Below are 55118 nucleotides of genomic sequence, written 5' to 3' on the forward strand. Positions count from 1 at the left end.
CGCGCAACCAGGTGCCGACATAGAGCGCGGGGTCGGCGACGTCGCGCTGCACCACCCAGGCGTCCACCCCGTCCGTGGGCAGCCAGGACGACACGCGATGCCGCCAGTCCTCGCCGTCGACGTGCACCCAGGCGGCCAGCATCGCGGCCGTGCCGCCGGGCGCGAGGAGGTCCGCCGCCTGCCCGATCACCAATTCGCTTGCGCCGTCGAGGGCGAGCCCGGAATCGCGGTAGGTGTGCTCGATCCTGGCCGGGCCGACAACGAACGGCGGATTGGCGACCACCTGATCGAAGCGGCGTCCGGCCACCGGCTCGAACCAGGAGCCCTCGAGGAGTTCGATATCGAGTCCGTTGAGCGCAGCGGTGGCTTCGGCGAGCCACAGGGCACGCGGATTCACGTCGGTCGCGGTCACCCGGTTCGCATAGGAAGCGGCGTGGACGGCCTGCACGCCGCAGCCGGTGCCGAGATCGAGGACGGAACCGACCGGGCGGGTCGGGGTGGCGCGCAAGAGAGACAGGGAGGCATGGCCGACGCCGAGCACGTGCTCTTCGGTCAAGGTGCGCCTGCGCATCGAATCGTCGAGATCGGACAGGATCCAGCGGGTGCCTGCCCCGGCGTCCAGCGGGCGCAGATCGAGGGCGGCGCGGACCAGGTCGCCGTCGCGTTGCAGCAGCCCGGCCGCGACCGCACGGTCGATGTGCACCGGAGCGAGCGCGGCCGCGACGTCCCCGTCGGGCAGTGCGTCCCCGAGCAACAGCAACCGGATCAGAGTGCCGAGCTCGCCCGCGGTCCTGGCCACCCGCCGCACCGGCACCGGCTCCGAGCGGCCGAGCGCCGCGTGCACGTCCTCGCCGAGCACCTCGAGCAGGTTGTCGGCGTCATAGCCGACCCGTGTCAGCGCTGCCCGCAGGTCCGGGCACAGCGCGGTGAGCAGCGATCCGGTCGTCGTCGATGTCGTAGGCACATCGGTACTCTGCCACCGCAACCAACCAGCACCCGTCAGGTGTCGGCGATGTCATTAACCTCGATGCCATGATCGTTTGGCTCAACGGCACGTTCGGAGCCGGAAAGACCACGACCGCACGAGAACTGGTCGGATTGCTGCCCGAGGCGCGGATATTCGATGCCGAGTACGTCGGATACATGCTGCGGCACGTGATGGTCTCCGAGCAGGTCGGCGACTTCCAGGAGTGGCGGCCGTGGCGCGGGTTGGTCGTTGCCACCGCGACGCAGGTGCTGGACTACGTGGGCGGGACGCTCGTGATCCCGCAGTCGGTGCTCGTGCAGCAGTACTGGCAGGAGATCAGTGCCGGGCTCGCCGCGGCCGACGTGCCCGTCCACCACGTCGTGCTCGACGCCGAGCGAGCGGAACTGCTGCGCCGGATCGAATCCGACACCGCCGAGCCCGGTGCCCGGCAATGGCGGCTGGATCACCTCGATGCCTACGAGACCGCCCGGTCATGGCTCGGCCACGCAGGCGAGGTCATCGACACCGCAGGCCTCGACCCGAGTGCCGTCGCCGCGCGTATCGCAGCGGATGTGCAAGCCCGCGTGCGCAGTTGGCAGTGAACGTGAAAGCCCGCGTGCGCGGTTGGTGGCGGATGCGTAAGCCCGCGTGTGTGTCTGGCGCGGACGACAGCCTGCTTGTTCGCCTCGGATCGCTTCGATGGACCGACGAATACGCCCGAACACTCCAGCCGCGCCGGGGCCCATTACGGCGGGCACGCACTCCTTGACCATGTCCCGCCGGGCGGCCTCGCTACCCGCGAACGGGACATGAACGCGGCGACACACCGCAATGCCCTCGCCCATGTCCCGCCCGGTGAGCCCGCGTCCCGGGTGGGACATGGGCGCGTCCACTCAGGACCCGATCGCCGCGCGCCGTCCACTTCGTATCTCTGGACCCGAGCTCGGACAGTCTCTGTTCGGCGATCTTCTGGTGTAGCCACTCCGCCTGCTCGGCCGACAGCGTCGGACCAAGAGACCATCTCGAGGACGCTCGTCCCGGCACGAGCTCCCGACGGACTCTCGCCGGCCGCATCGGGACAGCACAGGCTGCAAGGACTACTGCAGTTCTGCCCCGATGTTGTTGGTGCCGAACGGTATTCGGTCAGTTGGGGGTTGGGGGGCGGCTGGTGAGGCAGTAGGGGGCGTCGGCGGGGTCGCTCATGACGATCCAGTGTTCGTGGCGGTCGACGATGGTGGCGCCGAGGGATTCGTGCCAGTTCGCGGAGGCGTCGATGTCGGCGGAGGCGATGTCGACGTGTGCGCTGGTGGGGCGGTCCTCGCCGAGTCGTTGCAGCAGCAGGTGGATGGGGAGCGGCTCGGTGGACTTCAGCCGGGCGAACTCGGGCAGCCTGGCCTGGTGGAAGGGCCAGCCGGTCAATGACTTCCAGAAGTCCGTCTCGGTGGTGTAGTCGGAGGGGCCGATGTCGAGGCAGACCTGGTCGAGGCGGGTGAGCGTGCCGTCGGGGGCGGCCACGGCGGGCGCAGGGGTGCTCGTGGCGCGGCCGCTCGGAGTGAAGCAGAAGGTTTGGCCGCCGGGGGAGCGCAGCACCGCGTAATCGGGGTGGTTGGCAACGAGTTCGGCGCCGAGGTCGAGCGCGGCGCGGACGGACGCGGGGATGTCGTCGACGTCGAGGTCGAGGTGCACACCGCCGAGGCCGGTCACGGCCTGCATCTTCACCCCGGCGGCGGCGAAGAGCGCGGGATCGGGCAGGAGCGTGAGGAATTCGTCGTTCTCGCCGCGTCGCGCGGACAGTTCGGTTCCGGTGACCGTCGACCAGAACTTGGCGCAGTCGTCGAATCGCTGTGTGGGGCGGTCCAGGAACGCCCACATCCACCGAATCATGTTCACTCCTGTCGTGTTCCCGGGGACACCCTAGGGAATGCCTCGCGCGGTGTCGAGAATATTCGCGTGTCGCGCGGGTTGGCACGATACTGATGCTTTGTGGCATTCCGGCCACTCGTTGGCGAAGCAAATTTCCGGCACGCTCATCGGGTGACTGAACTGCAGACGCCGGCAGGGGCGAAGAGCGTGACGCCCGGTGGCGGCCGTGTGCATCCCGCGTGGATTGTTGCCGGGGTCGGCTTCGTCGCGCTGCTCGGGGCGGCCGCGTTCCGCTCGGTGCCGAGTGTGTTGATGGATCCGCTGCACGCGGAGTTCGGGTGGTCGCACGGCACGATCGGTGCGGCCGTTTCGCTGAATCTGTTGTTGTACGGGCTGATTTCGCCGTTCGCCGCAGCGCTGATGGACCGGTTCGGGATCCGCAAGGTGGTGGCGTGCGCGTTGCTGCTCGTCGCGGCGGGCAGCGGGCTCACGGTGTTCATGACGCAGCCGTGGCAGCTGATGGCGACCTGGGGTCTGCTGGTCGGCGTCGGTGTCGGCTCGATGTCGATGCCCTTCGTGGCGACCATCACCGGACGGTGGTTCGTGGCGCAGCGCGGGTTGGTCACCGGGATACTCACTGCGGCAGGCGCGACCGGTCAGCTGGTGTTCCTGCCGCTGGTGTCGATGCTCGCGCACGCGCACGGGTGGCGGCTGCCGTCGCTGATCGTCGCCGGGGCGGCGCTGGCCGTTGTGCCGTTGGTGCTGCTGTTCATTCGGGATTTTCCGAGCGATGTCGGTGTGCAGGCCTATGGCGCGGAACAGGGGAGCGTCGTCGGCGTGCGCATGCAGGCTGGCGCCGGTGCGTCGCGGGCGGTGACGGTACTGGCGAGGATTGCGCGTACCCCCGGATTCTGGCTGCTGGCAGGAGGATTCGCGGTGTGCGGCGCCTCGACCAACGGTCTGGTCGGCACGCATTTCGTCAGCGCCGCGCATGATCACGGCATGCCGCCGACCGCCGCGGCAAGCCTGCTCGCCGTCGTCGGCATCTTCGATGTGGCGGGCACCATCGCCTCCGGATGGCTGACCGACCGCATCGATCCGCGATTTCTGTTGATCGGCTACTACACGCTGCGCGGTCTGTCGCTGCTGATTCTGCCGTCGCTGCTAGGGCCGCACACCCAGCCGAGCCTGTGGGTGTTCATCATCTTCTACGGCCTGGACTGGGTGGCCACGGTGCCGCCGACCGTGATGCTCTGTCGCGAATTGTTCGGCAACGACGGCCCGGTCGCGTTCGGCTGGGTCTTCGCCTCGCACCAGATCGGTTCGGCGGTCGCCGCCACCGGCGCGGGTGTAATCCGTGACGTCCAAGGCAATTACGACCTCGCCTGGTATCTCGCGGGTGCGCTCTGCGGGATCGCCGCGGTGATGTCGGCTTTCGTCCGTCGCAAGACGCTGGCCCAAACCTAGTGAGCCACAATGACGATCAGCCGTCGATGGCCTTATGCGGCCGGGATTCGAGGGCGGGGCGAGGTTCGTCCCAGCGGCTCGGTTCGTCTTTGCGGCGCGGCGGGCGGTCGTTGGCGATGAGGACGGCGATCCAGGGCAGCGGGATGGAGACCGCGATGATGAGGATCGACAGCAGGGCGCTGCCGAAAGAGCTGTAGGCGATCGCCGCCAGCACGAGGCAGGGGATGCGGAACGCCATGATGATCGTGTACCGGCGGACGCGGGAACGGTGCTGGTCCTCGAGCGACGGCTGCGCCTCGGTGATCAACACCGGATGCTTGTCATCGGAGCCGGGGAAGTAGCCGGAAGATTTAGGGGAAGCTGGCGGCATCGTCACGTCCGGGCCCTCGCCACGGCCGATGTCGTCGGCGTTGGAGGAGTCGCCGTGCTGCTGCATAAGGTCGAGTCTTCCATTGTCGGAGCGTCAGTGCACACAGGGTGGTCAGGCGTCCGCAGATCCTGCTCAGGGGTGATGTCTGAGCGCGCACGGTGTGGTCGACGCGACAGACCCGCGGGCACCTTAGGCAGGTGGTCAGACGGCTGCGGACCGTGCGGAGGGTGATGTCTGGGCGCGCATGCTGTGGTCAGCGCGACAGACCGGCGGACAGGTGGTCACACCGATACAGCTTCCGGGACGCCGATGCGGCATCATGGAACGGGTGAGCACCGACACCATGGTTCGCCCGGATTCGACCACCGATGAGTCGACGAGCGATGACACCCCCAAGTTCTTCCACTACGTCAAGAAGGACCGGATCGCGGAGAGCGCCGTCATGGGCACTCATGTGGTCGCGCTGTGCGGTGAGGTCTTTCCGGTGACGCGGTCCCCGAAGCCCGGCTCTCCGGTGTGCCCGGATTGCAAGAAGATCTACGACGGGCTGAAAAAGGGCGACTGAGGTGGTTGCGGCGTCTGTGCGGGCGCCGCGCCTGAACGGGTGTCGACCGCCGACGGCGGGGACGCCTCCGCCGTCTCGTCGGCTGCTGTCTTCGGCTCGTCCTCGTCGGCCGAATCACCGCTCAGCTGATTGCTGAGCCACTCCTTCACCTGCTCCATCCTGGTCGCCCGCGCGGGCCAGAATTCCTGCACCGCGGCGTTGAATTCCGCGCCGAGCACCACCGCGAAGCCGAGAAAATACGTGAACAGCAGGAACGCGATCGGCGTCGCCAGCGCGCCGTAACTCACGCCGGTTTTCGTGATCCACGACAGGTACTGCCGCAGCCCTTCGCTGGCCGCCATGAAGAACACCGCGGCCACCAGCGCACCGAGGAACAGCCGGTGCCACGGCAGCGAGGTGTGCAGCGCCAGCTTGTACAGCGTCGTCAGCACGACGATCAGCAGCAGCCCGACTCCCGGGTAGTAGAAGGTGTCCAGCAGCTGCATCCCGGTCGCCTTCCACGGCTCCGGCAGCACCCGCCCGATCAGCGTCGGCCCGAGCGCCACCAGCGGCAGGATGAACACCGAGGCGACCAGGAACGCCACATACAGCAGTAGCGCGAAGATGCGCTGCCACACCGGGTGTCGCGCGTCCTGCTGGTCGTGTGCTTCCACGATCGCGTCGACGAACGTCGCCATCGCCGACGACCCGGCCCACAGCGACAGCACGAAACCGAACGACACCACCGCGCCGCGTCCGCGCCCGAGCACGTCCTTGACGGTCGGCTCGATCAGATCCGTCACCACGGTCGAGCTGAACAGGTCCTTGCTGAACGAGATGATCTTGGCTTCGACGATGTCCACGGTGTCCGGCCCGAACCACCCGCCGACGTAACCGAGGCTGCCGAGCACCCCGAGCAGCAGCGGCGCCAGCGACAGCGTTTGCCAGAACGCTGCGGCCGCTGACTTGGCGAAGATCGAATCGTCCCAGGCCTTCACGGCGACGCGCACCACCAGTCGAACGCTCTGCCTGCGGATACGCCGCAACCACAGCAGTATCCGCTGCGTCCACGTCAGGCTGCGCGCGGCGAGTCCACCGCTGAGCGACACTAAGTCGGGCGGCGGCGGGGCGCTCGGCAGGGCGTTCTGGTCGTTCATCGTGACTACAGCATCGCGCATGACTCCGCCTCGCTGCGCTCGGTCCGCCATCCGCGATAGCGGTTGTGTCGTCGGTTCGCTCGCTGACCCAGGCTTACCGCACTGGTTTCCAGGGAAACGTGTCGTCGGGTAACACGCGAATTACGGCGAGTCGCTGGGTGAACATGTGACGCCTATCGCCAACGCCGCGTCGGTTTGGCAACACGCCGGGGCGGCCAAGTATGGTCGTCAGAGTGACTGGGTCGGGTGGCGCCGCTGTGGCGGGACAAGCGGAGACACCGGGCGATTCGGTAACACCCGATGCCTCGGGGAGACCGAACAGCTCCGGTTCATCGAGCGGCGGAACGCTGCGTGCCTGGCAGCGTCGGGCACTGACCAAATACCTTGCCTCGAAGCCGCGCGACTTCCTCGCAGTGGCCACGCCGGGCGCCGGTAAGACCACCTTCGCGCTGCGGGTCGCCGCCGAGTTGCTCGCCGACCGCACCGTCGACCAGATCACCGTCGTCGCCCCCACCGAACACCTCAAGCATCAGTGGGCGCAGTCCGCCGCCCGTTCGGGCATCCAGCTGGACTCGCGGTTCTCCAACGCGACCGGCGGCACCTCCGGCGATTATCACGGCGTCGTCGTCACCTACGCTCAGGTCGCCTCGCATCCGTCCCGGCACCGGGTGCGCACCGAAAACCGCAGGACCCTGGTCATTCTCGACGAGATCCACCATGCGGGCGACGCGAAGAGCTGGGGCGAGGCGACCGCGGACGCCTTCGGCGACGCGACCCGCCGCCTCGCGTTGACCGGTACCCCGTTCCGCAGCGACGACAGCCAGATCCCGTTCATCACCTACGAACCCGACGAGTCCGGCTTCCCGCGCTCGCGCGCCGACCACGCGTACGGCTACTCCGAGGCGCTCGCCGACGGCGTCGTCCGGCCCGTGGTGTTCCTGGCCTACTCCGGTGAGGCGCACTGGCGCGACAGCGCGGGCGAGGAGCACACCGCCCGCCTCGGTGAGCCGCTCAACGCCGAACAGACCGCGCGTGCCTGGCGCACCGCGCTCGACCCGGCAGGCGACTGGATCTCCGCCGTGTTACGCGCCGCCGACATGCGGCTGCGCCAGCTGCGCACCACCGGCATGCCGGACGCGGGTGGCCTGGTGATCGCCACCGACCAGGACCGGGCCCGCGACTACGCCGAACTGCTGGAACACATTTCGGGTGAGAAGCCCGCGCTGGTGTTGTCCGACGATCCGAGCTCCTCGGACCGGATCGGCGAATTCGCGGCGAGCAACCAGCCGTGGATGGTCGCGGTGCGCATGGTGTCCGAAGGCGTCGACGTGCCGCGTCTCGCGGTCGGCGTCTACGCGACCAGCGCCTCGACTCCGCTGTACTTCGCGCAGGCCATCGGCCGGTTCGTGCGTGCGCGGCGCGCCGGCGAGACCGCGAGCGTGTTCCTGCCGTCGGTGCCGGTGCTGCTCGATCTGGCCGCGCAGCTGGAGTTGCAGCGCGACCACGTGATCGGCAAGCCGCACCGGGAGAAGGACGGGCTCGACGACGAGCTGCTGATCGACGCGAACAAGCAGCAGGACGAGCCGGGCGAAGAGGAGAAATCCTTCGTCGCGCTGGCCGCCGATGCCGAGCTCGATCAGGTGATCTACGACGGATCTTCCTTCGGCACCGCCACTTTCGCGGGCAGCGATGAGGAAGCCGACTATCTCGGGATTCCCGGGTTGCTCGACGCCGACCAGATGCGCGCGTTGCTGCGGGAACGGCAGTCGCGTCAGATCGCTGAGCGCGGGGAGCCGGCGGCTGCCCCCGATCCCGGCCCGCAGGTCGCCAGCGCGGTCGAGCGGGTCGCGACCGCCGATCGGCTCGGCGAGTTACGGCGTGAGCTCAACAGTTTGGTCGCCATGCATCATCACCGGACCAACAAACCGCACGGCGTGATCCACGGTGAACTGCGGCGTGAATGCGGCGGGCCGCCAACAGCATTGGCCTCGGCCGACCAGCTGGTCGAGCGCATCGCCGCGCTGCGGCGGATGTAGAACTCCGCACCGGCGATAGAACGCGGGACGGACCTGGCGCACAGCGCTCCCTCGCGCGGCGCAAGGCACTGCCCAGCGTTGGCGAGGCCTGGCGTGAGATGAGATCTGGTGCGGGTCAAGGCTTGGCGCGCGTCGGATCAGGCCGTTGTCGGCCACGCCTCCATTGCGCAGTCGATGGATTCCGTTAGTTCGCTGTGTGCGGCACCGTCCCTGGCTTGGATGGACAGGCCGTACAGGACGGTGGTGTAGAAGCGGGCCAGCGCGCTCGTGTTGACTCCGGCGGGCAGATCGCCGTCCGCGACACCGTGATCCAGCCGTTTGCGGATGTCCTCGGTTGTCTCTCTGCGCTTTTCGACGAGGAAGTCGCGGATGCTCTCGCTGCGCGTTGTGTAGGTCGAACCGGCGAGGACGACCATGCAGCCGTGTGGCTTGTCTTCGACCGTGTAGGCAATCGCGTTGTCCCGCAACATCGCTTCGATCGCGGCCCGTGCGGTGGGTTCTTCCCTGAGCGCCCGCTCGGTGTAGCCGCCGTCGGTCTGGGCGTATAGGTCGACGGCCTCGCGAAACAGTGCCTCCTTGCAGCCGAACGCGGCATACAGACTGGGCGAGTTGATGCCCATCGCGGAGGTGAGGTCGCCCATCGACGAGCCTTCGTAGCCGTGCTCCCAGAACACCTCCATGGCAGAGCGCAGCGCGGTTGTGCGGTCGAACGCACGCGGGCGTCCCCGTTCAGCCATGGCTCGATCCTTTCTGTGTCGATCGTTAAATATACCCCTTGACGCCACCGGTGTCCGTGCGCTTAGCTATTTATGTATTGATCGGCACAGAATTGGAGGAGGACCGATGTCGGATCTCACGGGCAAAGTGGCACTGGTGACCGGCGGCAGCCGAGGGATCGGGGCGGCCATCGCGCGCAAGCTCGCCGCGGACGGCGCGGATGTCGCGATCACGTACCAGAGCGCCGAGGTTCAGGCGAAATCCGTTGTCGCGGAGGTCGAATCACTCGGACGGCGCGCGGTGGCGATTCGTGCGGACAGCGGCGCGGCCGAGGACGTGGTGCACGCGGTCAACCAGGCCGCCGCCGATCTGGGCCGACTGGACATCCTGGTGAACAACGCAGGCATCTTCCCGGCCAAGCCCTTCGAAGAGTTCACCCTCGCGGAAGTCGATCGCGCACTGAACATTCACGCCCGCGCCGCGTTCGTCGGCGCCCAGGCGGCCGTCGCCCACATGAACGACGGTGGCCGGATCATCTCGATCGGCACCAATCTCTCCGAGCGCGCCGCGTTCGGCGGACTCTCGCTCTACAACCTGAGCAAGTCGGCGCTGAACGGCTTCACCAAGGCGCTCGCGCGCGAGCTCGGCCCGCGCGCCATCACCGTGAACCTGCTGCAGCCCGGATCGACTGTGACGGACATGAATCCGCTCGACGGCGACCACTACGACCATCAGGTCGGGCTCACCGCCCTCGGCCACTTCGCGCGCCCCGAGGACATGGCCGCCATGGTCGGCTTCCTCGCAGGCGACACCGGCCGCAGCGTGACCGGCGCGATCCTCACCATCGACGGCGGCACCAACGCCTAGAAAGTCTACTCACCGAGCACGAGTGGCACATGGCTGCGGCAAACGTCGAGAGGACCTCTCCATGGTGTGCCACTCGTCGGCCGGCTAGCCGGTGAAGTACTTGCCGGGGGAGACGCCGACGGCGCGGCGGAAGGCGGCGACGTAGGCGCTGGGGGTGGCGTAGCCGACGCGGCCTGCGATGCGGGCGATCGGGAGGCCTGCGGCGAGCAAGGGGAGGGAGGCGGCCAGGCGGATCTGAGTTCGCCAGTGGCCGAAGGTGACTCCGGTTTCGTCGACGAACAGGCGGGCGAGCGTGCGGGGGCTGGTGGCGACCGCGGCGGCGAATTCACTGAGGGTGCGTGGGTCTGACGGGTCGTCGGTGAGGGCGGCGGCGACCTGTCTGGCGCGGGGATCGGTGGGCGGGTGCGCGCCGATCGGGATCACATCGACGGGTTCCAGGAGGTCGAAGAGCAAGGCCTCGGCGCGTTCTCGACGGGCCGCCTCGGTGCCGGGCGCACCGAGGTGTTCGAACAGTTCGCGGACCAGCCGGGTGACGCGCAGCATCGCGGGCGCGGCGAAATTCACCGGGCAGCGGTCGGGTTCGACGTAGATGCCGCGCATTTCGGCGCCCTCGGTGGTGCCCGTCTCGTGCCGGATGCCGCCGGGGATCCACAGTGCCCTGGTCGGCGGCAGCACCCAGCGATCGTCGCCGACCTCGACGACGATCACTCCCCGTGCGGCCCATGCGATCTGGTGTTGCGGATGCTCGTGGACGCCGAACCAGAAGTGCGCGGGCAGCACGCCTGCGCCGAACACCATCGCGGTGGGGCCGGGCGGGGCGGCCTGCACATAGGTTTGGCCGTTTTGCAACACAATGTGTCACCGTAGCTTGTCGTGGTCACGCATGTCTGCTCCCTAGCGTTGGGGGCATGGCGATGAACCTCTTCCACCAGCTGTGCTGCCGCTCCTCGATGTGGGAACGGGCCAGTTCGACGCGGATCGTGCCGTGGGCGCTGTCCGGCGTCGACCTCGGGGCTTCAGCCCTCGAGATCGGCCCCGGCTACGGCGCGAACGTGCGCGCACTGCGCGCGCGAACGACCTCGCTCACCGGCGTCGAGATCGACCCCGACCTCGCCGCGCGGTTGCGTGGTAAGCGTGGCTCGGAGATCGCCGTGGTCGACGGTGATGGCACCGATATGCCTTTCGAGACAAAGCATTTTGACTCGGTGGTGTGCTTCACCATGCTGCATCACGTGCCGACGCCCGAGCTGCAGGACGCGCTGTTCGCCGATGCGCTGCGCGTCCTGCGGCCCGGTGGCGTGTTCGCGGGCAGCGACGGACTCGACAGTCGGATGTTTCGCCTGGTCCACCTCGGCGATACCTGCGTCCCCGTCCCGCCCGACACCGCCGTGGAGCGGCTGCGGCGGGTCGGCTTCACCGATGTCGAAATCGAAGTGGGCGCAGGCAGTTTCCGCTTCCGCGGCTATCGGCCTAACTGAGCATTCAGCGGTGCCGCGCGTATCGCAGCAATCGTGAGCGGCCTCGCTGCAACACAACGGCGGGCCGCGTCTGGCGACCTGACCTGCAGTAGGCCACACCTGGCGACCTGACCTGCAACAGGCGGCATTGACGACCTGATCTGCCGGGGCCGCGACGGTCCGACAGGGGAAGGGGGTGGCCGAGGCTGTGGGTCAGTGGGGGGTCAGTTGTCCGAAGTAGTCGGCCGGGTCCAGTGCGTTGATCGGAGTCCAGCGGGGAACCTCCACCGGCACGGGTGAATCATCCTGCGCGGCTTCGAAATAACCTTGCACCGCCAGTGCCAGACGAGGGTTCTCGTCCACTCGGCGCGCCATGTCGTAGAACGTGGCAAGCACATGCAGGCACCGCGTCGACCGTGCCTTGCACGAGCAATCGATGCCGACCAGCACCGGTGCGACTGTGACACCCGCCGCGGCGACCTCGCGGTGCATCTCGTCGGTGAGCACGGTGGTGTCCGGGATGACCTCGCCGATCGCGGTGATCGAGGCACGGGGGAGCGGCGCCACTTCCAGGTGCGTGACCGATGCTTCACCGCCGCGATGGATGACGGCGCGCACGATACGGCCGTCGATCGTCGCCTGCACTGCGTTGTTGCGGGCGATGCTGCGTGCCCGGGGGAGCAGCGGCTCGGGCCGGGTCTGGCGGAGCGGCTCGGCGAGCCTGACCCAGCCCATGCCCCATGCGGTGTAGCCGAACTCGTTGTCTGCCAAGGGTTCTCCCAGTCTGGTAGTCGGTGGGTCTGCGGTCACCCGCGTTTGCGGCGCAAGATCTCGACGAGTTGATCGTCGTCGAGACGGGCCAGGGCGGCGATGCCCGCCGAGTCGCCGAGGTCGGACAGCGCGGATTTGCGGTCGTGCATGCGGGCGATGTGCTCCTCGACGGTGGTGGTCGAGGTGAGCGTGGTGACGGTGACCGTGCGGGTCTGGCCGATGCGGTGCGCCCGATCCGAGGCCTGCGCCTCGACCGCCGGATTCCACCAGCGGTCGAAGTGGATGACGTCGGCGGCGCGGGTCAACGTGAGACCGGTGCCTGCGGCGCGCAGGCTGAGAATCAGCACGGGTGGCCCGTTTTCGGCTTGGAAGCCGGTGACGATGGCGGCGCGCTCGGCCTGGTCCAGTCCGCCGTGGAAGAAGGGGGCCGCGACGTCGAACTGTTCGGCGAGGTGGCGGACCAGCAGCTCGCCGGTCTGCCGATACTGGGTGAAAATCAGTGTCGGAGCGCCGATCTCGAGGTTGTTGGCGAGAATGTCGGTGCACAGGTCGAGCTTGCCGGAGCGGCCTGCGAGCTCGGTGAGCTCGCCGGTGATCAGGCCGGGATGATTGCAGACCTGTTTGAGCGCGGTCAGTGCCGCGAGCACCCGGCTCTGTCGCTGTGCGCCGGAACCGAATCCGTCGTCGATGGCCCGGTCGAGCAGCTTGTCGTAGAGGCCTTCCTGCTCGTCGGTGAGGTCGCAGAGCAGGTCGGTGTGGATCTTCGCGGGCAGCGACGCGGCCACCTGGGCTTTCTTGCGCGCGAGCACGACGGGTTCGATCGCGTCGCGCAGCCGTGCCGCCGCGGCGGCCGAGCCTTCTTGGATCGGCCGGACGAACCGCCGCCGGAACTGGGTCCGGTGCCCGAACAGCCTGGGCGCCACCAGGTTCAACAGTGCCCACAGCTCTTCCAGATGGTTCTCCACCGGCGTACCCGTCAGCGCGACGCGCACCTGGGCGTCGAGTTCGCGCGCCGCCTTGGCGAGCTGCGTGCGGGGATTCTTGAGGGCCTGCGCCTCGTCGAAAACCGCCGTCGCCCAACGTTGATCACCGAGCAGGTGTCCGTGCAGTCGCAGCGTCGGGTAGCCGGTGATCACGACGGTCCCCGCGTCCGCGTCCAATTCACCACCGCGCCACACGCGCACCCGTAGCCCTGGCGCGAACCGATCGATCTCGTGCGCCCAGTTCCCGACGAGCGAGGTGGGGCACACCACGAGCTGTGCGCCGCCCGCCGCGCGCCCGAGCAGGAAACCGATGGTCTGCACGGTCTTCCCGAGCCCCATTTCGTCCGCCAGCACGGCCCCTGCGTGTGCCGCGGTCGTCTCCCGTAGCCAACTGACCCCGCGCACCTGATAGGGCCGCAGATCGGCTTTCAGGGCCGATCGCAATTCCGCTGCTGCCCCCTGTGTTTCACGCACCACCCGCACCGCGCGCGCGGCCGAGAGGATCGAGGTGCCCACCGCATCGGGAACGGCATGTGCCGCAACGGGCAACACGATCTCGCCACTCAGTTCCTCGGTAGGCGAACCCGTCTCGGTCGCCGCTGTGCCGGAGTCGGCATGCAGCACCGCTTGCCAGCGGTGGACGGACGGTCCCGCACCGGCGATCGCGGCGTCCGCGAACCTGTCGGGATCGATCAACGCGCAGTCGACCTCCGCGACTTCGATCGCACCGTCGGCGCCGACCGGAACCGCCAGGGCGAGGATTTCCCGGTCGCCGAACTCGGCAGGCGCGGGACCGACGCCTTCGTCGGTCCATGTCCACAGCGCGAACATGTGCCGGTCGGGCAGATACGTGGCCTGTGTGCTTGGCAGAGCGAACCCCTTAATCGGCGTATGGTGTACGAAGTATCTGAACAACGTACAGAGTACCGAGTTTGTTCCGAGGAGTCCCTTGTCCGCTGAATCCACCGTCGACCAGGCGAAACAGTTGGTGAGCCTGCTGTGGCGGCACGAGTTGCCACTCAAACAAGGCGGGCGCGGGCCCAAGCCGACCGTCAGCGTCGACGCGGTGGTCAAGGCTGCGATCGCGCTCGCGGATCGAGACGGGTACGCGAAGGTGTCCATCCGCACGGTCGCGGCAGAGCTCGGCCTACGTCCGATGAGCCTGTACACCTACGTGCCGAGCAAGGAAGCCCTCGCGGTCTTGATGGCCGACGCCGTCGCCGACGAGGACGCGCCCATCCCACCGGAGCTGTCGGTGCGCGAACGAATGGCCGCCATCGCCAGGCAGGCGCGGGCCGAGCTGCTCGCCCATCCCTGGCTGCTCGAGGTGTCGCCGTGGCGGCTGGTGCTCGGCCCCGGCCGGATGCGCCGATTCGAACGGCAGCTGGCGGCGATCGAGGGGATGGGCCTTTCGGATGTCGAGATGGACAAAGTGGTCGCGGTGCTGACGGAGTTCGCCACCGGCAACGCGCGGATGGCCGTGGCCGCGCACCGCGAGACGCAGGTGATGACCGACGCCCAGTGGTGGGAAGTGCACGGCCCGTTGCTCACCCAGGCCATCCCGCCCGCGTCGTTTCCGCTGGCGTCGCGGGTCGGGTCCGCGGTCGGCGAGCTGTATCAGGCGCCTGCCGACCCGGACGGCGCCTTCGAGTTCGGCCTGGCCCGCCTGCTCGACGGCATCCTCGGCGACCTGTCGGTCCGCACTGAGGACTCGCCTTCCCGCCGCACCTCGGACTCGCCTTCCCGCCGCACCTGAGCGGCCGTGCCTGAGCCTTCGTGCCGCACCTGAGCGGCCGTGCCCCTGCCGTGTCGCGCCTGAGCCGTGGTGCTGGGCTTGAGCCGTGGTGCTGGGCCTGAGTCGCCGTGCTGCGCCTGAGCATTCGTGCCATACCTAGGCCTCGCGCGACACCTGAGTGGCCCGGCTTTGCCTGAACCGCCGCGCGTCGGTCGTCCGCGGCATCCACCTTCCCCCGAACACACCAACAGCGGGCGATCCGTGGATCGCCCGCTGCGGACAAACGGTGTTCTGTTGTTCGATGCTGTTGTGTCAGGACGCGAGGAGTTGATCAGAGGGCGGGAGCGGACTCCGTGTCGATCACGGCTTCCAACTCGCGCAATCGATCCATGTGTTCGTTCGCGTGGTGCTGGCAGAAGAGCAACTCTCCACCTGCGGGCAGAACGGCGCGCACTCGTGCTGCCGCCCCGCAGCGGTCGCAACGATCGACCGCGGTCAGTGGGGTGCTAGTCAGGGTTCCTGGCATGACTCCTCCGTCCTGGCTCCTGGTTCGCAGACCATTCGCCTGGTGTGGGGCCCGTGGTCACTCCGCGGGCTCGCTACCGCTACTTCCCAGCAGTGGTATGACTACTCTGTCAGACGTTCGGGACGGGGGCTTTGTTCCCGCGAGTGATTCTGTGTGTTTTCGATAACACGACCTGGGATTTCGCTACTGGCGAACAGCGCAGGTCACGCTTCGAACTCGGTCAGATCACCACCTCGAACAGGCCGATCCAGTTGTCTACCGGGAGATTACCCGTGACCTATGACACTCACACGCTTGTTCACATATGCACTTTGAGCGAGTGGCTTTCCGCTCGGCAAACCGGTGAATACCGGGCCCCGTCGCTGGACGAGGTCGGGTTCATCCACCTGTCCGCGCCGCAGCAGGCGCACCTGCCCGCCAACCGGCTGTTCGCGGGCCGCCGCGATCTGGTGCTGCTCCGGTTGGATCCGGCCCGCCTGGGCGCGCCGGTGAAGTGGGAGCCCGGCGTGCCGACCGACCCGGAGTCGATGCTGTTCCCGCACCTCTACGGGCCGTTGCCGACGGGAGCGGTGATCGCCGTCGAAGAGTTCCGGCCCGACGAGGACGGCGTGTTCGCCCCGCTCGCCAGGTGATCGCCCGGCGGCCTACTGACCGTCGGCGTGCCAGGTGATCGTCGGCGCCGCGGCGGCCTACCGCTCTCGCGCTTCCCGCGCGACGATCGCGGCCTGAACCCGGGACCGCACACCGAGTTTCGTCAGCACCCGCGACACGTGCGTCTTCACCGTCGTCTCGCCGATGAACAGCTGCCTGGCGATCTGTGCGTTGGACAGCCCGTCGCCGAGGCAGTCCAGCACCTCTCGCTCCCGCTCGGTGAGGTCGGCCAGCCCGGTCGGTTCCGGTTCCGCCGCATCGGCATTGGTAGAGGCGAACGCGTTGATCACCGCCCGCGTCACCTCGGGGGCGAGCACACCGTCGCCCGCCGCGACCGTGCGCACCGCGTCGATCAGCGACTGGCCGGACGCGGACTTCAGCACGAATCCCGATGCCCCTGCCCGCAATGTCCGGAATACGTATTCGTCGAGATCGAAGGTCGTCAGGATCAACACCTTGGCCAGCCCGTCGGCGGTGACCCGCTCGGTCGCGGTGATCCCGTCCACGCCGGGCATGCGCACATCCATCAGCACCACGTGCGGGTGCAGCGCCCTGGTCTGAGCGACCGCGACGTCGCCGTCGGCGGCCTCGCCGACCACCTCGATGTCGTCCTCGGCGTCGAGGATCATCCGCAGCCCCGCGCGGATGGCGGCATGGTCGTCGGCGATCAGCACTCGGATCGTCATGACGCGCCCGCCGTGCTCAACGGCAGTTCGGCGTGCACGGCCCAGCGGCCGGATTCCGGTCCCGCGGTGAAGTGTCCGCCGAGCGCGGCCGCCCGCTCGCGCATGTTGATCAGGCCGCGGTGCGGATCACCGTTGTCGCGGTGCTGCAGTTCGACCGCGGGCAGCCGGTTGTGCACCGCGAGCGCCAGCATCCCGTCCCGCGCGCCCACCTCGATGGCGACCTCTTGTCCCGGTGCGTGTTTCATGGCGTTGGTCAATGCCTCCTGGATGATGCGGTACGCGGCCTGATCGACCGCGCTCGGCAGTTCGGTGTCGTCGAGGGTTTCGGTCACCTGCACCGCGATGCCTGCCGCAAGGGCCGCATCGACGAGGATGGACAGTTGCGCGAGCCTGCGCGGTGCGGCGACCTCGTCCGCGTCGCCGCTGCGCAGCAAGCCGATCATGGTGCGCATCTCTTGCAGCGCGCTCACGCTGTTGGACCGGATCGAGCGCATGATTCCGGTGACGGGACTGTCGCCCTCCTGCCGGGTCAGCACCCCGAGCGCCGCCTCGGATTGGATCGCGATGGCAGACAGGTGCCCGGCGATCACATCGTGCAGGTCGCGCGCCATGGTGGTGCGTTCGTCGGCGATGGCCGCACGCCGATCCAGTTCGGCGACCAGCGTCAACGCCTGCGCGCGGGCCCGTTCGGCGCCGGCGATCTCCTTGTGCGTGCGCACCGAATTGGCCCACCAGAGCGGAGTGGCGATGAAGGCGAATACGACGATGAAGGCGAGCGAGACCGACTTCAGATCGACGGTCAGTGTCAACACCAGCACCACGAGGAAGATCGAGAACACCGACCAGAGCACGGTCACGATCCGCGACGCGCGCCGCCCGCTGTACAGCACGGCCGCATAGATCAAATCACCGTAGACCAACCACACCGGCACCGAAGGGCCGATCCACATGTCGATCAGCAGCGGCGCCAGCCCGATCACCATGGCGGGTACCGGCATTCGCCGCCGTCCCATCGTCAGCAGACACAGCGGGAGGTAGACCGCGAGCCGCACCGGGAGCGATACCGGGGTGTCCGATTCGTGCAGGACGTACAGGCCGGTGGCATACAGCGCCGTTCCGCCCGCGAAGGCGAACAACGCGCCGACCACGTCGCGCGCCACCTCGGGAACATCGGACCATCGCCGCACGCCTCCATCACAGCACAGCCCGCGGACCTGGAGCCATCACCCGAAGTGATGACCGCCCGTCGCGTAATTCGGTCATCGGGCTAGGCTGGAGTGTGTGAATGTCGACGTCACTGCGCTACCCGGAATTGGAGTCAGGAAAGACTTCGAGGTGCGGTCCGGCCGCCGGATCGGCGTGGTCGCGCATCGCGACGGCGACATCGACCTCATCGTCTCCAAACTCGACGATCCCGACGCCTGCGCGGCGCAGATCCCGCTGAGCACCGACGAGGCGGCCGTGCTCGCCAACCTGCTCGGCGCGCCCCAGCTGGTCGCGAAGCTGAACGACGAGCACAGCGACATGCCTGGCATCACCACCAGACAGCTGCACGTCACCAACGGATCTCCTTACGAGGGACGCACTCTCGGCGACACCGCGATGCGCACCCGCACGAAGGTGTCGATCGTCGCGCTGATGCGCGCAGGCCAGCTGCATCCCTCACCAGGCCCGGACTTCACCTTCACCGCGGGCGACGTGCTCGTGGTGGTCGGCACCCCGGACGGCCTGGACGCGGCCGCGAAGATTCTGACGCACGGCTGAACCTGTGACCGAAACCGCGCTCGCCCTGATCGAGCTCGGAGCGATTTTGTTTGCCCTCGGTATTTTCGGGCGGTTGGCTGGTCGCTTCGGGATGTCTCCGATTCCCCTCTATCTGATCGGCGGCCTTGCCTTCGGCCAAGGCGGCATCATCGAGCTCAGCGCCGCCAACGAATTCGGCCATGTGGCAGGCGAAATCGGCGTGGTGCTGCTGTTGCTGCTGCTCGGCTTGGAGTACACGGCCCCGGAATTGGTGACCGGGTTGCGCCGGTCCTGGGCCGCGGGGTTGCTGGATATCGTGGCGAATGCGACGCCGGGCGTGCTGGTGGCGTTGTTCCTCGGCTGGGGCCCGGTCGGCGCGATCACCATGGGCGGGGTCACCTATATCTCGTCCTCGGGCATCGTCGCGAAGGTGCTCGACGATCTCGGTCGGCTCGGTAACCGCGAAACGCCGGTGATCCTGTCGATTCTGGTGTTCGAGGATCTGGCGATGGCGGTGTATCTGCCGGTGCTCACCACGGTGCTGGCCGGGCTCAGTTTCGCCAGCGGATTGAAGTCGCTCGCGGTCGCGCTGGCGGCGATCACGGTGGTGTTGGTGGTGGCGTTGCGCTACGGCCGGTACGTGTCCGCCATCGTCGACAGCGCCGATCGCGAAGTGTTCCTGTTGAAGCTGCTCGGCGCGGCGTTGCTGGTGGCGGGCGTCGCCTCGGCGCTGAACGTGTCCGCGGCGGTCGGGGCGTTCCTGCTCGGCATCGCGATCTCCGGCTCAACGGCGCACGAGGCGGCGAAACTGCTGGAGCCGCTGCGTGATCTGTTCGCGGCGATCTTCTTCGTCGCCTTCGGCCTCACCACCGATCCGACGGCGATTCCGCCGGTGCTCGGCTGGGCGATCGCGCTCGCGGTCGTCACCACGCTGACCAAGATCGGCACCGGTTGGTGGGCGGCGAGCAGGCAGGGCATCCGCAAAATGGGTCGCGCGCGAGCGGGCGCGGCGTTGGTCGCGCGCGGCGAATTCTCCATCGTCATCGCGGGATTGGCGGTCACCATGGGCGGCGTCGACGGCCAGCTCGCCGCGCTCGCCTCGGCCTACGTGCTGTTGATGGCGGTGCTCGGGCCGGTGGTGGCGCGTGTCGTCGAACCGGTGGTCGGGCTGGTGCAGCGCCGGGTGCGCAAGCCGGCCGTGGTCACTCCGTAAACGCTTCCACCTGTTCGTGTTTCGCCGCGGCCTTCCGCTCGAGGAAGTGCCCGCCCGCGCTGGCGAGCGCGCCGACCAGGAACCCGATCCCGGCGGCGCACAGGTGGCCGTAGTCGGTGAAGGTCGGCCCGATCCACAGCGCCGCGAGCAGCAGTAGGGTCAGTGTCGCCGCCCACACCAGCCGGACGGTGCCGCGGAACCGGAACGCCATGGCGGCGAGCACCGCCGAAAAGCCGTAGCTGGTGCCGACATCCGCGGCATAGGTCAATTTCACCGGGATTACGCCGCGATCGATGGCATGCGAGATGCCGGTGACGGTGAGCAGCGTCGCCCCGATGTGCCCGGTGGCGAACAGGAAGATCCAGCGCGTGGTGCCGAGCCAGCGTTCCGCGTACGCCATCACGATCAGGAAGCTGATGATGATCGACCACGGGAAGCCGCCGTCGGTCCAGAACGCGGACGCCACCAGCACCTGCACCGGGTTGTGCCGCATGTTGAACAGGTTGGTGGACGCGGAGAAGATCAGCTTCTTCTCGACGGAGTCACCGACGCCGCGCAGCGTCCACCAGGTGACGAACAGGGTGAAGGCGTAGGCGGTGCTGGCCGGGGCCGCGCCGAGATGGGCCCGGATCGCGGGCAGCGCGCGCCGGGCCAGCCCGGGGCGGCGTAGCCAGCGCCAGGCGACGCGCACTTCGGTCCGCAGATCGATGGTCTGGGTCCAGGGCGACCGAAACCCGGCCGGAGAGGCAACCACCAGCCAAGTGTGCCGTGTCATCCTGTGAGGTCGCTGCGTGACCCGCCCGCGTGTGCGATGTCTCACCGGCGCCGACATCGTCCGTAACGTCGTTTCACATATGAGCAACATTCGCGCTCGAAACTTGGTCGACCAACCAAACGGGTGAGGAGTGCGTTGCGTCTATGACGATCGAGGACGTGAAGGTGACCGGCAGTGCCGGCGCGGACTATCTGGCCAAGCGCACGTTGCGTTCCGGCACCGCCGGATGGGTGTTGCTGGCCGGGCTCGGCATCAGCTATGTGATCTCCGGTGACTACTCCGGCTGGAACTTCGGCATCGCCGAGGGCGGGTTCGGCGGGCTGCTGATCGCGTTCGTGGTGATCGCGGCGATGTATCTGGCGATGGTCCTCGGCATGGCAGAGCTGTCCTCGGCGCTGCCCGCGGCGGGCGGTGGGTACACGTTCGCGCGAAGGGCGCTCGGGCCGTGGGGTGGATTCGCCACCGGCACAGCGGTTCTCCTCGAATACGCGATCGCGCCTGCGGCCATCGCCACCTTCATCGGGGCGTATGTGGAATCGCTGAATCTGTTCGGAATCACCGACGGCTGGTGGGTGTACCTGGCCGTCTACGCCCTGTTCATCGGTGTGCATCTGACCGGAGCGGGCGAGGCGCTCAAGGCGATGTTCGTGATCACCGCGATCGCGTTGGCCGGTCTCGTCGTGTTCGCCGTCTCGGCGTGGGGATTGTTCGAAACCGGGAACCTGACCGATATTCCGGCCGACCAGGACGCCGTGGGCAGCTCGGCGTTCCTGCCGTTCGGCTACTTCGGCATCTGGGCGGCCATCCCGTTCGCGATCTGGTTCTTCCTTGCCGTCGAAGGGGTGCCGTTGGCCGCCGAGGAGGCGAGGGAGCCGGAGAAGAATGTGCCGAAGGGCATCATCATCAGCATGCTGGTGCTGCTCGTCACCGGCGCGGCCGTGCTGTTCTTGGCGACCGGAGCCCTTGGCGCGCAGGCGATCTCGGCCTCGGGTAACCCGCTGGTCGAGGCACTCGGCGACGGGTCGGCCGCCAAGATGGTCAACTACATCGGCCTGGCCGGGCTGGTGGCCAGCTTCTTCTCCATCGTCTACGCGTACTCGCGACAGACGTTCGCGTTGTCGCGGGCCGGTTACCTGCCGACCAGGCTGTCGGTGACCAACGCTCGCAAAGCACCCGTGCTCGCGCTGATCGTGCCCGGTGTCGTCGGCTTCGCGTTGTCGTTGACCGGCGAGGGGGCGATGCTGCTGAACATGGCCGTGTTCGGCGCGGCGCTCAGCTACGTGCTGATGATGGTCAGTCACATCGTGTTGCGGGTGCGCGAACCGCACATGCCGCGGCCGTACCGTACGCCGGGCGGTGTGGTCACCACCGCGTTCGCCCTGGTGATCGCGTGTGCCGCGGTGATCGCCACCTTCCTGGTCGACCCGGTGGCTGCGGGATGGGCGCTGGCGGCGTTCTGTGCGTTCATGGCGTATTTCGGCCTGTACAGCAGGCATCGGCTCGTGGCGAACTCACCGGACGAGGAGTTCGCGGTGCTGGCTCGTGCGGCGGGAGACCTCGAATGAGCTCCTACGTTCAGCAGTTGCGTGGCACCACTTACGTTTTCGACGGGTTGGTCGATCTGCTGGCAAAGGCGACGCCGTTGCGGAGCGGGGACGAGCTTGCCGGATGTGCGGCAAGCTCCGATGCCGAGCGGGCCGCCGCCCAGTGGGCGCTTGCCGACGTGCCGCTGACGGTGTTCCTCGACGAGCCGGTGGTGCCATACGAGACCGACGAGGTCACCAGGCTCATCATCGACACGCACGATCGTGGTGCGTTCCAACAGATCTCGCATCTCACGGTGGGCGGGCTGCGGGACTGGTTGCTCGCCGTCGCGGCGGAGCCCGACGCCGCCGCGGTGCTGCGTGCGGTGTCGCCCGGACTCACGCCGGAGATGGTGGCGGCGGTCAGCAAGATCATGCGGAATCAGGATCTGATCGCCGTCGCGCGCGCCGCCACGGTGACCGCGGCCTTCCGCACCACCGTCGGCCTGCCGGGCACCCTGGCGACGCGGCTGCAACCGAACCATCCCACCGACGATCCGCGTGGCATCGCCGCCGCCACCCTGGACGGGCTGCTGCTCGGCTGCGGCGACGCGGTGATCGGCATCAACCCGGCGACGGATTCGCCGCAGGCGACGGCCGAGCTGCTCACTTTGCTCGACGAGGTGCGGTTGCGGTTCGACATCCCCACCCAGTCGTGTGTGCTCTCGCACGTCACCACGACCATCGGGCTGATCGAGGCGGGTGCGCCGGTCGACCTCGTCTTCCAGTCGATCGCGGGCACCGAAGGCGCGAATGCCGGTTTCGGCGTGAACATTTCGCTGCTGCGCGAAGGCAACGAGGCGGGCAGGTCATTGCGCCGGGGCACGGTCGGCGACAACGTGATGTACCTGGAGACCGGGCAGGGGTCGGCGCTGTCGGCGGGTGCGCACCTCGGTACCGGCGGCAAGCCGGTCGACCAGCAGACCCTGGAGGCGCGGGCGTACGCGGTGGCCAGGGATCTGGATCCGCTGTTGGTCAACACCGTTGTCGGGTTCATCGGGCCCGAATATCTCTACGACGGTAAGCAGATCATTCGTGCCGGGCTCGAAGACCATTTCTGCGGCAAGCTTTTGGGCCTGCCGATGGGCGTCGACGTCTGCTACACCAACCACGCCGAGGCCGACCAAGACGATATGGACACCCTGCTGACGTTGCTGGGTGCCGCTGGCTGCGCCTTCGTCATCGCCGTTCCCGGCGCCGACGATGTGATGCTCGGCTACCAGAGCCTCAGCTTCCACGACGCGCTCTACGCCCGCCGTGTCCTGAACCTGCGCCCCGCACCGGAATTCGAGTCGTGGCTGGCCGGGCTCGGCATGATCGACGGTGCGGGCCGGGTGCTCCCGGTCGAGCCGTTGTCGTCGCCGCTGCGTGCGTTGGGTGGTGCGTGATGAGCAACGCCTACGGACGCCCCAAGCTGGAAGTTGTTGCGCCGGTGGGGGAGCCGGACACTGCTGAGATCGGCGCTCGTCGCGCCGAGCGCCGGCACTCGCCGAAAAGTGGTGCGGAGCAGCTTTTCTGGCAGGAGTTGCGCCGGAGCACCCAGGCCAGGATCGGGCTCGGTCGCACCGGCGATGCCCTGCCGACAGCGCAGGTCATGGAGTTTCGCGCGGCGCACTCGGCGGCGCGGGACGCAGTGCACCTCCCGCTGGATGTCGAGGATCTGACTGTCCGGCTGGACGCGCTCGGCATCGGCGCCGCGACCACAGTGCCGAGCCGAGCACAGGGCCGTGCCGAATATCTGCGCCGACCTGATCTGGGCAGATTGCCGGCAGCCGGTGCACTGACTGCGGTGCCGCACAGCGGTGGTGAGATCGGATTCGTACTGGCGGACGGGCTTTCGCCGCGTGCGCTCACCGATCACGGTCCCGCGATGCTCGCGGCGCTGATCGACGAGCTGGCCGCGCACTACACGATCGCCGCCCCCGTCATCGCCACCCAATCCCGGGTCGCCCTCGCCGACCACATCGCCGAGGCGATGGGTGTGCAGACGATCGTGGTGCTGATCGGTGAACGACCGGGCCTCTCGGTCGCCGACAGCCTCGGTATCTACCTCACCCACCTGCCCTACCCGGGCCGCACCGACGCCGACCGCAACTGCGTCTCCAACATCCACCCACCGGAAGGCCTCGGCTACACCCAGGCCGCAAAAGTGGTGTCGGGCTTGATATCCGGCGCACGCCGCCTCGGCCGCTCCGGCGTCGACCTCAAGGACACCTCCCGCGCCGACTCGCTCGAATCCGGCGAAACCCTGTCTCCCACACCCGAGCTCGGCTGAATCGACACCAGCGCGGGGCGCTGCGACGCCCCGCGCTGGTTCGAACCGAGCACTGATGTCGTCCGTACATGGATAGCTCGCCCGAGTACAGACTGACCAGGCTCGGAACTGACCGCCGACTACCGATGTCAGTGCCGCGGCACCCGCGGCTGGCTCAAAGACCCGGAGAGGCGGGGGAGCTCATAGGTGGCCGATGTCCTTCACGACGCGCCTCGCCTGGGCGAACAGCATGCCGACGTTCACCGCTTTGCGGCAGACCACCACGATCACCACATCGTCGCGGCTCTCGGTGCGAATGAATAGGTGCGTCAGATTGTCGCTGTTGACCAGGATCTCCTGGAAGTAGTGGCGCTGGGTCGCGATTCCGCGGCGTTCCTTCCAGATATCCTCGATCATCACCACATTGCGTCCCTGGAACAGGTCTAGGGTCGCGGCGGCAAGTAGGTCCAAGACCTCCGGCGGATGGGTGTCGATCGTCTCGACCGCCAAGAGCATGCCCGTGGACATGTCGATCGCCCCGGAGGCAAGGCACTCCGGTACTTCGTCGCGTAGTAACCGCACCAGCCGCTCGATGCGCTCGGTCATCGTTACCTGGCCTTGGCCAGTGGTGGAATTCATTGCGTCCTTTCTGGTTCCGCTCGGCGGCGGTCTGTGGGGATTCACGGTGCGTCCTTGTCCGCTGCGGGGTGTTCTCTCGGGGCGGAACTGCGGAGCACCGCCTGTGGGGCACGCGGCGGCAGCGCGTCGTTGATGCCGCTGGCGCCGCGCCTGCGGCGCGGTAGTGCGGCCGGATCGTCTGCCGGCACCGTGGTCGATGTTCGGTCGTCGAGGTAGGGCGGCGGGACCATCAGGAGGTCTTCGGCCAGCAGCCGGGCGGCTGCCGCTGTGACGGGGTACAGGCTCCTGCCCAGCAGGAACGCGAGATCGCGGCAGGTGCGCCGCCCGTTCACTTTGCGCAGGATCTCGTGGTGCAAACCGGTGGTGCGGCGGCCGAGTTCGCGTGTGCCGAGTCCGGTGAGCGACAACCTGTTCCGATGCGGCGACACTCGCCCGTTGGCCAGTGCGCGCAGTCGCCGCTCGGTCTGGACGAGCAGCCAATCGGGTTCGACGCCGGTGCCGGTGGCGAATTCGGCCGGTGGGTCGTTCGGTATCTCGTTCCAATAGCACCCGTCGATCCAGCCCGCGGCGATCGCGAAGGTGCCATCGATCGCCGCCATTGCCGCGAGTGCGCGCAGTTCGGCGTCGCCCATGCTCGCGCATCCCGGCCTGGCGAGTAGGTCGGCGACACCGGGTGCGCCAGGGGAGAGGACGGCGACGACTTGACCGCAGGCCACTTGGAAGTCGCCGCCGGGATCGCCTGCCACGTGCAGGATCCCGGTGCGGGTGTGGGTAGTGAGGCCGGTCAGCTCCGTGGCCACCTGCCTGATGGGTTTGTGTCCGAGCATGGGCAGCCGATGCCGGACAGTGAGACGGGCGGGCGTAGTCACGATGCACCTGATATCGCTATTGCTTGGCGTGGGATGAATCGAAAAGGGCAGCAGCGCAACCGGAATGCGGCACGACGGCAGCGATGACCGCAGTTCGATGCCCGCGACGGGTTACGGAGCCTGCGTCGGTAGCGGCCGTCCGAGGACGGCGAGCGTCAGAGCGAAGACGGGACTCGCGATAGTCGGCCACGAAGACACGTGGATGCGGCAGGTAACTGTTGCTGAGAAATCACGAGTGTTCCTGAAAAAGTGGATGGCACAGCCTGATTCACGCTCTGGCGGCGGCACTCCCCGGGGCCGGTCGAGTACGCCGCGTGGAGAACATCTTGGCAGGCTGCCGGTTTTAGAGCAATGGAATCCGTGAAATTAAGTGGGGTTGCCAGCGTGTCGCCACGCCCGCGCTAGCCCTGGGGTGGCACCACCGACTCGGTCCTCGGTATGACGCGCCGCGGTGGCGGTGCTGCCTATTGTCGCCGGTATGTCTACTGTGGCGCGGAACGTGATGGTGAGCAGGCGGCGATTCGCCGTGCTGGCCGGGGTGGTGCTGGCGTCGGCCGGTGTTGCGGCGGCGGACGGGCCGACGGCATCCGAGCTGACCGCCGTGCGGATCCCCACGGCGGCCGGTGTTTTCGATGCGGTGGCTGCTGGGCCGGTGGATGGTCGAGAAGTCTTGCTGCTGCACGGGTTTCCGGAGTTGGGCATCGAGTGGGAGCATCAGCTGCTGGCATTGGCTGCCGCCGGGTGTCGTGCGGTCGCTCCTGATCAGCGCGGCTACTCGGCGGGTGTCCGGCCGGGCCGGGTCGAGGAGTACCAGCTCGACTATCCGGTCGCCGACGTGTTCGCGATCGCAGATGCGTTGGGGTGGAAGCGATTCGATCTGGCCGGGCACGACTGGGGTGCCGTGGTCGCCTGGATTGCCGCCGCCGAGCACCCGGAGCGGGTGCGGTCGTTGACGGCTGTCTCCGTGCCGCATCCCGCTGCGTTCGCTGCCGCGCTGCGCACCGACCCCGCGCAGCAGAGCGCATCACAGTACATGGATTTCTTCCGTCAACCGACCCCGATCCCGGAGAACAAAATCCTCGCGGCAGGGCCACCCGAACTGGCGGGCGTCCCGGCGGCGCGCAGCGCCGAGTACTTCCGACGGCTCGCCGAACCAGGGGCGCTGACCGCGGCACTGAACTGGTACCGCGCCAACGACTTCCATGGCTACGAGCGGCCGGTAACCGTGCCAACCCTGTTCCTGGCCGCCACCAACGACCCCATGGTGGCCATGTCGGGTATCGAAGCCACCGCCGACTGGGTCACCGGCCCATACCGTCTGGAGGTGCTGTCCGAGGCCGGGCACACAATTCCCGAATACGCCGCCAAGGAGACCTCAACCCACCTGCTCAACCACTTGTCGTCGACGAAACCCCTGTGACCCCGAAATCCATTCCCGTAGAAGAGACTCCCCGGCTCTGCGGTCTCCTGTGAGTACGGCAGCCAAGGGTGCGCACTGGAGTAGCGTGGTCGCGTCGCCTGCCGTACCCGGCTGACAGTCGATCACGCGGTGACTTGTTCCAGCCGGGTCATCTTCACTGTCCGGTTTAGAGAGCTTCAAGATCAAAGACTCTGTACTGCACACTTTTTGAGTTTCCGCACACGATTTCGCATGCCAGATCGTGTGCGGTAAGGCAAAAGGTGTGCGGGTGTGGGGGTTTCACGGTCAAGGACTCGAAATACGCACTCGTTCTGTGGATTCGCACTGGTCGTGGGTGCCCGAAAGGGGTGCAGATCCAGGGTAGGGGTGCGGATTTCGGGGTTGGGGTGGGGCTGGCCGCGGTTGCCGGTCTCGGAGGGGCCGGTATGTGGGATCGAAAGGGATGGTTTCGCACAAAGTGGGAACCGGTGGCGGGGGCTTCTCGGGCGATGCCGCCACCAGTTCCCAGTGATCACCTGACCAACTGCCGGACTGGTCGGGTCCACGGCAAAGGATGCGAGGGTCACGGTTAAAGCGTTGGATGTTGGGGGTCCGACAGCGCTTCCCGCCGGTCGTTGGTCCCGCCCTTGGCATTTTCTGCCTCAAACATTGCGGCGGCAGGCTTCAACGGGGCAGCAACCATTTGACTACCGTCAACGAAGCCCGGCGACCATCTCTCTCACGCCGATGGAGGTCGGCAACCGATCGCCTTCCCGTCAACGGAAGTCGGCAACCATGTGCCGGCCGTCGATCAGGTGACTGCCCCTGTTGGGCCGCGCAAGGAGCTGGCTGATGCGGCGTTCACTGGACGCAGAATTCGTTCCCGTGCGGATCCGCCATGGTGGTCCAGACCTCACCGCCGAGCTTGCCGTCGTAGAGTCGCTCAGCGCCGAGCGCCTCCAGCCGGGCCACCTCGGCTTCGCGACGTTTCTGGCCGACGTTCACGTCGAGGTGCAGGCGGTTCTTGCTGATCTTCGGCTCGGCAACGCGCTGGAAGATCAGGCGATCGCCGCTGCCGATGCCGGTGTCGCCTTTGGTCGGTGCGTCGGGCTCACGCAGGGCCGCCCAATCCAACCAGACCAGCCGCTCGCCGTCCTCGCGCACGCGATCGGCGGCGATCTCGCCGCTGTCGATCAGCTGACGCAGCAGCGGGGTGTGGTCTTCGATGAGGTAGTCGAGCGCCTCGGCCCAGAACCGGGCCAGCTCGGTGGGATCGGGTGTGTCGATGACGATCTGGTAGCGGCTACTCATGGGATGTTTCTACCTCGAGAACGTCGCGCACAAACGACAAAGCCCACATCCGGACACCGCCGAAACTTCCAGCGGCGCAACGAATGCGGGCTTTGTGCGCGGGCGCCCTAGTCCAGGTAGTCGCGCAGTACCTGGGAGCGGCTCGGGTGCCGCAGCTTGCTCATCGTCTTCGACTCGATCTGGCGGATGCGTTCGCGGGTGACCCCGTACACCTGGCCGATCTCGTCGAGGGTGCGCGGCTGGCCGTCGGTGAGGCCGAAGCGCAGCCGGACCACGCCCGCCTCACGCTCGGACAGCGTCTCCAGCACCGACTGCAGCTGATCCTGCAGCAGCGTGAAGCTCACCGCGTCCACGGCGACAACGGCTTCGGAGTCCTCGATGAAGTCGCCGAGCTGGCTGTCGCCCTCGTCGCCGATGGTCTGGTCCAGCGAGATGGGCTCACGCGCGTACTGCTGGATCTCCAGCACCTTTTCGGGCGTGATGTCCATTTCCTTGGCCAGCTCCTCCGGGGTGGGCTCACGGCCCAGATCCTGGAGCAGCTCGCGCTGGATGCGACCGAGCTTGTTGATGACCTCGACCATGTGCACCGGGATACGGATGGTGCGGGCCTGGTCGGCCATGGCGCGGGTGATGGCCTGCCGGATCCACCAGGTGGCGTACGTGGAGAACTTGTAGCCCTTGGTGTAGTCGAACTTCTCGACGGCGCGGATCAGACCCAGGTTGCCCTCCTGGATCAGGTCGAGGAACGCCATGCCGCGGCCGGTGTAGCGCTTGGCGAGCGAGACGACCAGGCGCAGGTTGGCTTCCAGCAGGTGGTTCTTGGCGCGGTTGCCGTCGCGAACAATCCAGTTGTAGTCGCGACGCATCGCGACCGGCAGCTTCTCACCCTGCTCGGCGAACTCGCGCACCTTCTCCGCCGCGTAGAGGCCGGCCTCGATGCGCTTGGCGAGTTCGACCTCCTCCTCGGCGTTGAGCAGCGCGACCTTGCCGATCTGCTTGAGGTAGGCACGGACGGAGTCGGCCGATGCGGTCAGCTCCGCGTCCTTGCGGGCCTGCCGCAGCGCCTCGGATTCCTCTTCGTCCCAGACGAAGTCGCCCGACGCCTTGTCGGCGGCGGTCGGCTCGGCCTCCTCCTCGGCGGCCTCGGCGACGTCCTCGACGGCCAGATCCTCGGCCTCTTCGGTGAGGTCGTCCTCGGACACCTCGAGATCGCCGAGGTCCTCGATATCGAGCGACTCCTCGTCGATGACCTCGTCGGTACCGGGTTCGCCGTCGCCTGCCACCTTCTTGGTGGCAGCCTTCTTGGCAGGCGCCTTGGTCGCCTTCGCAGCGGCCTTCTTCGCGGGCGCCTTCTTGGCAGCGGCGGCCTTCTTCGCCGGAGCCTTCTTCGCGGCAGCCGCCTTACGGACCGGCCGTGCTTCGGTTACATCTGCGGAGTCGGCATCGGCCGATTCGGCGGTCTGACGGGTATTCGTGGCTACCACGTACGCCCTTTCGTGACGGTCTCGTGCGGCGTCACGCCAGAGTGGTCTTCCGGCGGAGCGGTCTGTCGGGTTTCACCGGCGGAGGGCCGGTCGGGGGTTTCGCCGGCTCACGACTGTCGTCGTGAGCCGAGGGCACTGTGGCTGTGGTTCACTCGCTTCGCTAGTGAACGAGCCGAGCACGTTCCATTGTAACGATCTAACCAGCGTACCTTTGCCCACGTTGCCCCTTGTGGCGCGGGATGTTCTTCGATTGCTGTCACGGTGCGATGCCCGCGTCGATCGCCATCGCTGCCCCGACTATGCCCGCTGTGTTCTTCAAATGCGCCGGAATCACCGGAGTTCGGTTGGTGAGCAACGGAATCCATTGATCGGCGTCGCGGCTGATGCCGCCGCCCGCGACGAACACCTTCGGCCAGAACAGGTTCTCCAGGCCGATCAGCACAGTGCTCACAGCCGCTGCCCACTCCGGGAATGTCAGCCCGTCGCGGTCCTTGATGGACGCGGCGGCGCGATGCTCGGTCTCCATGCCACCGACCTCGAGATGTCCGAGTTCGCTGTTGGCTACCAGCGTGCCCTGGTACAGCAGGGCAGAGCCGATGCCGGTGCCGAAGGTCAGCAACAACACCAGCCCGTCGAAATCCTTTGCCGCGCCGTATCGATCCTCGGCGAGGCCCGCCGCGTCCGCGTCGTTCAGGACGGTGACGGGGCGCCCGTCGAGGGCCTGGGAGAAGAGCTCGCGCGCGTTGGTGCCGACCCATGACTTGTCGATGTTGGCCGCAGTGCGTGCGACGCCGTCGAGCACCACCGACGGCAGCGTGATGCCGACCGGACCGTCCCAATCGGCTTGCGCGACCAGCTTTGCCACCGCGTCGGCGACGGCCTGCGGGGTGGACGGATGCGGTGTCGCGATCTTGATCCGTTCGTGGAGCAACTCACCGGTGGCCAGATCTACCGCGGCGCCCTTGACGCCGCTGCCGCCGATATCGATGCCGAAGGCGTGCCCCCGAGCGGACATGACTGTTCCCTCGTTCCTGTGTGGCCGGTGGTGGAGCACAACACCGCAGCACCTCGGCCCCCACCACGCTGCTGAGAGCGCGTTGCGGTGGTGTGCTCGACGACGGCGTTGTGTCGTGCACGACAAGAGTAATGGGAGACCGGCGCTGGGCGTTGAGTGAGGATCTGTGATGCGATGGAGGGCGTGCCGGAAACCTCATCGTCTGTGTCCGACTACACCTCCGAGATCATCGTCGCCCGTGGCGACGAGGCCGAGCTGCGCAGAGTCGCGGTCGACCTCGCCGAGACCGCCGCCGCGCACGTCCGCGCGCGAAGGCCAGAGGTCTTCGGGCAGGCAGGCGGGCCCGTGGACGGCGCGGTGCAGGCCAAGGCCCATCCGACCGACCCGGTCACCATCGTGGACACCGAGACCGAGGAACTGATCCGCGGGCTGCTCGCCGAGCAGCGACCCGGCGATCCCATCCTCGGCGAGGAAGGCGGCGGCAGCCTCGCCGACTCGGCCGCGGATGTCGTGCACTGGGTGGTCGACCCGATCGACGGCACCGTCAACTTCCTCTACGACATTCCCGGCTACGCGGTGTCGGTGGCGGCCATGCGCGGCGGTCGTCCGGTGGCGGGCGCGGTGGTCGATGTCGCGCGGCGGGCCACCTACAGCGCCGGGCTCGGGCTCGGCGCGATCCGCGTCGACGCCGAGGGCGCGGTGGAGCATCTGCGGTGCACGCCGGTCGAGACGGTCTCGATGTCGTTGGTGGCCACCGGATTTGCCTACGGCAAGCACCGGCGCACCCGGCAGGCACAGCTGATCGCCGAGATCCTGCCGCAGGTGCGTGACATCCGCCGACTCGGCGCTGCCGCGCTCGACCTGTGCCACGTCGCCGCGGGCCGGGTGGACGCCTACTTCGAACACGGCCTGAACGCATGGGACTGGGGCGCGGGCGCGCTGATCGCCGCCGAGGCAGGCGCGCGCCTGACGTTGCCACCCGCAGCCGCTCCTGGCGTTGCCGGCGACCTGGTGCTCGCCGCCGCCCCAGGCATCGCCGACGAACTCACCGCCTTGCTAGACCGTGTCGGTGCCACAGCGCCCATCCCGGATCACTGACTCTCTAGCGGGCCCCATGTGCCTACGGATCGACTGATCTCGTAGGCACATGGGTAACTCGCCGGGTACGTCCAAACTCAGCCAGGCACCTTCCACCAGCCCGCGACGAAACAGTCGTGGCACTCACGACCGGCAAAAAACTCGGAGAGCCGGGGGAGCCGGGGGAGCTAACAGCGGGCCTGTCGGGCCGCGTCGAGGAGCTTGACGTCGATCGAGGGTGCGCCGCCGGGTGCCGGGTTCTTCAGCGACCGCAGCACCTCCTCGGCGTCGTTGCTCGGGCGGATGTCCCGGAACAGCGAACCGAGCACCATGTCGACGGTTTCGTCGGCGCGCTGATCCTCGATCAACTCCGCACACGGGACGACCAACTGCACCGAGGCGGCGGCCGGGCGGCCGTTCACGCCGAACCGGATCTGGCCCGTGCATTCGAGGTCACCGTTGACGTACACCGAATCGTTGCCGTACTGCGTTCCCGGCGCGCTGGCGAACCCGAGGTCGCCGAACTGCGCCGCCACGTGCGCGGCCTGGCCGCGCTGGTTGTTCGCGTTGAGCACGCGCACCTTGCTCGCCGCGAGGGGAGCGGGTTCCACATCCTGGAGCCGGCCTGCGCCGACTCGCTGGCCTAGCGCAACGGGTTGTCCCGCACCGGGATCGGTGGCCGGGCTCGGCGAGTTGCATGCCATCGCGCTGGTGTCGTGCTCGGTCGTCGTCAAGGCCTTGACCCACACGATCGTGCAGATCAGGGTGACAACGCCGAGCATGATGAGCCAGGGCTGCGGACGGCGTCGGAGGAAGGGCCTGCCCTGGGAATCCACGGGGCGACCTTCGGTGATCAGTGAAACCACCAGCACACTCTACGAAAATGTGACCCGGTCGGTGGACGGCGGGCCGAGGGAGTGCGGCGACGTGCGGGAATACGGCGCGCAAGGTCTCGGCTAGTTACCTGGATGATGTCGGTTACCCGTCAGTTTCGACTCGTCTGTGTTTTGATTGCGACTTTTGCCGCAGGGTCCGCTATTGTCTGGCGGCCCAGATCGAATCGCCGGCGATGAAATTGGTGGTCGGTCGCGGGAACAAGTAGGGCACGTCCTGCGTTTACCGAGCGCTATCCGGAGTGGATCAGCCCGATCCGCGCTGATAGGTGACCGGTGTGCGTGTGACGTGCACCACCGGCGGGACGGTGCGAGTACGGCGATTCCGAGCGGAATCGGTGTGACCGGGCCGGTCCGGGATATACGAAGTAAGGACGAGGGGAAGACGACATGGCAACCGACTATGACGCACCGAGGCGTACCGAAACCGACGATGTGTCGGAAGATTCGCTGGAGGAGCTGAAGGCTCGTCGTAACGAGGCACAGTCCGCCGTCGTGGATATCGACGAATCCGATACCGCGGAGTCGTTCGAGCTTCCCGGCGCGGACCTGTCCGAGGAAGTGCTGACCGTTCGGGTGATCCCGAAGCAGGCCGACGAGTTCACCTGCTCCAGCTGTTTCCTCGTGCACCACCGAAGCAGACTGGCCAGTGAGAAGGGCGGTCAGCTGATCTGCATGGACTGCGCCGCCTGAGCTCGCTCATGGCGGTGCCGAGTGTTCGGCTCTGTCATACGCGAAGCGTCATCGCCGCTTCGCACTGAGCTCATCCAGAGGGTCCATCGCTTCGCTCAGGGGGTTCAGCCCGCGCTGGGTAGGCCCAGCGCGGCCAGGACCTGTTCGGGCCGTCGCGTGCTGATCAACCAGTACGGCGTCGGGTCGTCCGGGTCGTCGAGCACGAGCACCACCATCGGCCCGATCCACGGCCGATGCTGCACATAGGCGGCGGGGTCCAGCTGGCGACCCAACGCCGCGCTCTTGGCCGTGTGGGCAACGACGGCCGCACGGGCCACGAAATTCACCGGAAGGTGCGCACGGTCGGCACGGAGTTCCAGCGTGCCCGACGCGTCCGGCGCCACCTCGATTCGGTGGCGGCTCAGCCACACCAGCACCCAGACCGGTACCGGGAACAGCAGAACGTAGGGCAGCCATGCCCGCAGACCCGGTGCGCCCATGTGGATTTCGGCGGCAAGCAACCCGGTGATGGCGAAGGCCACCGGCCACCACCACAGCGGCACCCAGAGGCGCTCGCGGTACACCTGCGTGCTCTGTTGCTTCATGTCCATGGTCACGGGGTTGGGCTGGTCCGACACGAGTCAACACTAAGTCACGACTGGCGCAGCGCTACGCGTAGGCTCGATCAACGTGACAGCACTTTCGCCTATCCCTTTGCTGCGGTTGGATCCCGGCATCCCGATGCCCGCGCGCGCTCACCACGGCGACGCCGGTGTGGACCTCTGTACCACGGAGGACGTCATCCTGGAACCCGGCGAGCGGGTGCTGGTCGGCACCGGTGTCGCGGTAGCACTTCCGGTCGGCACGGTCGGCCTGATTCACCCACGCTCGGGCCTGGCGGCCAAGACCGGACTGTCGGTGGTCAACACCCCTGGCACGGTCGATGCCGGATATCGCGGCGAAATCAAGGTGTGCCTGATCAATCACGACCCGCGCACGGCCATCGAGCTGCGTCGCGGCGACCGGATCGCTCAGCTGCTCGTGCAGCGGGTGGAGCTGGTCGATTTCCTGGAGGTCGACTCGCTCGACGAGACCACCCGCGGTACCGGCGGGCACGGCTCGAGCGGCGGGCATGCGAGCCTGACGGCGGTTGGCGCCGACGCGGCAGGTCGGACCACCGGTAAGGAGGCGTGATGGGATTGTTCGGCAAGCGCAAGGGATCCTCGGACGACCGTTACCCGGCCGACGACTACGACGATGAGTACGGCTACGACGAGGACGACGACTACGACGACAACGCTTACGCCGCAGCGGATTACCGCGATGCGGGCGCGCCGCAGTCGGGTCCGTACGACTTCGCCGATGTGGCGGATCTGCTCGAGCAGATCACCGAGCAGCGCCTCGACCTCGGTTCGGTGATTCTGCCGGTGCCGCAGGGTGGTCAGCTGCAGGTGGAGATGACGCCGGACGGCACGCCGCAGGCGGTGCACCTGGCGACCGAGCACGGCCGGATCACCGTCGCTGCTTACGCGGCGCCCAAGTCGGCGGGCCAATGGCGCACTGTCGCCGCCGATCTCGCGGATTCGCTGCGCAACGACGGCGCCAGGGTCGCGGTGGAAACCGGCCCGTGGGGTCGTGAGCTGCTTGCCGTCACCGAGGGCGCTGATCTGCGCTTCATCGGTGTCGACGGGCCGCGCTGGATGGTCCGGCTGGTCGCGGCAGGCCCGTCGGGCGCATCGAACGACGGCAGCCCGCTGGTGGCTGCGGCGCGAGCGATCCTGCGCGAGACCGTGATTCGCCGCGGCGACGACCCGTTGCCGGTGCGCGAGCCACTGCCGGTGGTGTTACCGCAGGAGCTGGCCGAGCAGCTGGCCGCGGCGCACCAGGCACAGGTGGACGCGCAGCAACAGCAGGTGGCGGCGCAGGCCGCGGCCCCGCAAATGGGCCCTGGCGGGTTGCCGCCTCGGATGCCGGAGGGTCCGCGCCGTGGCGTCGACGGCTCGGCCATGCAGCAGCTCGGCCTCAACTAGCGGCGAGTCAGCGCGGCGAATCCCGTGTTTCCGAGGATCGCCGGATCGGCGCCGAGTTCGGCGAGAGTGATTCGGTGGATGGTGGAGCGCGGGATCAGCGCGGCCCACTCCTCGGCGATGGCGAACGGGTGCACCGGATCATCGACGGCCGTCACGACCGCCACGGGCGCCGCCAGCGTGCCGAGTAGCTCGGCGCCGGGCCATTTGTAGTCGGCGGCCTCGTCGAGCGCCTCGGGCAGATCGGGCCACTGCGCGCGCCACGACTGGGTGAGCGCGTCGGCCAGCCAGCGCGGGCTGCTCGCGCGCATCCGGTCGATCACCGCGTCGATCCCGTCGACCCGCAACTGCGCGGCGGTCGCTCGCGCGCTCAATGCGGCCGGGCAGGCGGCGGTGTCGGGTCCGGTCCATCCCGGCAGCGCCGCGACCACTCCCGCGGTCAGCTCAGGGTGCTCGGCCGCCCACTCGATCGCGACGGCGGCGCCCAACGAGATCCCTGCCACAAGAACGGGACCCGTCGCGGCGGCGGCATCGAGCGCGGCCCGGTAACTCGCGACCACGGCCCGCGGATCGGGTTGTACCGCGACAACGTCGAGATGCCGCGCGGTGCACGCCGGTTCGAAAGCGCGCCTGGCGAAATCCGCGTCGGATCCGGTGCCGGGCAGGGCGACGACGACGTCGGCGGCCGACACGGGGTGTGGGGAGTCGAACACCGTGCCGAGCGTAGCGGGGGTGCCCTGGTGCATCTACAGTGGCGGGTGTGCGGCCACAGCCGGTCGTGTCGGGAAATCACGATGGTGTGTGACCCACACCGTCAGCTCTATGCAGGAGAGCGTGCGAAAATGTCATCCGCAGCCTCAGGGTATTTTCGACGTCTGGGCCGCAGACTGACCGAAGATATCGACCAGTTGGACGCCGAGGAACTCGCCGAGAAATCGGAGGCCTCCGGCGCGCGCCGCGCCTCGGAGTGTCGCCGCGGCGACGAGGCCACCATGCTCGGTAGGCTTCGCAGCGTCGAAGCGTGCCCGAAGTCCGCGGGCGCGGCCGTGCAGGCGGAGTTCTTCGACGGCACCGATGCCATCACCCTGGTGTGGATCGGCCGCAGGCGCATTCCCGGGATCGAGCCGGGACGGCGTATCTTGGTTCGCGGCCGCGTCGGCGATCGAGACGGCCGCAAGGTGATCTACAACCCCTACTACGAATTGCGCGGGAACAGCTGACGTATGCCATCGAGCAACGACAACGCCCCCTCGGGCGAACAGACCGAGCCCGCCGCGGCTCTCGACCGTGACGAGGAAGCTGCCGAGCAGACGCTGCTCGAGCAACTCGGCGGTTTCAGTGGCCTGATCTCTTCAACCGTTCCCGTTGTCGTGTTCGTCCCCGTGAACAGTTTCGCCGGGCTGACCGCGGCGATCTGGGCCGCCCTCGGTGCGGCCACGCTGATCCTGCTCTGGCGCCTGGTGCGGCGCAGCCCGATCCAGCCCGCCGTCTCCGGTTTCCTCGGCGTCGGCATCTGCGCGTTCATCGCGTACCGGATGGGGGAGGCCAAGGGCTTCTTCCTGTTCGGCATCTACACGAGCCTGGTGTACGCGGGCGTGTTCCTCGTCTCGATGCTGGTGCGCTGGCCGCTGGTCGGCGTCATCTGGGGCGTGTTGAACGGCCACGGCTCCGGCTGGCGCGCCGACCGGCGCGTGCTTCGCCTCTACTACGTCGCGACCACCACCTGGGTGGTGGTGTTCGCTGCCCGCTATCTGGTGCAGTCGCAGCTGTACGACGCCGACCGCACCGGCTGGCTCGCCTTCGCTCGCATCGCCATGGGCTGGCCGCTGACCGCGGTCGCGTTGGTGGTGACGATCTGGGCCGTGCGCCGGGCAGGCCATCTGCCGACGCGCACCGCACCCAAACCTGCCTGAGGCGTTAACTCCGCGGGCGCGTCCTGCGAAAACCTGAAGGGGTGGGGCAACTCTCACCGCAGAGGTGGGTCGTTACCCACCCTGGGGTGCCTGGCCGGTGGGCCGAGTTCAGCAGACGATCGTTGTGTACCGAAAAGCAACGCACGATCGCACGAAAGGACTCGGAACGTGGGTACCGAGCACAACACCGCGGCACTGCCGAAAAACCTCAATCCGGCCCTGTCGGAGAGCCGCCGCGTGTCGGCCGAGCTGGACAAGCTGATCGGTCCGGCCGCCGCGGGCGATCGCGCCGCCGTCACCGAGATCGTCCGCATCGTGCACCCGCTGGTCCGCCGGTATTGCGGTGCGCGCCTTGGCAATACGGCGCATCTGCAGGTGACCGCCGACGACGTGGTTCAGGAGATCCTGATCGCCACCGTCAACGCGATCCCGCGCTACCGCGATCAGGGCAAGTCGTTCCTCGCCTTCGTCTACGGCATCGCGGCCAACAAGGTGGCCGACGCGTTCCGTCGTTCCCAGCAGCACCCCACCTACCCGATGGCGGAGATGCCGGACGCGCCGTGCACGTCCGCCGGTCCTGAGGAGTGGGCGCTCGCCTCCGAACGGCGCGCTGCCACCAGGGAACTCATGAAGATCCTTGCGCCTGCACACCGCGAGGTGCTGGTCATGCGCATCGTGCTCGGCTGGTCGGCCGCGCAGACCGCCGAGGCGATCGGCACCAGCCCCGGCGTGGTCCGGGTGATGCAGCATCGGGCGCTGAACAAGCTGCGCGCGGAATTGAAGATGGCGGCGTGAGTTTCGCCGCCACCGCGCAGCAACCCGTATCGGGGAGTTACGGCTTGATGCCGTGGGTGGCGAGCTCGACCCGCAGGTCCTCTTCGGCCTCCACCGAGGTCACGAACAGCAGTTCGTCGTCGCCTTCGAACGGATCGTCCGGCTGCGGCACGATCACCCGGCCGCCGCGCAGGATCGTCACGAGGGCGGCGTCGCGCGGCAGGGTGAGCGCGCGCACCGGCTTTCCCGCGAGGGCGGTGTCACCGGGCAGGGTGATCTCGACCAGGTTCGCCTGACCCTGCCGCAGCGTCATCAGCCGCACCAGATCGCCGACCGTGACCGCTTCCTCGACGAGCGAGGCGAGCAGTCGCGGCGTCGACACCGCGACATCGACACCCCAGGAGGCGTCGAAAAGCCATTCGTTGCGTGGGTCGTTGACCCGCGCAACCACCCGGCGCACGCCGAACTCGGTCTTGGCGAGCAGGCTGTGCACCAGGTTCGCCTTGTCGTCGCCGGTGGCCGCGATGACCACCTCGTAGGTTTCCAGGCCTGCGTCCTCGAGCAACGCGAGCTCGCAGGCGTCGGCGTGCACCCATACCGCGTCCGGGATCGCGTCCGGGTCGATGTGATCGAGCTGGCGTTCCAGCAGCATCACGCTGTGTCCGCCGCGCAGGAGTTCCCTGGCGATGGATCGGCCGACGGCGCCCGCTCCGGCGATGGCCACTTTCATGTTCAGTCCTCGCTCACGGGGGGCTTGCCTGCCAGCGCGACCGCCTCGCCGACCGAGCCGGAGGTCGCTGCGGCGTACACCAGATCGTCGGCCTGCACGATGGTCTTGCTGTCGGGCAGTAAGCCCTGACCGAATCGGATGATGAAGGCGACCCTGGCGCCGATCGTGGTCTCCAGATCGCGAACGGTGCGGCCGTACCACTCCTCGTGCAGTGTGAGCTGCGTGACGGCCACCGTCCCCGTCGGGTCGCGCCACGTGGTTTTGGTGCTGCCGTCGCCGATCAGCGTGCGCAGGAACCGATCGGTGGTCCACGGCACCGTTGCGATCGTCGGAATGCCGAGACGCTCGTACACCGCGGCGCGCTTCTCGTCATAAATCCGGGCGACCACGCGTTCGACACCGAACATCTCGCGGGCCACCCGCGCGGAAATAATGTTGGAATTATCACCGGAGGAGACGGCGGCGAACGCGTCGGCGCGCTCGATTCCCGCACGCACCAAGACATCCCGATCGAAGCCGACGCCCGTCACGCGCTCGCCCGTGAAATCCTGTCCGAGGCGGAGGAAGGCAGCGGGATCGCGGTCGATCACCGTGACCTCGTGACCAACCCGGATCAGGGCATGGGCCAGCGCCGAGCCGACGCGACCACACCCCATGACCACTACGTACACCGTGCAACCTCGTTCCTGGAACCATGGCGTTCGGTCTGCTTCTTTGTTCGTCGAACGGTACCCGCCGAATGATTACACGGGCCACGTTCCCCCTTCACCTTCGCGCCAAACCTGCGGGGTTTGCTCGTCCGCTCATCCTGCGAAATCCCGAGGCCGCCGTCCGCCTTTGTTAGCAAAAGTGAAACAGACGACAGCCAATTCCGGCGAACGCCGTGCCACGCGCGCGACCGACCGGGCGTACGCCTATGCTCGCTCCAGTGTCCAAGTTGACGACGGCAGCGAAACGAATGCTGCTGGGCAGGCCTTTCCGTAGTGATTCGCTTGGCCATACCCTGCTGCCGAAGCGCATTGCCCTCCCGGTGTTCGCCTCGGATGCCATGTCATCGGTCGCCTACGCGCCGGAAGAAATCTTCCTGGTGCTCTCGGCCGCCGGGATCTCGGCATATGTCTACGCGCCGTGGGTCGGCCTCGCCGTCGCCTTCGTGATGGCCGTGGTGGTGGCCAGCTACCGGCAGAACGTGCACGCATACCCGTCCGGTGGTGGTGACTACGAAGTTGCTACGACGAACCTCGGGCCGAATGCCGGCCTGACCGTCGGCAGTGCGCTGCTGGTCGACTACGTGCTCACGGTGGCCGTCTCGATCTCCTCGGCCGCGTCCAACATCGGCTCGGCGATCCCGTTCGTCGCCACGCACAAGGTGCTGTTCGCCGTCGTCGCCATCGCCGTGCTCACCGCGATCAACCTGCGCGGTATTCGCGAGTCGGGCACCACGTTCGCGATCCCGACCTACGCGTTCATCGTCGGCATGTTCGCCATGCTCGGCTGGGGACTGTTCCGGATCTTCGTGCTCGGCGACGACCTACAAGCCGAATCGGCCGGATTCACCTTGAAGGCGGAGGACGAGCACCTCTACGGACTCGCCTTCGCCTTCCTGATCGCGCGCTCGTTCTCCTCCGGATGTGCCGCGCTCACCGGTGTCGAGGCGATCAGCAACGGAGTGCCCGCATTCCGGAAGCCGAAGTCGCGCAACGCCGCCACCACGCTGCTGATGCTCGGCACCATCGCGATCGTGCTGTTGATGGGCATCATCATCCTGGCGCAGAAGATCGGGATCGTGTACGCGCACAACGAAGCCGACCTGATCGGCGCGCCCCCGGGATACCACCAGAAGACGTTGATCGCGCAGCTCGCCGAGACGGTGTTCCACGGGTTCCCGATCGGGTTCTTCTTCATCACGACGGTGACCGCGCTCATCCTCGTGCTCGCCGCGAACACCGCATTCAACGGGTTCCCTGTCCTCGGATCGATTCTGGCGCAGGACCGCTACCTGCCGAGGCAGCTGCACACCCGCGGCGACCGGCTGGCGTTCAGCAACGGCATCCTGTTCCTGTCCGGCGCGGCGATCGCGTTCGTCGTGCTGTTCGGCGCCGAGGTGACCAAGCTCATCCAGCTCTACATCGTCGGTGTGTTCGTGTCGTTCGTGCTCAGTCAGACCGGCATGCTGCGGCACTGGACTCGACTGTTGCGCACCGAAACCGATCCGAGCCAGCGTGCGCGGATGAAGCGGTCGCGAGTGATCAACGCGATCGGTTTGAGCGCGACGGGCACGGTGCTGATCATCGTGCTCATCACGAAGTTCTTCGCGGGCGCCTACATCGCCATCTGCACCATGGTCGCGATCTTCATCGTGATGAAAATGATTCACAAGCACTACGATTCGGTGTCGCGCGAGCTGGAGTCCCAGGAGTGGGACGGCGTGCTGCCCAGCCGCTCACACTCGATCGTGCTGGTCTCCAAGCTGCACCTGCCGACCCGACGTGCGCTCGCCTACGCGCGCGCCACGCGGCCCGACACGCTCGAGGCGATCACGGTGAACGTCGACGAGGCAGACACCAGGGCGCTCGTGCGGCAATGGGAACAGAGCGATATCACGGTGCCGCTCAAGGTGATCGAATCGCCGTACCGGGAAATCACCAAGCCTGTGCTCGATTATGTGTACCGCGTGCGCAAAGACTCGCCGCGCGATGTCGTCACCGTCTTCATCCCCGAGTACGTGGTCGGCCACTGGTGGGAGCAGGTCCTGCACAACCAGAGTGCGCTGCGTCTCAAGGGGCGTCTGCTTTTCGAACCAGGAGTGATGGTGACGAGCGTGCCGTGGCAGTTGAGCTCGTCCACGCGGGCACGGACCCCGGGTGTGGTGAACGCCCCCGGTGCCGTGCGGCGTGGTTATGAAGACCGCTCATGAGTGAAACCGATCACGACACACCGAGGTTCGTGCGCGGTTCGCTGCTGGTCGCGGTGCGTGTGCGCGATTCGGATGGCGGTGAGGCTCAGGCATGAGTGATTGGCGGGGTACGACTTTCGAGGTTCGACTCGGGGCGCCCGGGCACGGCGGGTTCTGTGTGGGCAGGCACGAGGGACGTGTGGTGTTCGTGCGGCACGGGTTGCCCGGTGAGCTGGTGCTGGTGCGGGTCACCGAGGATCGTGGTGGATCGTTCTGCCGCGCGGACGCGATCGAGATCCTCGAACCGTCGCCGGACCGGATTCCCGCGACCTGCCCGGTCTCCGGCCCCGGCGGGGCGGGATGTTGCGACTTCTCCTATGCAACGCCGGAAGCGCAACGGGCACTGAAGGCTTCGGTGGTCGCCGAGCAACTGCGCAGGGTCGCAGGCATCGAGCGCGAGGTCGTCGTCGAACCGATCGCCGGCGCAGGCGACGCCACCGGCGGTTGGCGCACCCGCATCCGGTTGGCCGTGGACGCGCAGGGCCGGGCCGGTGTGCACGGCTACCGCAGCACCGAGGTGATCACGGATCTGCGCTGCCCCCAACCGGTTTCGGGCGCACTCGACGGGGTCGCGGATCGCTTGTGGACGCCAGGAGCGGATTTGGTGATCGCCGTCGACGGCGACGGCGTGCGCCACATCATCGAACTGGCGCCTGCGGCTGAAGGGGACCGTCGCGGTGCCCGTGGCGCGCAGCGCGTCGAATCCGACGGACGGCGCAGTGATCAACGCGGTCGCGACCGGCGCGGTCGCGCCGGTGCCGGAAGCCGCGGTGACGAACGGGGCAATCGTCGGCGCCCCGGCATCAAGTCGGGGAGCGAATGGCGTGCCGACGACGCTCCTGGCCGGTCGCAGAGCCCCGAAGAACCCGGTGGCGTCGAACGCGGCCGCCCGCGTCGGCCCGGCGAGGTCGGTGGGGTTCGCCGCACCAACCATCTCCGTCGCGGTGACGCCGATCGTGCGGGTGGTGCCGATCGGCGTAGCGACCGTGAGCAGTTGGACGGCGACGGCGACGGCGACAGGGAGGCGGGGCCGCGCTATGCCGCGGACGGGACTCCGGAGACGCCGCAGGCGGGGGAGCGGCGGAGTGCGTCGGCGCGGCGGGCGGCCACGCATGCGGCGCGGGACGAGTGGGTGATCTCGGGGACCGGGCGGGCGGTCGAGTACGTCGCAGGCCGCAGGTGGGAGGTGTCCTCGACCGGCTTCTGGCAGGCGCATCACGGTGCCGCGCAATGCTATTCGGATCTGGTGGCGGAATGGTCCGGGCTGCGGCCCGGCGGACTCGCCTGGGATCTGTACAGCGGCGCAGGCGTTTTCGCCGCTCGCCTGGCCGACCAGGTCGGGCAGACCGGTGCCGTGCTCGCCGTCGAGTCGGCGCGCTCCGCGGTCGCCGACGGCACGGCCGCCCTGCGCGACCTGACCTGGCTCGACCAGCACGCGCAGCGCGTCGAACGCTGGGTTGCCGAGCGCGTCGGTGGGGCAGCACCCGACGTCGTCGTCCTCGACCCGCCCCGAGCAGGCGCAGGCAAGGAAGTCGTTGCCGCCCTCGCGGCCACCGGCCCGCTCCGCATCATCCACATCGGCTGCGACCCAGCCGCTTTCGCCCGCGACCTAGGCCTCTACCAAGCCGCTGGCTACCACCTGGCAGACCTGCGCGCCTTCGACGCCTTCCCCGCAACCCACCACGTCGAATGCATCGCCCTCCTCGACCGCCACCCCGCACCCTGACCCGACAGCGCCTTCGCAGGCGCGTGGTGCGCGGATGACGAGTGGGACGTGGTGGCGGCGCCACGCCGAGCGCTCCGTCGTGCACCACTCGTGATCGGTCTGTGCTTCGAGCGGGACGTGGTGGCGGCGATAGAGGGGTCAGTCCTTGTAAATGGGTGGGCGGCGGTCTTTTCGGGCGCGGATGGCTTCGTCGAAGTTGTCGGTGGTCAGGCGGACATAGAGTTGGGCGGTGCCTTCGTGCTGCATGTGCGATTCGAAGCTGCCTGCTTCCATGCCGCTCCACAGCATGCGTTTGGTGAGTTCGGTGCCGACCCGGCTGAAGCTGATGATGCGGTCGGCCAGGTCATAGCAGGTGTCGAGGAGTTTCGCGGCGGCGACGGTACGGGAGACGAGGCCGATGCGTTCGGCTTCGGCGGCATCGACGTCGCGGCCGGACAGCATGATCTCGAAGGCACGGGAGGCACCGATGGCGCGCGGCAGCAGGTAGCTGATGCCGAGTTCCGTTGCGGTAAGGCCGTTGTTGATGCCTGCGGCGCGAAAGTAGGCTTCCTCGGCGGCGATTCGGATGTCGGTGGCGACGCTGAGGCAGAAGCCGCCGCCGATCGCCGCACCGTTGATCGCGCCGATCACCGGCTGGTGCATGCGGCGCAACGTGAGCATGACGTCGTTGAGCAGGTCCATCGAGCGGCGCGCGACGCTGGTCACCGTGAGCCCCTCGATGTTCGGGACCTTCCCCGCGCTTTGCAGGTCGGCGCCGGAGCAGAAGCCGTCGCCCGCGCCGGTGAGCACCACGACCCGAATGTCGTTGTCGGCGCTGACTTCCTTGAGCGCCTCGCGCAGCGGGATCATCACGTCGAACGCCATAGCGTTCATCCGCTCAGGCCGGTTGAGCGTGACCAGGGCTATGTGCGGTCGCGGCTTGTCGATGAGCACGAACGACATCCGATCCCCTAACTGACACAGGTTCTAGAAATAGGTTCGCGCTCAATATAGGCACGGCCACGTCGCGATAGCAGTGAATCCGCAACTGGTCGCTGCCGACGCGTTGCCCTAACGGGGCTCAACCCAGCGAGGGCTGGGAATGTGGGGGTGTGGCAAAGAATCCGGGCCCGCCGGTGGGTGGGCGGACCGGGAACCAGGTGAACAGGATGGCGGCGGTGACGGTGAGGACGCCCCAGCCGACGAAGCCGTATCCGGTCAGCAGGGGATTGGTTTCGTGTGTCGGGGAGTCGAGCGTGCTGAACACCACGGCATTGGCGTTGAAGGCGGCGTGTGCGACGGCGCCCGGCCAGATGCTGCCGGTGCGCATGCGCAGCCAGCCGAGGATGGCGCCGAAGGGCACGCAGAAGCCGAGGAAGGCGACCGCGGCCCACGCGCCGAGGTTCGGATAGGTGTAGCCGAGCAGCGTCAGCGGCGCATGCCACAGCGCCCAGACCAGGCCGGTGACAAGAATTCCCGCGCTGAGGCCGAAGCGTCGGTTGAGCTGGGGCAGCAGCCAACCGCGCCAGCCGAGCTCCTCGCCGAGCGCGAACGGCAGTGTGCTGAGCGTGGTCACGGCGATCGCTTGGATGATCGCGGCGATCGCGATCTCGGGCCCGCGGAAGTCGAAGACGTACAGGCCGTACACGGTGCAGAGCCCGAATGTCGTCCACAGCAACAGCGGTGTCCCGAGCCAGGCGAGCACGATCAGCGAGCCGGTGCGTCGCGGTCGCGGCCCCAGCGGTAATCCGTTCTGCGCCACCAGCTCCGGCCAGCTCAGGCGCCGGTATCGCCACACGGCAAGCAGACCGAGTGCCGGGGCGAGCATCATCAGCGCCGCGCCCGTGTGCAGCCACAAGCCGGACCGCAGACCGTCGCCGTCGAGCCACGGCCCGGACGCCACCGCCCACGCCACACCGACCGTCACCAACAGGAAGAGCACGAAATCGTTGCGCCGAGCAATCATCCGACATCCTTCGAACGGCGGTCTGCCTTACCTACTCGGACGCGGCGCGGGCCTGCTCGGTTCCATCGATCTCGAATTTCGTGCGCGAGATCTAGAGTCGCACCCATGACCGTGTATGTCATCGCCCAGCTGAAGTTCACCGATCGCGCGGCCTACGACCGGTATCAGGCCGCGTTCATCGATGTCTTCGCGCGCTATTCCGGCACCTTGCTAGCCGCCGACGAGTCGCCGCAGGTCTACGAGGGCGCCACCGATCGGGAGAAGGTGGTGTTGATGTCGTTCCCCGACGAGATCGCGTTCCGTGCCTGGGCGGAATCGCCCGAGTACCTGGAGATTTCGAAGGACAGGCACGCGGGCGCCGACACGGTGACGTTGCTGGTGAAGGGGCTTGGTCGCCGCTCCTAGGCACGGCCGCCCGTGCATCGCAGCGACTTCCACCTCAGGCGAGCTGCCAGGTCACCCGAATCGCCGCCGAGATCTCGCTTTCGCCGAGCTCGACCGGCACCGGGGCCGCACCATAGGCGTCCATCGACTTGGACATCGCCATGAACCGCGGCCCGGACGGCGGTGCGGAGGAAGCGTTTTCGGTGATCTCCAGCACGGCGCCGAGCGCACGACCTGAACGTTGGGCGTATTGCTCGGCTTTGGCGACCGCGTTCGCCCACGCCGCGTCCCGCGCCTCGACGAGCAGCGAATCCTGGTCGGCGAAGGTCAGATTGAGACCGCCGAGGCGGACATCGTCACCGCCCGCGTCGACACAGTTGGCGATGACGGTCGCTGGTCCGGGATCGGCCTCGTCGCCGATGTCACGCAATGCGACGGTCAGTGAGGTACTGGCGAGGTAGCCGGTGATCCGATTGCCTTCGCCTTCGGTCCACACGGTTTCGGTGTGCACCGACAATCCGCTGGTGGCGATGTCGCTGCCCGCGACACCGTCGGAGCGCAACGACTGGGTGACGGCGCCGACTCGCTCACCGGCCTTGCTGTAGGCGAGCGCGACCTTGCTCGCCCGGCACTCGATGGAGATCGTGACGCGCATCAGATCGGGCGTGGCGCGCACGGTGCCCGCACCGAAAACGGTCACGGTGGCGGACTCGGACTTCTTACTCACGGCATGCTCCTCGATGGTTGTCGCTTGCGATGTACCCAACGGGCTCCGATCTGCTCAACGGCGGACGCCGCGGAATCGTCCCCGCTGCGCTCATCGACCCTGCCCACCGGTCGATTCTCAATAATCTCCGCCGCGCACCGCGATCGACCGCACCGCCGCGTCCATCTGCGCGTACGCGCCTGCCGCGAGCCGCTCGAGCAACGCCAACTTCAATTGCGGCGCCTTTGCGGTGAGCTCGTCGAACCGCGTCGGAGTCAACACCGCGACCCGCACCGGCGTCTCGGCCCGCGCCTCGTTCACGAACGGCGTGCCGACCAGCATCGGAATCTCACCGAACGACATCCCGGCAGACACGCTGACCAGCCGATGCGTCCGTCCGTCGCTGCCGTCGAAGGTGATCCGCACCCGCCCTTCCAGCAGCAGATACAGCCCGGACCGCGCACTCCCGCGCCGCGCGATCACCTCGCCGCGCGCGAACGTGCGCACCTCGAACTCCTTGGCCAACTGCGATCGATCATCCGACTCCAGCGCCGCGAGCGCCGGATGATCTTCGATCGTGATCGATGTGCACACCGGCTCATCGGCGGGCCGGTATCGCTCGAGCACGATGTCCTCACACCATTCGGTGGCCGTGTCGCGATCGATGAACACCCGCCCCTGCGGATCGTCCGGATCCAGACTCGACGCCGTGTGCCCGAGCTTGGCGTCGGGATCGACCAGCGCCACCCGCACCCCCACCGCGGCCAGCTCGGTTTCCAGCGCATCGATCATCTGCACCGCGATCGCGCTCACCTCGCCGACTCGGCGCAGATCGACCACCAGCGCCGCCAACTCACCGGCCTGCTCCTCGATGCTGCGCACCGCGCTCTCCGCGCCGGCGAACAACAGGTCACCATGCAGTTCGAAAACCCGGGCCCGATGCCCGTGTTCGGCGAGCAGCGCGATCTCCTCGGTGGTCCTGCGCAGCCGTGACGGCACCTCGGCCACCGAGTACCGCGCCCGGATCGCGGTCCGCGCGGCCCGCGTGACGTGCAGAAAGTGCAATTCCAATCGCCGCGACAGTTCCCGGCACGCGGCGACGCCGCGCACGCTGTTGCCGTGCGCGTCGAGCCGCGGCGAGTACACCGCGATCCCGATCTGGCCGGGCAGCACCGCGACGATCCCGCCGCCGACCCCGCTCTTCGCGGGCATCCCGACGGTCGTCACCCAATCGCCTGCCGCGTTGTACATGCCGCAGGTGGTCATCACGCTGAGCACCCGCTCGGTCAGGTCCGTCGTCAGTGCGCGTTCCCTGGTCACCGGGTTGCGCCCGTTGTTGGCCAGCGTCGCCGCCATCAGCGCCAGATCGTGGCAGGTCACGTCGATGGAGCATTGCCGGAAGTAGCGGTCGACCGCCTCGTCCGGATCGGAGTCGATGATGCCGAACGAGCGCAGCATGTAGCCGATCGCGCGATTGCGGAAACCGGTGCGTGCCTCGGACGCGTACACCGCCTCGTTCAGGTGCAGTTCGCGGCCTGCGAAGCGCGAATAGCAGCGCCGGATGCGCTCGAATCGCTCGTCCGGATCGTGGCCGGTGATCAGTGCCGCCGCGGTGATGGCGCCCGCGTTGATCATCGGGTTGCGCGGTCGCTCGGTCACCGGATCCAAACTGATCTCGTTGAACGCCTCACCGGAGGGCTCGACATCGATGCGTGCGTCGACGGTCGCGGTGCCGCGGTCGGCGAGGGCCAGCGCGTAGGTGAACGGCTTGGAGATCGACTGGATGGTGAACTCGGTGTCGAGGTCGCCGGTGCCGTACACCTGCCCGTCCGCGGTCGCCAGGCAGAGCGCGAACGAATCCGGTTGCACCGCAGCCAGTTCCGGAATGTAGTCGGCCAGCGTGCCGGAATTATCCGGCAAGCACAGCTGATAGACGTCGGCGACGATCCTGGCGACGACGCCGGGATCGACCGTCCGCGAGACGCTGGGTTCGATTGTCTGCGAAACCTTGTGCTCGGGCTCGGCCACACGCCCACTCTAAGCCGAGTACCGTATGCCGAGGCTCACATCTCGGCCCGCGCTGCGCTGGTGGTGGCCCATGATGTCAGTAGTGGTGGTCGTTTGCGAGGTGTGCCAGTTCGGTTCTCGTTCGAGGGCACGATCGGCCGCTCCGTAGACTGATCGGATCAGATGCGCTATCCGGAGGGAGCGAGTTCAGGTGGGAGTGCTTTCCCGGGTCGATACGCCCGAAGATCTGCGTCCGCTGACGACGCCGCAATTGCGCGAGTTGGCAGACGAGATTCGTGAGTTCCTGGTGCGGAAGGTCGCCGCGACCGGCGGGCACCTCGGCCCGAATCTCGGCGTGGTCGAACTGACCATCGCCCTGCACCGGATCTTCGACTCGCCTGCCGACCCGTTGATCTTCGACACCGGCCATCAGGCCTACGTGCACAAGATCCTGACCGGCCGCAAGGACGAGTTCGACAGCCTGCGCAAGCGCGGCGGCCTGTCCGGCTACCCGAGCCGGTCCGAGAGTGCGCACGACTGGGTGGAGTCCTCGCACGCCTCCGCGTCGCTGTCGTATGCCGACGGCCTGGCCAAGGCGTTCGCGCTCAGCGGTCAGAACCGGCATGTGGTTGCGGTCGTCGGCGACGGCGCGCTGACCGGCGGTATGTGCTGGGAGGCGCTCAACAACATCGCTGGCGCGCCGGACCGGCCGGTGGTGATCGTCGTCAATGACAACGGCCGCTCCTATGCGCCGACCATCGGCGGCCTGGCCGACCGGTTGACCGCGCTGCGCACCCAGCCCGCCTACGAGCACGCGCTCGACACCGGGAAGCGGCTGCTGAAGAGCATTCCTCGGGTCGGCGAGTCCGCGTACTCGATGATGCATGCGGTGAAGGCCGGGATAAAGGACGCGGTGAGCCCGCAGGAGCTGTTCAGCGACCTGGGTATGAAATACGTCGGCCCGGTGGACGGGCACGACATCGTCGCCTTGGAGGCGGCGCTGCGTCGTGCCAAGGACTTCGGTGGTCCGGTCGTGGTGCATGCGGTGACGCAGAAGGGCCGCGGTTACGCGCCCGCCGAGAACCACATCGCGGACCAGATGCACGCCTGCGACCCCATCGACCCGCTCACCGGCGTTCCGGTCGGCGGCCCGAAGGCGCGCGGCTGGACGTCGGTGTTCTCCGAGGAGCTCATCGCCCAGGCCGAGCAGCGCGACGACATCGTCGCGATCACCGCAGCCATGCCGGGCCCGACCGGGCTCGCGGCGTTCGGCGAGCGGTTTCCGGAGCGGATGTTCGATGTCGGCATCGCCGAACAGCACGCGATGGCCTCGGCGGCCGGGCTCGCGCTCGGCGGCATGCATCCCGTAGTGGCGATCTATTCGACGTTCCTCAATCGCGCGTTCGATCAGTTGCTGATGGATGTCGCGCTGTTGAAGCAGCCGGTGACCGTGGTGCTCGACCGTTCCGGCATCACCGGGCCCGACGGCGCGAGCCACAACGGCATGTGGGATCTGTCCGTGCTCGGCATCATCCCCGGTATCCGGGTGGCCGCGCCGCGTGACGCGGCGACGCTGCGTGAGGAGCTGGCCGAGGCACTCGCCGTCAACGACGGGCCGACCGCGATCCGGTTCCCGAAAGGCAGTGTCGCCAACGACATTTCGGCTGTCGAGCGGCTCGACGGAGTGGACGTGCTTCGGCTGGCGAACGGGGAGCCGGGCAGCGCCGATCCGACGCTCGAGGCAGGCGGGTCGGTGCAGGCGGTGCGTGGTGACGTGCTGCTTGTCGCCGTCGGCTCGTTCGCCGAGATCGCCCTCGGTGCCGCGGAACTGCTGGAGGCCGAAGGGGTTTCGGTCACCGTGATCGATCCGCGCTGGGTGCTTCCGGTGTCCGACACGTTGGTGAAGCTGGCCGAGAACTACCGGCTCGTGGTGACGGTGGAGGACGGCGGCCTGCACGGCGGCATCGGTTCCACCGTTTCGGCGCGGCTGCGCAACTCCGGCCTCGATATTCCGACGCGCGATCTCGGTGTGCCGCAACAGTTCCTGGATCACGCGTCGCGGGGTGAGGTGCACACGGAGCTGGGCCTGACGGCGCCGGACATCGCGCGCCGGATCAGTGGGTGGCTCGCCTCGCGGTGAGCTCAGTCCGCACGTGCCGGGACGAGCTCGGTTCACGGGCGAGCCGATGAGCTCGACCCGCTGGGGGCGGGGATGAGTTCGGCCTGCTCGTGAGGGGATCAGCTCTGCCTGCTCGCGCGTGGACGCGTTCAGTCCGCCCGCGTCGCCGCCGCGATGAACAGCGGCAGCGCCACCATGAGGCGGTTCGCGGCCGCTCGTGCGGTCTGCTCCGCTAGCCACGCTTCTGCTCGCTCGCGCGGCACTGCGTCGGCCTCGAGTGCCGAGGAGACCAGCTCGGTGAGCACCGGGATCATCAGCTCGTCGGTGAAAACCGGTGTCCGGACTTCCATCGTGACGTCACGGAAGCCGCTGTCGAGCAGCAGGTTCCGGTAGGCGCGGGCCACCGTTGGGTTGGTGACCTTGTTCGCGCGAGCCTGCACGAGGGCACGAGTGGTGTCGTCGTCGGTGGAATCGATGAGGTAACCCGCCCAGTCCTGGCTCATCAGGACGATGCGACCGCCGGGTGCCAGGACGCGCTCGGCCTCGGCCAATGCGGCCGCCGGATCAGGCAGGACGTGGAAGACCTTGTCCGCGCGGTAACCGGACACCGAAGCGTCGGGCAGCGGGAGCGCTTCCGCGGTGCCGGCCAGGAAATCGGAGGCGGGCCAACGGTTCCGCGCGACGTCGAGCATCTGCTCGTTCGGATCGACGCCGATCGCGGCGGCACCGAGGTCGGCCAGTTCGGCGACGGCGCGGCCCGAACCGCAGCCGACATCGACGACTGCCGCGCCTGGCCGCAAGCGCAGGAGCTCGTAGGAGTGGGCGCGGAGTGCTACGGCACTCTGGGCGGTGTCGAAGGCGTCGAGCAGCTGGATCAACAGCGGGATGGGGGTGGACATGTCGGTGATGGTGCGACTTAATGTCAACATGAAGTCAAGCACGCGATCGGCGACCAGCATCGGCGACGTCGCCGCCCACTTCGGTCTGGCCACGCACGTGCTGCGGCACTGGGAATCGGTGGGTCTGCTGACTCCGGATCGGGATGCGGCCGGACGACGACGTTATGACGACGACGATGTCTTCCGGATCGCGATGATCCTGCGCGCCAAGGAAGCCGGGCTCGGTCTCGACGACATCCACGCCATGTTCACCACCGGCGAACGCACGACCGTGCTGCAGCGTCATCGCCGTGAGCTTCGCGCGCGTATCGCCGAGGCACAGGCCGCGTTGGCGATCATCGAACGCGGATTGGCATGCGACCACGGCGATTTCATGACCTGTCCGAAGTTCCGGGCGTCGGTGTCGGAGCTGCTGGTGCGACGGTGAAGCGCGGCGGGAACGCGGTTGGCCGTTCCGCTGGCCGTGCTGCGCTCCTCGGCGGCGGCGCCGGACGCCAGGGTGCGCGGTGCCCCGCGCCGACGGAATCGTCGATCTCGTGGTGCCGGGTGGCTCGGCTGCTATGGGGCAGCAGCGGCCGGACTAGGCGCGAGCTCTCGTCTGACGACGTTGTGCGGCACGAACTTTCACGCGGTTTCCGCACACGTCCATCGAGCACCAGGTGCGCGCGTGGTTGCGGGAGCTGTCGTAGAAGGCCCACCGGCAGCTCGGTTCGCGACAGGCCTTGAGACGCGGCCACGAGCCGTCCGCGACGGCCGTCGCGACATCGGCGAGCAGAGTGCTCAGCGCGCGATCCAGCGGGTCGGGGGAGTGCGGCACCAGTCGGGGTGGCGTGCTGGTCACGTCGAGGGTCAGGGGAAGCGTGGCGGTGAGCGCCGCGAGTTGGATGTGCGCGGTCGGGTCGAGACCGTCCGGACGCGGGCTGGTGACCGGATCGGCGTTGTTCGCGGCGAGCAACGCACGCAGGCCTTCGCGCAGGGTGCGAGCGCGGTGATGGTCGTGCGCGGTCTCGTCGGCGGACAGTAAATCGTTGGCCCGCAACCAGATCGACAACGTCTCGGCGGTGTCGATCTGGTCGCCGTCCGCGCGCCGCGTATTCACGAACTCGACGAGGCGCCGCAACGGCGCGCGACTGGTTTCCGAAGACACCACTCCATACTAACTCTCTATTGACGATGGCTAGTTAGCTAACTATCGTTCACCTATCGCCAGTTAGCACAAGGAGATTCGCTATGGCATCGATCAAGAAAGAGCTAGTCCTCGACGCATCGAGCGAGGAGATCTGGGCGATCATTCGCGATTTCGCCGCGGGCCCGGTCCGGATGGCACCTGGCTACGCCGTCGACAGCAAGCTCGACGGGCCGGACGTCCGCGTGGTCGATTTCGCAGGTGGGGCGGTGGCGCGGGAACGGCTCGTCACCATCGACGAAGACGCGCGCCGATTCGTCTACTCGATCGTGGGCGGCAGCGTCACGCCCGCGCACAACAACGCGTCGATGCAGGTCTTCCCGCACGGTGACGGGCAGAGCCGCTTCGTCTGGATCCACGATGTGCTGCCCGACGAGCTCGCGGCGCCCTTGGCGGCAGGCATGGACGCGGGTCTGCGCGCCTTCGAACAGACGCGGAAAGCGCCGACCCCGTCCTGAGTCAGTCGGCGGGCTTGGGCGTCAGCGCGGCGGTCAGGTGCGGCACCGCCAGCTCGCGCTGCCACGGCCTGGCGCCGCCCGATTTCAGAAAGCCGTCGATGGCGGCGGCGAGATCGTCGGGCGAATCGGGCACCCGGTCGTAGTCGGGCAGTCCGTCCCAGCACAGCCTGCGGACCAGATCGGGGGAGAGCAGGTTCTCCACCGGAATCGCGTGCTCGGTGGACAGCGCGCCCATCGCGGTGCGGGCGCGAGCCAGCCTGGCCGCGGCCGCGGGATCGCGGCGTTCCCAGCGGTTCACCGGCGGCGGGCCGTCGAACGGCTGCGTCAGCGGGGGCAGTTCCGCGTCCGGCATGGTCCGGCCACGGTCGACGGCGGCCAGCCACTCCCTGGAATAGCGGCGCTGGCGCGGGCCGCCGAACACCGGCAACGCGCGCAACTGCGCGATGGTTTTCGGGTCGGCGGTCGTGGCCGCGATGATGGCGGCGTCCGGCAGAATCCGGGCAGGCGCGACATCGCGGGCGCGAGCCAGCGTGTCCCTCGTGGTCCACAGCTCGCGCACCATCGCCAGTTGCCTGGCCCGGCGCAGCGTGTGGATGCCGGAGGTGCGGCGCCAGCGGTCCGCCTTCGGCGCAGGCGGTTCCGAGGTCCGGACATGTTCGAATTCCTGTGCGGCCCAATCGGTCTTGCCCTGCTCCTCCAGCACGGCCGCTACCGCGTCGCGCAGCTCCAAGAGCAATTCGACATCCAGCGCAGCGTAATTGAGCCATTCGTCGGGCAGCGGGCGCGTCGACCAGTCCGCGGCGCCGTGCCCCTTCTTGAGTGCGTGGCCGAGCAGGTTCTCGACCATCGCGGCGAGCCCGACCCGCTCGAAACCGGCCAGCCGACCACCCAATTCGGTGTCGAACAGTCGTTTCGGGCGCAGGCCGAGTTCGGCGAGGCCAGGTAGATCCTGGTCGGCCGAATGCAGCACCCATTCGAGATCGTTGATGGCCTCGGCCAGCGGGCCGATCGCGTCGGCAACCGGAATCGGATCGATGAGGAAGGTGCCTGCTCCGTTGCGGCGGAGCTGAATCAGATAGGCGCGCGCCGAATAGCGGAAACCCGAAGCACGTTCGGCGTCGACGGCCAGCGGGCCGGAGCCTGCGGCGAGACGAGTAGCGGCCGCAGCGATTTCAGCGGCGGTGTCCAGTACCGGAGGCACGCCATCCACGGGCGCGAGCAGGGGAGGCGCGCCAGTGGGTTCGGATTCGTCGGGTACGGACATGTTGTTGAACTTTACGGGCAGAGCGGTGACGGTCGTCGTCCTATCGGGCTTCCGTGTGTCGGGAGGGCCAACGGAAAGCGGAATCCGATGGACGTGGTCATGGAATGCAACGCAGAGACGGCCGCTGGTCTTCCTGATTGCGGCGAAATGCCGCTACAACTGGTCGCCGGAGAGCTCGGGCCGCAGCTGCAACTCGGTGACGCCCGCCGGTGGTAGCCCGGCGGCGTAGGCGAGCACCTCGCAGAAGCCCTCCACGTGCGGGCGCATGTCGGTGGTCATCGCGGTCCACGAGGCGCGCAA

Annotated in this window: 57 protein-coding genes (2 of these 57 only partly in view); 27 read left to right on the plus strand and 30 right to left on the minus strand. The window is 67.8% G+C overall.

Features of this window, described 5'->3' with window-relative positions; translation table 11 throughout:
• On the minus strand, positions 1 to 964 hold the 5' portion of the coding sequence (locus ACGFNJ_RS24750; protein ID WP_393452570.1) for a methyltransferase. It extends 554 nt beyond the left edge of the window; only the first 964 of its 1518 coding nucleotides appear in the window; the start codon lies at positions 962 to 964; its stop codon lies off the left edge, out of view.
• A gap of 68 nt (positions 965 to 1032) precedes the next feature.
• Here ACGFNJ_RS24750 and ACGFNJ_RS24755 point away from each other — a divergent pair, with 68 nt between their 5' ends.
• Positions 1033 to 1569: an AAA family ATPase gene (locus ACGFNJ_RS24755; RefSeq protein ID WP_393452573.1), complete on the plus strand. Its 537-nt coding sequence runs from the start codon at positions 1033 to 1035 to the stop codon at positions 1567 to 1569.
• Positions 1570 to 2110: 541 nt separating this feature from the next.
• Here the strand turns inward: ACGFNJ_RS24755 and ACGFNJ_RS24760 are convergent.
• Positions 2111 to 2851, minus strand: a complete 741-nt coding sequence (locus ACGFNJ_RS24760; protein ID WP_393452576.1) for a VOC family protein — start codon at positions 2849 to 2851, stop codon at positions 2111 to 2113.
• Positions 2852 to 3001: 150 nt separating this feature from the next.
• Between ACGFNJ_RS24760 and ACGFNJ_RS24765 the strand changes: the two genes are divergently transcribed.
• Positions 3002 to 4297, plus strand: a complete 1296-nt coding sequence (locus tag ACGFNJ_RS24765; RefSeq protein WP_393452579.1) for an MFS transporter — start codon at positions 3002 to 3004, stop codon at positions 4295 to 4297.
• A 16-nt stretch (positions 4298 to 4313) separates the two neighbouring features.
• On the opposite strand, the gene ACGFNJ_RS24770 is transcribed toward ACGFNJ_RS24765, so the two are convergent.
• Positions 4314 to 4667, minus strand: a complete 354-nt coding sequence (locus ACGFNJ_RS24770; RefSeq protein WP_393454132.1) for a DUF3099 domain-containing protein — start codon at positions 4665 to 4667, stop codon at positions 4314 to 4316.
• A 319-nt stretch (positions 4668 to 4986) separates the two neighbouring features.
• Here ACGFNJ_RS24770 and ACGFNJ_RS24775 point away from each other — a divergent pair, with 319 nt between their 5' ends.
• The gene (locus ACGFNJ_RS24775; protein WP_167837548.1) at positions 4987 to 5232 is read left to right on the plus strand and encodes a DUF3039 domain-containing protein; all 246 of its coding nucleotides are present in this window, start codon (positions 4987 to 4989) and stop codon (positions 5230 to 5232) included.
• Here the strand turns inward: ACGFNJ_RS24775 and ACGFNJ_RS24780 are convergent.
• On the minus strand, positions 5205 to 6389 hold the full coding sequence (locus tag ACGFNJ_RS24780; protein ID WP_393452582.1) for a YihY/virulence factor BrkB family protein: 1185 nt from the start codon (positions 6387 to 6389) through the stop codon (positions 5205 to 5207). The two genes, ACGFNJ_RS24775 and ACGFNJ_RS24780, sit on opposite strands and share 28 nt — an antisense overlap.
• 326 nt (positions 6390 to 6715) lie before the next feature.
• Here ACGFNJ_RS24780 and ACGFNJ_RS24785 point away from each other — a divergent pair, with 326 nt between their 5' ends.
• A complete protein-coding gene (locus tag ACGFNJ_RS24785; RefSeq protein ID WP_393454135.1) occupies positions 6716 to 8404 on the plus strand; it encodes a DEAD/DEAH box helicase in 1689 nt (562 codons plus the stop codon).
• Positions 8405 to 8541: 137 nt separating this feature from the next.
• Here the strand turns inward: ACGFNJ_RS24785 and ACGFNJ_RS24790 are convergent, their stop codons facing one another.
• Entirely contained in the window at positions 8542 to 9141 is a 600-nt protein-coding gene (locus tag ACGFNJ_RS24790; RefSeq protein WP_393452585.1) for a TetR/AcrR family transcriptional regulator, read from the minus strand.
• 106 nt (positions 9142 to 9247) lie between these two features.
• Here ACGFNJ_RS24790 and ACGFNJ_RS24795 point away from each other — a divergent pair, with 106 nt between their 5' ends.
• On the plus strand, positions 9248 to 9988 hold the full coding sequence (locus ACGFNJ_RS24795) for an SDR family NAD(P)-dependent oxidoreductase (protein WP_393452588.1): 741 nt from the start codon (positions 9248 to 9250) through the stop codon (positions 9986 to 9988).
• Between the two features lie 84 nt (positions 9989 to 10072).
• On the opposite strand, the gene ACGFNJ_RS24800 is transcribed toward ACGFNJ_RS24795, so the two are convergent.
• Positions 10073 to 10840: an AraC family transcriptional regulator gene (locus ACGFNJ_RS24800; protein WP_393452591.1), complete on the minus strand. Its 768-nt coding sequence runs from the start codon at positions 10838 to 10840 to the stop codon at positions 10073 to 10075.
• A 56-nt stretch (positions 10841 to 10896) separates the two neighbouring features.
• On the opposite strand from ACGFNJ_RS24800, the gene ACGFNJ_RS24805 reads away from it, so the two are divergent.
• Positions 10897 to 11466, plus strand: a complete 570-nt coding sequence (locus ACGFNJ_RS24805; protein ID WP_393452594.1) for a class I SAM-dependent methyltransferase — start codon at positions 10897 to 10899, stop codon at positions 11464 to 11466.
• A 192-nt stretch (positions 11467 to 11658) separates the two neighbouring features.
• Here the strand turns inward: ACGFNJ_RS24805 and ACGFNJ_RS24810 are convergent, their stop codons facing one another.
• On the minus strand, positions 11659 to 12216 hold the full coding sequence (locus ACGFNJ_RS24810) for a hypothetical protein (RefSeq protein WP_393452597.1): 558 nt from the start codon (positions 12214 to 12216) through the stop codon (positions 11659 to 11661).
• A gap of 35 nt (positions 12217 to 12251) precedes the next feature.
• Complete coding sequence (locus tag ACGFNJ_RS24815; RefSeq protein ID WP_393452599.1) at positions 12252 to 14030, minus strand: DEAD/DEAH box helicase; 1779 nt, start codon at positions 14028 to 14030, stop codon at positions 12252 to 12254.
• Between the two features lie 118 nt (positions 14031 to 14148).
• Between ACGFNJ_RS24815 and ACGFNJ_RS24820 the strand changes: the two genes are divergently transcribed.
• Positions 14149 to 14955 carry a TetR/AcrR family transcriptional regulator gene (locus tag ACGFNJ_RS24820; protein ID WP_393452601.1) on the plus strand — a complete coding sequence of 269 codons (807 nt, stop codon included), beginning with the start codon at positions 14149 to 14151 and terminating at the stop codon, positions 14953 to 14955.
• Positions 14956 to 15265: 310 nt separating this feature from the next.
• Here ACGFNJ_RS24820 and ACGFNJ_RS24825 read toward each other — a convergent pair whose 3' ends face one another.
• Positions 15266 to 15460: a hypothetical protein gene (locus ACGFNJ_RS24825; RefSeq protein ID WP_029903635.1), complete on the minus strand. Its 195-nt coding sequence runs from the start codon at positions 15458 to 15460 to the stop codon at positions 15266 to 15268.
• A gap of 272 nt (positions 15461 to 15732) precedes the next feature.
• Between ACGFNJ_RS24825 and ACGFNJ_RS24830 the strand changes: the two genes are divergently transcribed.
• Positions 15733 to 16092, plus strand: coding sequence for a DUF952 domain-containing protein (locus ACGFNJ_RS24830; protein ID WP_069160062.1), 360 nt, complete (start codon positions 15733 to 15735; stop codon positions 16090 to 16092).
• Positions 16093 to 16149: 57 nt separating this feature from the next.
• Here the strand turns inward: ACGFNJ_RS24830 and ACGFNJ_RS24835 are convergent, their stop codons facing one another.
• Positions 16150 to 16797: a response regulator gene (locus tag ACGFNJ_RS24835; protein WP_393452603.1), complete on the minus strand. Its 648-nt coding sequence runs from the start codon at positions 16795 to 16797 to the stop codon at positions 16150 to 16152.
• Positions 16794 to 17984, minus strand: a complete 1191-nt coding sequence (locus ACGFNJ_RS24840) for a sensor histidine kinase (RefSeq protein WP_393452606.1) — start codon at positions 17982 to 17984, stop codon at positions 16794 to 16796. Before ACGFNJ_RS24840 ends, ACGFNJ_RS24835 begins: the two co-directional genes overlap by 4 nt.
• Positions 17985 to 18078: 94 nt before the next feature.
• Here ACGFNJ_RS24840 and ACGFNJ_RS24845 point away from each other — a divergent pair, with 94 nt between their 5' ends.
• Together ACGFNJ_RS24845 and ACGFNJ_RS24850 are read left to right on the plus strand one after the other, a co-directional pair.
• The gene (locus ACGFNJ_RS24845; protein WP_393452609.1) at positions 18079 to 18561 is read left to right on the plus strand and encodes a cation:proton antiporter regulatory subunit; all 483 of its coding nucleotides are present in this window, start codon (positions 18079 to 18081) and stop codon (positions 18559 to 18561) included.
• A gap of 4 nt (positions 18562 to 18565) precedes the next feature.
• A complete protein-coding gene (locus ACGFNJ_RS24850) occupies positions 18566 to 19753 on the plus strand; it encodes a cation:proton antiporter (protein WP_393452611.1) in 1188 nt (395 codons plus the stop codon).
• Here ACGFNJ_RS24850 and ACGFNJ_RS24855 read toward each other — a convergent pair.
• A complete protein-coding gene (locus ACGFNJ_RS24855; protein ID WP_393452614.1) occupies positions 19743 to 20507 on the minus strand; it encodes a rhomboid-like protein in 765 nt (254 codons plus the stop codon). The genes ACGFNJ_RS24850 and ACGFNJ_RS24855 overlap by 11 nt on opposite strands.
• A 164-nt stretch (positions 20508 to 20671) precedes the next feature.
• Here ACGFNJ_RS24855 and eat point away from each other — a divergent pair, with 164 nt between their 5' ends.
• Genes eat through eutC form a run of 3 tightly spaced genes read left to right on the plus strand, consistent with a single transcriptional unit; the run spans position 20672 to position 24386 of the window.
• On the plus strand, positions 20672 to 22093 hold the full coding sequence (eat, locus tag ACGFNJ_RS24860) for an ethanolamine permease (protein WP_393452617.1): 1422 nt from the start codon (positions 20672 to 20674) through the stop codon (positions 22091 to 22093).
• Complete coding sequence (locus tag ACGFNJ_RS24865) at positions 22090 to 23499, plus strand: ethanolamine ammonia-lyase subunit EutB (RefSeq protein WP_393452620.1); 1410 nt, start codon at positions 22090 to 22092, stop codon at positions 23497 to 23499. Before eat ends, ACGFNJ_RS24865 begins: the two co-directional genes overlap by 4 nt.
• Positions 23499 to 24386 (plus strand): ethanolamine ammonia-lyase subunit EutC, encoded by an 888-nt coding sequence (gene eutC, locus ACGFNJ_RS24870; RefSeq protein WP_393452623.1) that lies wholly within the window; start codon positions 23499 to 23501, stop codon positions 24384 to 24386. The genes ACGFNJ_RS24865 and eutC overlap by 1 nt, the downstream gene beginning before the upstream one ends.
• Positions 24387 to 24566: 180 nt before the next feature.
• Here eutC and ACGFNJ_RS24875 read toward each other — a convergent pair whose 3' ends face one another.
• Together ACGFNJ_RS24875 and ACGFNJ_RS24880 are read right to left on the minus strand one after the other, a co-directional pair.
• Complete coding sequence (locus ACGFNJ_RS24875) at positions 24567 to 25004, minus strand: hypothetical protein (protein WP_393452626.1); 438 nt, start codon at positions 25002 to 25004, stop codon at positions 24567 to 24569.
• Between the two features lie 41 nt (positions 25005 to 25045).
• Positions 25046 to 25873, minus strand: a complete 828-nt coding sequence (locus ACGFNJ_RS24880) for a hypothetical protein (protein ID WP_393452629.1) — start codon at positions 25871 to 25873, stop codon at positions 25046 to 25048.
• Between the two features lie 478 nt (positions 25874 to 26351).
• Here ACGFNJ_RS24880 and ACGFNJ_RS24885 point away from each other — a divergent pair, with 478 nt between their 5' ends.
• Positions 26352 to 27293, plus strand: a complete 942-nt coding sequence (locus ACGFNJ_RS24885) for an alpha/beta fold hydrolase (RefSeq protein ID WP_393452632.1) — start codon at positions 26352 to 26354, stop codon at positions 27291 to 27293.
• An 840-nt stretch (positions 27294 to 28133) separates the two neighbouring features.
• On the opposite strand, the gene ACGFNJ_RS24890 is transcribed toward ACGFNJ_RS24885, so the two are convergent.
• The 3 genes from ACGFNJ_RS24890 to ppgK form a co-directional block, all read right to left on the minus strand.
• Positions 28134 to 28583, minus strand: a complete 450-nt coding sequence (locus ACGFNJ_RS24890; RefSeq protein ID WP_393452635.1) for a VOC family protein — start codon at positions 28581 to 28583, stop codon at positions 28134 to 28136.
• 107 nt (positions 28584 to 28690) lie between these two features.
• A complete protein-coding gene (locus ACGFNJ_RS24895; protein WP_393452638.1) occupies positions 28691 to 30067 on the minus strand; it encodes an RNA polymerase sigma factor in 1377 nt (458 codons plus the stop codon).
• A gap of 256 nt (positions 30068 to 30323) precedes the next feature.
• On the minus strand, positions 30324 to 31082 hold the full coding sequence (ppgK, locus tag ACGFNJ_RS24900) for a polyphosphate--glucose phosphotransferase (protein WP_393452641.1): 759 nt from the start codon (positions 31080 to 31082) through the stop codon (positions 30324 to 30326).
• A gap of 174 nt (positions 31083 to 31256) precedes the next feature.
• Between ppgK and ACGFNJ_RS24905 the strand changes: the two genes are divergently transcribed.
• Positions 31257 to 32180 carry an inositol monophosphatase family protein gene (locus tag ACGFNJ_RS24905; protein ID WP_393452644.1) on the plus strand — a complete coding sequence of 308 codons (924 nt, stop codon included), beginning with the start codon at positions 31257 to 31259 and terminating at the stop codon, positions 32178 to 32180.
• 167 nt (positions 32181 to 32347) lie between these two features.
• Here the strand turns inward: ACGFNJ_RS24905 and cei are convergent, their stop codons facing one another.
• A complete protein-coding gene (gene cei / locus ACGFNJ_RS24910; RefSeq protein WP_393452647.1) occupies positions 32348 to 33025 on the minus strand; it encodes an envelope integrity protein Cei in 678 nt (225 codons plus the stop codon).
• Positions 33026 to 33442: 417 nt separating this feature from the next.
• Between cei and ACGFNJ_RS24915 the strand changes: the two genes are divergently transcribed.
• Positions 33443 to 33745, plus strand: a complete 303-nt coding sequence (locus tag ACGFNJ_RS24915) for a DUF4193 domain-containing protein (RefSeq protein WP_069160046.1) — start codon at positions 33443 to 33445, stop codon at positions 33743 to 33745.
• A gap of 104 nt (positions 33746 to 33849) precedes the next feature.
• On the opposite strand, the gene ACGFNJ_RS24920 is transcribed toward ACGFNJ_RS24915, so the two are convergent.
• Complete coding sequence (locus ACGFNJ_RS24920) at positions 33850 to 34329, minus strand: DUF3093 domain-containing protein (protein WP_393454138.1); 480 nt, start codon at positions 34327 to 34329, stop codon at positions 33850 to 33852.
• An 85-nt stretch (positions 34330 to 34414) separates the two neighbouring features.
• Between ACGFNJ_RS24920 and dut the strand changes: the two genes are divergently transcribed.
• Together dut and ACGFNJ_RS24930 are read left to right on the plus strand one after the other, a co-directional pair.
• The gene (gene dut, locus ACGFNJ_RS24925; RefSeq protein ID WP_393452650.1) at positions 34415 to 34918 is read left to right on the plus strand and encodes a dUTP diphosphatase; all 504 of its coding nucleotides are present in this window, start codon (positions 34415 to 34417) and stop codon (positions 34916 to 34918) included.
• A 5-nt stretch (positions 34919 to 34923) separates the two neighbouring features.
• Positions 34924 to 35754: a DUF3710 domain-containing protein gene (locus tag ACGFNJ_RS24930; protein WP_393454141.1), complete on the plus strand. Its 831-nt coding sequence runs from the start codon at positions 34924 to 34926 to the stop codon at positions 35752 to 35754.
• Here the strand turns inward: ACGFNJ_RS24930 and ACGFNJ_RS24935 are convergent.
• Complete coding sequence (locus ACGFNJ_RS24935; protein WP_393452653.1) at positions 35751 to 36464, minus strand: alpha/beta fold hydrolase; 714 nt, start codon at positions 36462 to 36464, stop codon at positions 35751 to 35753. The two genes, ACGFNJ_RS24930 and ACGFNJ_RS24935, sit on opposite strands and share 4 nt — an antisense overlap.
• 129 nt (positions 36465 to 36593) lie before the next feature.
• Here ACGFNJ_RS24935 and ACGFNJ_RS24940 point away from each other — a divergent pair, with 129 nt between their 5' ends.
• The 3 genes from ACGFNJ_RS24940 (at position 36594) to ACGFNJ_RS24950 (ending at position 38459) form a co-directional block, all read left to right on the plus strand.
• Positions 36594 to 36971, plus strand: a complete 378-nt coding sequence (locus ACGFNJ_RS24940; RefSeq protein ID WP_069160043.1) for an OB-fold nucleic acid binding domain-containing protein — start codon at positions 36594 to 36596, stop codon at positions 36969 to 36971.
• Positions 36972 to 36974: 3 nt separating this feature from the next.
• Positions 36975 to 37664: a DUF3159 domain-containing protein gene (locus ACGFNJ_RS24945; protein ID WP_393452657.1), complete on the plus strand. Its 690-nt coding sequence runs from the start codon at positions 36975 to 36977 to the stop codon at positions 37662 to 37664.
• 168 nt (positions 37665 to 37832) lie between these two features.
• Entirely contained in the window at positions 37833 to 38459 is a 627-nt protein-coding gene (locus tag ACGFNJ_RS24950; RefSeq protein ID WP_393452660.1) for a sigma-70 family RNA polymerase sigma factor, read from the plus strand.
• 37 nt (positions 38460 to 38496) lie between these two features.
• On the opposite strand, the gene ACGFNJ_RS24955 is transcribed toward ACGFNJ_RS24950, so the two are convergent.
• Together ACGFNJ_RS24955 and ACGFNJ_RS24960 are read right to left on the minus strand one after the other, a co-directional pair.
• Positions 38497 to 39168 carry a potassium channel family protein gene (locus ACGFNJ_RS24955; RefSeq protein ID WP_393452663.1) on the minus strand — a complete coding sequence of 224 codons (672 nt, stop codon included), beginning with the start codon at positions 39166 to 39168 and terminating at the stop codon, positions 38497 to 38499.
• A 2-nt stretch (positions 39169 to 39170) separates the two neighbouring features.
• Positions 39171 to 39839 carry a potassium channel family protein gene (locus ACGFNJ_RS24960; RefSeq protein WP_393452666.1) on the minus strand — a complete coding sequence of 223 codons (669 nt, stop codon included), beginning with the start codon at positions 39837 to 39839 and terminating at the stop codon, positions 39171 to 39173.
• Positions 39840 to 40096: 257 nt separating this feature from the next.
• Between ACGFNJ_RS24960 and ACGFNJ_RS24965 the strand changes: the two genes are divergently transcribed.
• Positions 40097 to 42085 (plus strand): APC family permease, encoded by a 1989-nt coding sequence (locus tag ACGFNJ_RS24965; protein ID WP_393452669.1) that lies wholly within the window; start codon positions 40097 to 40099, stop codon positions 42083 to 42085.
• Positions 42086 to 42176: 91 nt separating this feature from the next.
• Entirely contained in the window at positions 42177 to 43850 is a 1674-nt protein-coding gene (locus ACGFNJ_RS24970; protein WP_393452672.1) for a TRAM domain-containing protein, read from the plus strand.
• 138 nt (positions 43851 to 43988) lie between these two features.
• Here the strand turns inward: ACGFNJ_RS24970 and ACGFNJ_RS24975 are convergent, their stop codons facing one another.
• On the minus strand, positions 43989 to 44792 hold the full coding sequence (locus ACGFNJ_RS24975; protein WP_393452675.1) for an enoyl-CoA hydratase: 804 nt from the start codon (positions 44790 to 44792) through the stop codon (positions 43989 to 43991).
• A gap of 118 nt (positions 44793 to 44910) precedes the next feature.
• On the minus strand, positions 44911 to 45795 hold the full coding sequence (locus ACGFNJ_RS24980; RefSeq protein WP_393452678.1) for a CPBP family intramembrane glutamic endopeptidase: 885 nt from the start codon (positions 45793 to 45795) through the stop codon (positions 44911 to 44913).
• Between the two features lie 105 nt (positions 45796 to 45900).
• Here ACGFNJ_RS24980 and ACGFNJ_RS24985 point away from each other — a divergent pair, with 105 nt between their 5' ends.
• Positions 45901 to 46200, plus strand: coding sequence for a DUF1330 domain-containing protein (locus tag ACGFNJ_RS24985; RefSeq protein WP_393452681.1), 300 nt, complete (start codon positions 45901 to 45903; stop codon positions 46198 to 46200).
• 34 nt (positions 46201 to 46234) lie between these two features.
• On the opposite strand, the gene ACGFNJ_RS24990 is transcribed toward ACGFNJ_RS24985, so the two are convergent.
• Entirely contained in the window at positions 46235 to 46906 is a 672-nt protein-coding gene (locus ACGFNJ_RS24990; RefSeq protein ID WP_393452684.1) for an SIMPL domain-containing protein, read from the minus strand.
• A gap of 117 nt (positions 46907 to 47023) precedes the next feature.
• Positions 47024 to 48880 carry a glutaminase A gene (glsA, locus tag ACGFNJ_RS24995; RefSeq protein WP_393454144.1) on the minus strand — a complete coding sequence of 619 codons (1857 nt, stop codon included), beginning with the start codon at positions 48878 to 48880 and terminating at the stop codon, positions 47024 to 47026.
• A gap of 223 nt (positions 48881 to 49103) precedes the next feature.
• Between glsA and dxs the strand changes: the two genes are divergently transcribed.
• Positions 49104 to 51032 carry a 1-deoxy-D-xylulose-5-phosphate synthase gene (gene dxs / locus ACGFNJ_RS25000; RefSeq protein ID WP_393452687.1) on the plus strand — a complete coding sequence of 643 codons (1929 nt, stop codon included), beginning with the start codon at positions 49104 to 49106 and terminating at the stop codon, positions 51030 to 51032.
• A 128-nt stretch (positions 51033 to 51160) separates the two neighbouring features.
• On the opposite strand, the gene ACGFNJ_RS25005 is transcribed toward dxs, so the two are convergent.
• Positions 51161 to 51910, minus strand: a complete 750-nt coding sequence (locus tag ACGFNJ_RS25005; RefSeq protein ID WP_393452690.1) for a methyltransferase domain-containing protein — start codon at positions 51908 to 51910, stop codon at positions 51161 to 51163.
• A gap of 28 nt (positions 51911 to 51938) precedes the next feature.
• On the opposite strand from ACGFNJ_RS25005, the gene ACGFNJ_RS25010 reads away from it, so the two are divergent.
• The gene (locus ACGFNJ_RS25010; protein ID WP_393452693.1) at positions 51939 to 52337 is read left to right on the plus strand and encodes a MerR family transcriptional regulator; all 399 of its coding nucleotides are present in this window, start codon (positions 51939 to 51941) and stop codon (positions 52335 to 52337) included.
• 153 nt (positions 52338 to 52490) lie between these two features.
• On the opposite strand, the gene ACGFNJ_RS25015 is transcribed toward ACGFNJ_RS25010, so the two are convergent.
• A complete protein-coding gene (locus ACGFNJ_RS25015; protein ID WP_393452696.1) occupies positions 52491 to 53057 on the minus strand; it encodes a CGNR zinc finger domain-containing protein in 567 nt (188 codons plus the stop codon).
• A gap of 83 nt (positions 53058 to 53140) precedes the next feature.
• Between ACGFNJ_RS25015 and ACGFNJ_RS25020 the strand changes: the two genes are divergently transcribed.
• On the plus strand, positions 53141 to 53554 hold the full coding sequence (locus tag ACGFNJ_RS25020; protein WP_393452698.1) for an SRPBCC family protein: 414 nt from the start codon (positions 53141 to 53143) through the stop codon (positions 53552 to 53554).
• A gap of 1 nt (position 53555) precedes the next feature.
• Here ACGFNJ_RS25020 and ACGFNJ_RS25025 read toward each other — a convergent pair whose 3' ends face one another.
• Both ACGFNJ_RS25025 and ACGFNJ_RS25030 read right to left on the minus strand, forming a co-directional pair.
• Positions 53556 to 54818, minus strand: a complete 1263-nt coding sequence (locus ACGFNJ_RS25025; protein ID WP_393452702.1) for an HRDC domain-containing protein — start codon at positions 54816 to 54818, stop codon at positions 53556 to 53558.
• Between the two features lie 153 nt (positions 54819 to 54971).
• Positions 54972 to 55118 carry the 3' end of a DUF3000 domain-containing protein gene (locus ACGFNJ_RS25030; protein WP_393452705.1) on the minus strand. It continues 492 nt past the right edge of the window, so the window shows 147 of its 639 coding nt (coding positions 493-639); its start codon lies off the right edge, out of view — the gene reads right to left on this strand; the stop codon is at positions 54972 to 54974.

The sequence above is a fragment of the Nocardia sp. NPDC049149 genome, assembly GCF_043197455.1.
Lineage (GTDB): Bacteria > Actinomycetota > Actinomycetes > Mycobacteriales > Mycobacteriaceae > Nocardia.

What these genes read in the sequence shown, in the direction of transcription:
- ACGFNJ_RS24755 (WP_393452573.1), top strand. Translation starts at nt 1,033, where the DNA reads ATGATCGTTTGGCTCAACGGCACGTTCGGAGCCGGAAAGACCACGACC.
- ACGFNJ_RS24760 (WP_393452576.1), bottom strand. Translation starts at nt 2,851, where the DNA reads ATGATTCGGTGGATGTGGGCGTTCCTGGACCGCCCCACACAGCGATTC.
- ACGFNJ_RS24770 (WP_393454132.1), bottom strand. Translation starts at nt 4,667, where the DNA reads ATGCCGCCAGCTTCCCCTAAATCTTCCGGCTACTTCCCCGGCTCCGAT.
- ACGFNJ_RS24775 (WP_167837548.1), top strand. Translation starts at nt 4,987, where the DNA reads ATGGAACGGGTGAGCACCGACACCATGGTTCGCCCGGATTCGACCACC.
- ACGFNJ_RS24780 (WP_393452582.1), bottom strand. Translation starts at nt 6,389, where the DNA reads ATGCGCGATGCTGTAGTCACGATGAACGACCAGAACGCCCTGCCGAGC.
- ACGFNJ_RS24790 (WP_393452585.1), bottom strand. Translation starts at nt 9,141, where the DNA reads ATGGCTGAACGGGGACGCCCGCGTGCGTTCGACCGCACAACCGCGCTG.
- ACGFNJ_RS24795 (WP_393452588.1), top strand. Translation starts at nt 9,248, where the DNA reads ATGTCGGATCTCACGGGCAAAGTGGCACTGGTGACCGGCGGCAGCCGA.
- ACGFNJ_RS24805 (WP_393452594.1), top strand. Translation starts at nt 10,897, where the DNA reads ATGGCGATGAACCTCTTCCACCAGCTGTGCTGCCGCTCCTCGATGTGG.
- ACGFNJ_RS24815 (WP_393452599.1), bottom strand. Translation starts at nt 14,030, where the DNA reads ATGTTCGCGCTGTGGACATGGACCGACGAAGGCGTCGGTCCCGCGCCT.
- ACGFNJ_RS24825 (WP_029903635.1), bottom strand. Translation starts at nt 15,460, where the DNA reads ATGCCAGGAACCCTGACTAGCACCCCACTGACCGCGGTCGATCGTTGC.
- ACGFNJ_RS24835 (WP_393452603.1), bottom strand. Translation starts at nt 16,797, where the DNA reads ATGACGATCCGAGTGCTGATCGCCGACGACCATGCCGCCATCCGCGCG.
- eat (WP_393452617.1), top strand. Translation starts at nt 20,672, where the DNA reads ATGACGATCGAGGACGTGAAGGTGACCGGCAGTGCCGGCGCGGACTAT.
- ACGFNJ_RS24865 (WP_393452620.1), top strand. Translation starts at nt 22,090, where the DNA reads ATGAGCTCCTACGTTCAGCAGTTGCGTGGCACCACTTACGTTTTCGAC.
- eutC (WP_393452623.1), top strand. Translation starts at nt 23,499, where the DNA reads ATGAGCAACGCCTACGGACGCCCCAAGCTGGAAGTTGTTGCGCCGGTG.
- ACGFNJ_RS24875 (WP_393452626.1), bottom strand. Translation starts at nt 25,004, where the DNA reads ATGAATTCCACCACTGGCCAAGGCCAGGTAACGATGACCGAGCGCATC.
- ACGFNJ_RS24885 (WP_393452632.1), top strand. Translation starts at nt 26,352, where the DNA reads ATGTCTACTGTGGCGCGGAACGTGATGGTGAGCAGGCGGCGATTCGCC.
- ACGFNJ_RS24890 (WP_393452635.1), bottom strand. Translation starts at nt 28,583, where the DNA reads ATGAGTAGCCGCTACCAGATCGTCATCGACACACCCGATCCCACCGAG.
- ppgK (WP_393452641.1), bottom strand. Translation starts at nt 31,082, where the DNA reads ATGTCCGCTCGGGGGCACGCCTTCGGCATCGATATCGGCGGCAGCGGC.
- ACGFNJ_RS24905 (WP_393452644.1), top strand. Translation starts at nt 31,257, where the DNA reads ATGGAGGGCGTGCCGGAAACCTCATCGTCTGTGTCCGACTACACCTCC.
- ACGFNJ_RS24915 (WP_069160046.1), top strand. Translation starts at nt 33,443, where the DNA reads ATGGCAACCGACTATGACGCACCGAGGCGTACCGAAACCGACGATGTG.
- ACGFNJ_RS24920 (WP_393454138.1), bottom strand. Translation starts at nt 34,329, where the DNA reads ATGAAGCAACAGAGCACGCAGGTGTACCGCGAGCGCCTCTGGGTGCCG.
- ACGFNJ_RS24940 (WP_069160043.1), top strand. Translation starts at nt 36,594, where the DNA reads ATGTCATCCGCAGCCTCAGGGTATTTTCGACGTCTGGGCCGCAGACTG.
- ACGFNJ_RS24945 (WP_393452657.1), top strand. Translation starts at nt 36,975, where the DNA reads ATGCCATCGAGCAACGACAACGCCCCCTCGGGCGAACAGACCGAGCCC.
- ACGFNJ_RS24955 (WP_393452663.1), bottom strand. Translation starts at nt 39,168, where the DNA reads ATGAAAGTGGCCATCGCCGGAGCGGGCGCCGTCGGCCGATCCATCGCC.
- ACGFNJ_RS24970 (WP_393452672.1), top strand. Translation starts at nt 42,177, where the DNA reads ATGAGTGATTGGCGGGGTACGACTTTCGAGGTTCGACTCGGGGCGCCC.
- ACGFNJ_RS24975 (WP_393452675.1), bottom strand. Translation starts at nt 44,792, where the DNA reads ATGTCGTTCGTGCTCATCGACAAGCCGCGACCGCACATAGCCCTGGTC.
- ACGFNJ_RS24980 (WP_393452678.1), bottom strand. Translation starts at nt 45,795, where the DNA reads ATGATTGCTCGGCGCAACGATTTCGTGCTCTTCCTGTTGGTGACGGTC.
- ACGFNJ_RS24985 (WP_393452681.1), top strand. Translation starts at nt 45,901, where the DNA reads ATGACCGTGTATGTCATCGCCCAGCTGAAGTTCACCGATCGCGCGGCC.
- ACGFNJ_RS25005 (WP_393452690.1), bottom strand. Translation starts at nt 51,910, where the DNA reads ATGTCCACCCCCATCCCGCTGTTGATCCAGCTGCTCGACGCCTTCGAC.
- ACGFNJ_RS25010 (WP_393452693.1), top strand. Translation starts at nt 51,939, where the DNA reads ATGAAGTCAAGCACGCGATCGGCGACCAGCATCGGCGACGTCGCCGCC.
- ACGFNJ_RS25020 (WP_393452698.1), top strand. Translation starts at nt 53,141, where the DNA reads ATGGCATCGATCAAGAAAGAGCTAGTCCTCGACGCATCGAGCGAGGAG.
- ACGFNJ_RS25025 (WP_393452702.1), bottom strand. Translation starts at nt 54,818, where the DNA reads ATGTCCGTACCCGACGAATCCGAACCCACTGGCGCGCCTCCCCTGCTC.